Genomic DNA, 57,671 nt, shown 5'->3' with positions numbered 1-57,671 from the left:
TTTAATGCCTTTTCGTTGCTTTAATCACGGAAAAAGCAGTAACTTTGCACAAAGTATATTCAATAAAAATATGAAATATGGCACAAGATGATGTTTTCAAGAAGATAGTGAGCCATTGCAAGGAATACGGCTTTGTCTTCCCAAGTTCAGATATTTACGATGGACTCGCAGCTGTTTATGACTACGGTCAGAACGGAGTGGAGCTTAAGAATAATATCAAACAATACTGGTGGCAGTCCATGGTGCTGCTCCATGAGAATATTGTGGGCATCGATGCCAGTATCTTCATGCACCCCACGGTGTGGAAGGCCAGTGGCCACGTTGATGCATTCAATGACCCATTGATTGATAATCGAGACTCCAAGAAACGTTATCGTGCCGACGTACTGATCGAAGACCAGATGGCCAAGTACGATGAGAAGATAGAAAAGGAAATCAAGAAGGCAGCTAAGCGATTTGGCGAGAGTTTTGATGAGGCCAAGTTCCGCGAGACCAATCCCCGTGTGCTTGACAATCAGAAGAAGCGGGAGGCATTGCATGCCCGCTATGCTGAGGCCATGCAGGGGCCAGACCTCGAAGCCCTGAAACAAATCATCATTGATGAGGGTATTGTTGATCCCATCAGCGGCACAAAGAACTGGACCGATGTGCGTCAGTTTAACCTGATGTTTTCCACAGAGATGGGGTCGCTTTCAGATGCAACCAACAAAATATACCTGCGTCCGGAAACAGCTCAGGGCATCTTTGTGAACTACCTGAACGTGCAGAAGACTGGCCGTATGAAACTGCCATTCGGTATTGCTCAGATTGGTAAGGCTTTCCGTAATGAGATTGTTGCACGCCAGTTTGTGTTCCGCATGCGCGAATTTGAGCAGATGGAGATGCAGTTCTTCTGCCAGCCCGGCAGTGAGATGAAATGGTTTGAATACTGGAAGAAGGCTCGTCTGGCTTGGCATGAGGGACTTGGTATGGGGCATGAGAACTATCGTTACCACGACCACGACAAGTTGGCTCACTATGCTAATGCAGCCACTGATATTGAATTCAAGATGCCGTTTGGTTTTAAAGAAGTAGAAGGCATCCACAGCCGCACTGATTACGACCTCTCACAGCACGAAAAGTTTAGTGGCCGCGGTATCAAGTATTTTGATTCGGATACCGAACAGAGCTACGTGCCCTACGTGGTGGAAACCTCTATCGGCGTGGACCGTATGTTTCTCAGTGTGATGTGCCACGCCTACACCGAGGAACAGTTAGAGAATGGCGATACTCGCGTAGTGTTACGTCTGCCAGAGGCGTTGGCACCCGTGAAATGTGCAGTGTTCCCGCTTGACAAGAAGGATGGACTGCCTGAAATAGCACACAAGATTGTGGACGATTTGAAGTTCCACTTCAATACCCACTATGGTGACCCCAAAGATTCTATTGGCAAACGCTATCGCCGTCAGGACGCAGTAGGAACGCCATTCTGCGTGACAGTTGACCACGATACGCCCAATGATCACAAGGTAACTGTGCGTTTTCGTGATAGCATGGAGCAAGAGCGCGTTGATATCAGTGAACTGCGATCCATCATCGAGGACCGTGTGAGCATTACCTCGCTGCTGAAGAAACTTGGCAAACAAATTGAAGGTTGGGATCAATAAGACTTTAGAAGTAGAAAGATAAACAAGCAAAAATGCAGTAAATTTTATGAATTACATCTGTAGTATGAAGAAGTCGTCTATCAATATATTAAAGGGTATGGTAGTTTTTTTACCTTTTTGCCTTTTTACCTTTTTACTTTTCAGTTCCTGTTCAGAGTCGTCAGACGATGTTGAGGAGTTTGAAGATTGGCAAAACACCAATATCAAACGTTGGAACAGTATCTATGCCCAGGCTAAGGAAAGTGTGGCCAGAGGGGATACTAACTGGAAAATTTATAAAAACTGGAGCTACGAGGATTCAGTTCATGCCGATAATACCTCATATATTGTGGTGCACGTGCTGAATGAGGGCTCTGGAGTGGGGTGCCCCCTGTATACTGATTCTGTGCGAGTACATTACAGGGGCAGACTGACCGCTTCAGCCTCGTACCCCAATGGCTATGAGTTCGACTCCTCAATGGGTAGCAGTACAGCGACTTATGAGACTGCCGCCCCAGCACAGTTCCATGTTAGTAAACTTACCGACGGCTTTGCCACGGCTCTGCAGCACATGCACATTGGTGATGAGTGGGAGGTGTATGTGCCTTGGACATTGGGTTATGGAACGAAAGCCAATTCCTCAATACCGGCATACTCCGTGCTTGTATTTACCATCAAACTCGTTTCTTACTATTCTGCAGGACAATCGGTTCCCGATTTCAAAGCCAAGGGGAACTATAGCTGGCAGGTCGAGTAGGCGAGAAGAGATTGTCGGGAATCTCTCCCGAATCACTTTCTGTGTACGCGCACACTTTCTTGACACAGGTCAAGAATTATATCTTTTTGTATGAAAAAACAATCGAATGGTTGTTGAGTTTGATAATTCACTCTATCTTTGCATCGTCTTCAGAACAGAAGACAGTCCGATACATGAGAATGTGTCCTACGATTAGTCAAATGACATGAAAATTAGAGAGACATTATAGGAGGATTTGCTATAGCAGAGATCATGAGTCAGCACAGAAAATGCATGCCAACAAATAGAATAGTTCGATAGGTACAGAATGGCAATAGAAAAGATGTAAATTCAGGAAACAAGAAGATAGGCCAGAGAAGTAACCAACAAAAGGTAGCTGAGCAACCGTGATGGATGCGCCTGTCGCAAGCAGTAGCTTTGACGAGTCAGGATAACAGGAATGGAAGGAGAGGTAGAAAGATTGATGATGTCAGAGAGCAAATCATGTGAGCAGCAAAGGGCTGCCACATGTCGATGGTGGAGAGGCAATCCTGTGATGGGATTTCTATTTTAAAGAGAGTAGACTACTCCATATATGTGAGGCGATTCCGCAAGGAAAATCGCCTTTTATAATGCAGTTTCATTTTGCATTTTATGTAAAACTATGTACCTTTACACGCGCAAACCATATATATGTTAAGTAACAAACGAAGTGAGGCTTTGCTGGCTAAGATACGGGAGCAACTACCGTTGAGTGGCAGGGAGAAGTTCAACCTTATTGTAGAACTGAGTATTCCGTCCATGCTGGCACAGATCACCACGGTAATGATGTTTTTTATCGATGCATCTATGGTGGGACATCTGGGAGCAGAGGCCTCCGCAAGCATCGGCTTGGTGGAAACCACCACGTGGCTCATGGGCTCGGTGATGAGTGCAGCGAGTATCGGTTTTTCCGTACAGGTAGCTCATTTCATTGGAGCCAACGATTTCTTCAAGGCTCGGCAGGTGTTTCGTCATGCCATTGTTTGTGGTTTGATTTTTGCATTACTGATGAGTGCAATAGGAGTGACTATCCACAGTCCGTTGCCTTTTTGGCTGGGAGGGGGAGCAGATATTGCTTCCGATGCTTCTGTCTACTTTCTTATTTATTCGCTCACACTTCCCGTGGTGTTGCTCTATCACCTGATGAGTGCCATGCAGAAGAGTTCCGGCGATATGCACATCCCGAGTATACTGAGCATTATTCTATGTATACTTGATGTAGTTTTCAACTATTTTTATATCTATATACTTGAACTCGGCGTTATGGGAGCCGCTCTGGGTACAATGAGTGCCTATGTTTTGACAGTAATCCCCATGTCGTACATGGCCGTGCGTCGTAACAAGATTTTGGCGCTCCATCTTGACCATACGCCTTTTGTTTGGGTGTGGGATTATGTTCGCAATGCCCTGAAAATCAGCTTGCCCATTGCTATTCAGTCTGTGTTGATGAGTGGAGCGCAAGTGGTGAGTACGCTCATTGTGGCTCCGCTGGGCAACTTTGCCATAGCAGCCAATTCGTTTGCCATCACTGCGGAGAGTCTCTGCTATATGCCCGGTTACGGTATCGGCGAAGCGGCCACAACGCTGGTGGGGCAGACCCATGGTGCGGGGCGCAACGACCTGTGTCGGAGTTTCGCTCACATGACCATTGGTATCGGTATGCTGGTTATGGCGTTTATGGGTGTGTTGATGTATATTTTTGCACCGGAAATGATCGGATTCCTCTCTCCCGTGGACGAGATTCGCGAGCTTGGTGCCGCAGTATTGCGCATCGAGGCCTTTGCTGAGCCGTTCTTTGCCGCTTCCATCGTGAGCTATTCTGTGTGTGTGGGAGCTGGTGACACCCTCAAGCCCGCTGTCATGAATCTTATTTCAATGTGGTGTGTGCGTCTGTCTTTGGCTTATTATCTTGCCCAGCAGTACGGACTTAAGGGTGTATGGGTGGCAATGGCCAGTGAGTTGACGTTCCGTGGCATTATCTTCCTGGTACGTATATGGCGCGGTAGTTGGATGAAATCGCTGAAAGTTTCGGCCAAAGCTTGAACTATCATATTGTTGGTGAACTGCAAAAATAAAAGGACTCAAGCCTTAAAGTATGCCTCCAGTGTTTCTCTGGCACTGCCTTTTTCGTTAGAGAGATCTTCAACGATTTGCCCATGTTCGAGCAAAGTTATTCGGGTGCTGATGTCTACGGTGTGTTGCAAATTATGACTACTGATTAGTAGGGTTGCTCCCGTGTTGGCATGATAATCAGTTAAAAGTTTCTTGAGAATGTTTTGTCCTGACGGATCAAGAAAGTTAAAGGGCTCATCAAGAATGATTAATTCTGGTTGGGTGAATAAAATGGAGATGATCCCTACTTTTTGTTTATTACCTGCGCTGAGGTTTCGAATATATTTTTTCTGTCCGAAAATTTCGCCATTGGTAAAAGGAAGATATTGGCCTATAGGACTTGACTCAATGTTTTTCCAGTCTATGGTCTCTATTCCGTTTACCTTGGCTATGAAATCAATATACTCTTCCGGAGTAAGAAAGTCGATGAGAAATCCTTCGTCAATATATGCACCTGTTATTTTTTTCCACTCCTCTGACTGTGCCGGATCGATGGGATCTGGCTCTTGGTCGCCCTCCTCTTTCATGGGGGTGAGAAACACATTACCTTGACTGGCCTGGAGCAAATCGAGCATAAGACGGAACAGGGTGGTTTTGCCAGCACCGTTGTTACCTACCAGTCCTAAGATTTCTCCGTGATGTATGGTGAACTGTGGGATGTTTACAACGGTTTTCTCACCAAATGATTTAACCAGATTGCTGATATCTATTTGCATAAAATCTGTATATCGTTGTCAAAACAGGATACCCTTGGTGGTCGCAAAGGCAATTGCCCAACAGCCACCGTAGCGGCGTGGGCTAACTTATCCCAAATACTTCATCAAAATTTTAATATTCCCGCTTTCACGTAGTTTTGCAATGCTCTTTTCCCTTATCTGTCGAACCCGTTCGCGTGTCAGACCTAAACGATCGCCAATTTCCTCAAGTCCCAGTTCATGGCATCCTATGCCGAAACATTCTCTAATAATGGTTATTTCTCGTTCTTTTAGAACACTCTCAAGTACGGTATTCAGCTCTTGAGCCATGCTTTCGTGATCAGCCCTCTTGTCTGTTCTGGTGTCATCTCCACTGGCCATAATGTCTGCCATAGAGTTGCTTTCATCTTCCTGAAAAGGTGCATCTATGCTCACATGATGTCCGTCGGCCATCATGCTCATCCTTATCTTACCTGCTTCCACATCAATGGCTTCGGCTATTTCCTGAGTGCTTGGACGGCGCTCGTGCCTTTGCTCGAAATTGTTGATTTCCTTGTTGATTTTGCTCAGAGTTCCAACTTGGTTTAAGGGAAGCCTCACAATTCGACTTTGTTCGGCGATAGCTTGCAGTATGCTCTGGCGAATCCACCACACAGCATATGATATGAACTTAAATCCTCGTGTCTCATCAAACTTTTCAGTAGCCTTGATAAGTCCGATGTTCCCCTCGTTTATCAAGTCAGTTAATGATAATCCTTGGTGTTGATACTGTTTTGCGACAGATACAACAAAGCGAAGATTGGAAGTGATGAGTTTGTCTTTTGCCCTCTGACCTTCTCTGCCCCCTTTCCGAATCTTTTGGGAGAGCTCTATTTCCTCGTCAATCGATATGAGGGGTGCGCGTCCTATTTCAACAAGGTATCTGTCTAATGCTTCGCTGGAACGGTTTGTTATACTCTTCTGAATCTTAAGTTGTCTCATGCTTATAAAATGGTAATAAAAAGCTTTTAATAAAACGATTTATTTAAAAGCGAACTAAATATAGTAAAAATAAATAAGAGTAACAATTTCATTACCCTTATTTACAAAATTATAACATTCGTTTACAAGCAGAACTGAGGTATGAAACCCGGTAAAACTTAATTGCTACAACATAATATATCACATGTCAGTCGGGTGACTACGTAAGTATTGCTCAGCTTTTTCCAATTCCGCAGGTGTATCAATTCCAATTGTTTCAACATCAGTGAACCCAACTTTAATTTTATATCCATTTTGAAGCCATCGCAACTGCTCCAAACTTTCTGCTATTTCTAATGAAGACTGTGGCAATTGCGTGATTTTTTCTAATACATTTTTTCGATACGCATAGATGCCAATATGTTTGAGGAAAGGGAAATGATTAATCCATTCTTTTTTTTCAACCCCTCTTATAAATGGAATTGGAGAACGAGAAAAGTACATGGCAAACTGATGGTTGTCTATAATGACTTTGGGAGAATTGGGGTTCTCAACCGCTTCGATATCCGAGAACACTTTTCCGATGGTACCGATCTGGGTGTCAGGGTCTTCAAAAAGTTTGCACAGGGTGTTGATTTGAGAATGCTGTACGAAAGGTTCATCTCCTTGGATGTTGATGATTATTTCTGCATCGGTTTTTATGTGACTGACCGCCTCTTGTATCCTGTCAGTTCCACTTTGATGGTTTGCTCGCGTCATCACGGCTTTTCCGCCGAATTCCTTCACTTTGTTGAAAATTCGTTCATCGTCTGTGGCTACCCATGTTTCGCTTATAATCTGTGATACTTTTTCATAAACATGTTGAATGACAGGTTTTGCTGCAAGTAGCGCCAAAGGTTTGCCTGGGAATCGGGTTGATGAGTATCGTGCAGGGATAATTGCAATTTTCTTCATGTTTTGGTCTTTGTTGATAGTGCAAAATTACGAAAATATAAACAACGGGGCTTATTTAATAATGTTAAAATCGTAATTTAAAGATTTAAATATCAATCGTACAAGGTTTATATTCGATTATTATTACTATCTTTGAAATTGAATATAACAAAAATTCTGAATGGTGAAAAAAAAGATATTGGCTTTATTATTTCTCTCAATTCCAATCTGCAATTATGCTCAGAAAATAACATTGGGCTCATGTACTGTGCAGGAGGTTGGTATTAGAGGGGTATATAAAGGACAAATGGCTGCTGGCAAACCACAGGGTAAGGGGAGTGTATTGTTTGACAACGGCAACACTTACGAAGGTGATTTCGTTAAGGGTAAACGGCACGGATATGGCATATACACTTTTTCTGATGGAGAAAAATACGAAGGACAATGGATTTTAAATCAGCAACATGGACACGGTACTTATTATTTTAACAACAATAATAAGTATGTAGGGTTATGGTTTAGAGATTATCAGCAAGGACATGGTATCATGTATTACTTTAACGGAGATAAGTACGACGGAGACTGGTATCACGACATGCGACAAGGGAAAGGCAAATATACATATGCCAATGGAGCCTACTATAAAGGACAGTGGAAAGATGACAAGAAGGAAGGAAAAGGGTTTTTCGACTGGGGAGACGGTACAACTTACGAGGGCGAATGGGTTAACAACCAGCGCTCGGGCTATGGTGTAAACAAGTATGCTGATGGCGACGTCTATAAAGGTCAGTGGAAAGACGATATTCAGCAGGGCAGGGGTATATATATATTTCAAAACGGTGACCGATACGAGGGTGATTATGATCAAGGAGAACGTACGGGAGAGGGCATCTTTAAATATGCCAATGGCGATCGGTATACAGGACGTTTCGCCGAAGGTAACCGTCATGGTTTTGGCACTTTTGTATGGGCACAAGGAGACAAATACGAGGGACTTTGGAAAAATGATCTTCAAAATGGTCGAGGCAAACTCACCAAGAAAAATGGGGATGTGTTTGATGGAGATTTTGTGAATGGCAAAATCGATGGTGAGGTGATTATTCATTACGCCGACGGCACACGTTTCAAGGGAACTTATAAAAATGGCATGCGTAATGGCAAAGCCATAGAGGAGCAGAAAAATGGCAAGCGCTTTGAAGGAACCTATGTCAATGATATACGAGACGGACGATTTGTGGAGAAGGATCGGAACGGTCAGGTCATCTCAACGGGGCATTACGACAGTGGGCGTCGTTTTAATGATAATTAAATTAATTCTTTATACTATAATTTATGATAATTGACACATTAGAGAATTTAAAGAAATACGTTTCCCTGAATCCGTTGTTTCAGGATGTCGTTAACTTTTTGGAGTCGAATAAGCTGGAGACATTAGAAGATGGCAAGCATCTTATAAGGAATAAAGACGTATTCGTAAATATTCAAACGCTCAAAGGTAAAACGCGGGAGGAGGCTGCCATGGAATATCATAAAAAGATGATAGACATTCAGGTACCTATCAGTACATCGGAGACCTATGGATATATCCCAGTGAAGGACCTACCTGCTGCTGAATACAATGAAGACAAGGATATGGCTAAGTTGCTCGGGGTGGGCTCCCAAACTTTCGTGACAGTGAAACCGGGACAGTTTGTTATCTTTATGCCACAAGATGGACATGCTCCTGGCATTTCGGCTCAGTCGTCATTCAGAAAGGCTATTTTCAAAGTTAGCGTCTAATATAACCATCAATCCAATAATGCTATGGCAACTAAAAGGAATGTAAAAGAGGATACTCGGAGGAAAGTTTCTAACTCGCAAAAAAGCTCTACTCCAAAACATATTGGAATCGTTGCTCACGACCCGTACCTTGAACCTTTTGAAGAGGCAATACGTGGCCGTCATGAACATGCCTTATGGAAGATAAGTCAGTTGACTCAGAATGGCAAGATGTCTCTTTCAGATTTTGCCAATGGTTATAATTACTTCAGCTTACATAAAACATCGGATGGTGGCTGGGTATTCCGAGAATGGGCACCCAATGCCACAGAAATCTATTTAGTAGGCGATTTCAACGATTGGACAGAGAACGACCTTTATCGTTGCAAGAGAATTACCAGTGATGGAAATTGGGAACTGAAACTCCCGGAAAAGTCCATAAAACATGGAGATTTGTATAAGATTCATGTGAAATGGGATGGTGGTGAAGGCGAACGTATTCCGGCGTGGACACAACGCGTTGTCCAAGACGAACACACAAAGATATTCTCTGCCCAGGTTTGGGATCCCCAAGAAACCTATAGCTGGAAAAAGAAGAACTTTCGTCCCAAGAAGGACCCGTTGCTTATATACGAATGCCACATAGGCATGGCTCAGGATGCAGAAAAAGTAGGTAGCTATACGGAGTTCAAGAATAATGTATTGCCACGAATAGCGAAAGCTGGATACAACTGCATACAGGTAATGGCTATTCAGGAGCATCCCTATTATGGAAGTTTTGGCTATCATGTCAGCTCATTCTTTGCTCCTTCAAGTCGCTTCGGTACTCCCGAGGAGCTGAAGGAACTCATTGACACTGCTCATGAAATGGGTATTGCTGTAATTATGGATATTGTCCATTCTCACGCCGTGAAAAATGAGGTCGAAGGACTTGGCAACTATGCTGGAGACCCTAACCAATTCTTTTATCCGGGCGAACGACGCGAGCATCCAGCCTGGGACAGCCTGTGCTTTGATTATGGCAAAGACGAGGTGATCCACTTCCTATTGAGCAATTGCAAGTATTGGCTTAGTGAGTTCCATTTTGATGGATTCCGCTTTGATGGGGTCACTTCCATGTTATATTATAGTCATGGACTGGGCGAGGCTTTTGTTTCATATGATGATTATTTTAATGGACATCAAGACGACAATGCCATTTGCTATCTTACACTGGCTAACAAGTTGATTCATGAATATAATCCACAAGCTATTACCATAGCCGAGGAAGTTAGTGGAATGCCCGGACTTGCTGCTCAATTTAAAGATGGCGGTTATGGTTTTGATTACCGCCTTGCCATGAACATACCAGACTATTGGATCAAGACAATCAAAGAACTCAAAGACGAAGACTGGAAACCCAGCAGCATCTTTTGGGAAATCAAGAACCGACGGTCGGACGAACAAACCATTTCATATTGTGAAAGCCATGACCAAGCCCTCGTTGGCGACAAGACGATTATATTCCGTTTGGTAGATGCCGACATGTATTGGCATTTCAAAAAGGGAGACGAAAATGATATTGTTCATCGCGGTATAGCCTTGCACAAGGTGATTCGATTGGCTACAGCCTCGGCCATGAATGGTGGCTATCTCAACTTTATGGGCAATGAGTTTGGACATCCAGAGTGGATAGACTTCCCTCGCGAAGGCAATGGGTGGAGTCATAAATATGCACGTCGCCAGTGGAATCTTGTTGACAACAAAGAATTGAACTATCATCATCTCGGCGATTTTGATGCAGCAATGCTCAAGGTAATTAAGAGTGAGAAGAAGTTCAATGAGCAACCAGTACAGGAGATATGGCATAATGACGGTGACCAAGTGTTGGCATTCATGCGTGGCAGCTTGATATTCGTATTTAATTTTTCGCCTAATCGATCGTTCACGGATTATGGTTTTCTCGTTCCTGAAGGTTCGTATAAGGTTGTACTCAATACAGACTCGCCTGACTTTGGAGGCAATGGTTTGGCCGATGATAGTATAACACACTTCACAAACCATGACAGCCTCTATGAACAAGAACATAAGGGATGGTTGAAACTCTATATACCCGCTCGTTCTGCAGTAGTGTTAAGACATCAATAATTTCAGAAGAAATCATTAATGACAAATCAATTTAAGAATGGCACAACAGTTATCAGGCTGGTTTGTTCCATTCTTTTCTTACTTTTTTCGTTTCTATATCTGTATGAATATCAGGCAGATATATTATCGTTTGCCCAGCACGTGTTGTCCAAGGGAGTTACCCATTACAATCGCATGGTTGGTGCTATAGTTATCACTTTGGTGTTGTGGCTCTTGCAAATAGCAATCCACACATCAACACGCATAAACGGGTTTTTTCATGCACTTACCTACTTTCCGCCATTCATATTGTTGGGCGTACTGACCGATGTCACTCCAAATCTTGAAAGTGAGGGTTATATTGGACATTGGTTTTGGCTTTTCCCACTATTGATGATTATATATGCGGGGGTGGTTTGGATGTGCAAACAAATGGAATCCGTACATCATCAGGTACAAAACAGAAGTGTGCTTTTCTCCCTGTGGGTAAATTTACTTGGCATGATCGCCATGTCTTTGCTAACATGTTTTATTGGATGCAACGATCGCTTGTTCCATCATCGCATGCACATTGAGAGGCTTTTGTCTTCAGGCCAGTATGCTGACGCCTCCAAAGTTGGTATTCTGGAAGAAGAGACCGACAGTAGTCTGACTTTCCTCCGGATTTGGGCTTTGTCAAAACAAAACAAACTTGGAGAATCGTTATTTGAGTATCCATTAGTTGGTGGTTCTGATGCCATGTTGCCGAATGGAACTTCTGTTCAGTTGGTGATGCCTTCTGAAAGTGTCTTATACAAGGAGCTGGGCGTCGTTTATAGGGAAAAGCTGCGTCCGATGGATTATTTGAAAGCATTGCATCAAACCAAAAAGGCCACCCGGGTTTCGCACGATTGGCTTTTGTGCGCCTACCTGTTGGATTGTGATATTGATGGCTTTACACGATCACTTCCACTATATTATCAATTGAATATAGATCTTCCCAAACATTATCAAGAAGCATTAACACTTTACACGCATCTAAGGAACAATCCCATGGTCGTCTTTAAAGACCCTGTGATGGAAGCAGACTATGAAGGATTTCAGGCTATAAGGCGCAAGAACAAGGACAAACGCGTGCGCTACACGAAACTTAAGGACAGTTATGGTAAGACTTATTGGCTCTATTACTATAAGAAGATGAACAAACTATAAGATTGCCTGCTTGATAGGTTGCACCCCTTTATCAAGCGAACATACCAAATAACGTATTGGTATCTGCTTTGAAAAGCTTATCTATACTGTCTTAACGCGCTTAGTAGTTCTGTATTTTCTCCCTTTGTTCCAATGGTCACCCGCAAACAGTTGTGGCAAAGTTGCACCCGTGTCCTGTTCCTTACGACAATACCTTTATCTATTAGATCATTGTAAATTCGTTGTGCATCAGTCATTCTTGCCAAGAAGAAGTTTGCGTCAGAAGGGTAAACCTGCTCACAAATAGGGAGCTCTCTGAAGGCATTCATCAGATGACCACGTTCCAGTAGTAGCAATTTTACCCATTTTTCCACATCCTCACGATGTTTTAATGCGTCGATTGCATGCTCCTGCGATAACAAGTTGATATTATATGGATATTTCACCTTATTCATTAAACTAATAATTTCTTTGCTTGCAAATGCCATTCCCAAGCGAATGGCTGCACATCCCCAAGCCTTACTCATGGTGTTGAGTACAATAATATTAGGATATTGGGCAATTTTGGTGCGAAAGACTTCTGCTGAGGAGAAGTCGCTATAGGCTTCATCAATAACAACAACTCCTTCAAAGCGTTCAAGTATTTTCGTGATTTTCTCCTGTTGAAGATTATTTCCTGTGGGGTTGTTAGGCGTACATAACCATATTACCTTCGTCTTGTCATCGCAGGCAGCCAGCATGGTTTCCGCATTGAGCTGGTAGCTACTGTCAAGCAAGACAGGACGGTATTCCACATCATTAATATCAGCACACACCTTATACATACCGTATGTAGGCTCTATAGCAACCACATTGTCAAATTGAGGGCGACAGAAAATTCGATAGACTAAATCAATGGCTTCGTCAGATCCATTACCCAGAAATATGTTTTCTGCCGGCACTTGCTTGACTCTTGACAGTTCTGTTTTCAGTTCTGTCTGCAGAGGATCTGGATAACGGTTAAAAGGCTTGTTGTAAGGATTTTCATTAGCATCAAGAAAAACTCGAGCCTCATGTCCTGAGTATTCGTTTCGTGCCGAGCTGTACGGTGCCAGACGCCAGATGTTTTCTCGGACTAATTCTTGCAATGTCTTCATTTTTATCCCTTTCTAACCTTATGATTCAATGGAGAAATGATTGATTCTTTTTTGTCATCTACCTTCTTCAACCGTATCCTCATGGCATGAGCATGAGCTTCGAGACCCTCATCCTCTGCCATTCTTACAACGGCATTGCCTATGCTGCTTACTCCGTTCTCCGACAGCTGCTGAAAGGTAATCTTGCGACAGTAGCTATCCAGATTGACTCCACTATAGGCCAAGGCATATTGATGGGTTGGCAAGGTGTGATTGGTTCCACTGGCATAATCGCCCGCGCTTTCGCAAGACCATTTTCCCATAAAGACACTGCCGGCATTGACAACCTTGTCAGCCATCTCCTCAAAATTCCCAGTTGACAATATGAGATGTTCCGGCGCATATTCATTGCTTAGTCGCATCGCCTCATCCATGTCGTGCACCAATACGAACTTAGAATTTTTCAAAGCATCAGAGGCTATTTCTCTGCGCGGTAAGTTTTCAAGTTGTCGTTCAACTTGGCTTCTAACCTCAGTAATCAGATTATCCGATGTAGATATAAGCATGACCTGGGAGTCAGATCCGTGCTCTGCCTGCGACAATAAATCGGCGGCAACAAATTCGGCGTTGCTGCCCTCGTCGGCTATAACGCAAACCTCACTTGGACCGGCAGGCATATCGATAGCCACATCGTGCAGGCTAACCTGCTGTTTGGCTGCCATCACATATTGGTTGCCCGGACCAAATATTTTATACACCTTGGGTATGGTCTGTGTACCGTATGCCATGGCTCCGATGGCTTGAACTCCTCCCGCTTTGAAAATTCGATCAACTCCGGCAATGTGTGCTGCAACCAATATAGCCGGATGAATCTTGCCATCATGATTAGGCGGAGTACAAAGTACGATGTCCTTGCATCCTGCAATTTTCGCTGGAGTAGCCAGCATAAGCACCGTGGAAAAGAGTGGGGCGGTTCCACCAGGAATATACAGACCTACCTTCTCTATGGCCACACTCTTCTGCCAGCATACCACTCCTTGTGCTGTTTCCACCATCTTCCCATGAAAAAGTTGTGACTCATGAAATTTGCTGATGTTGTGATAAGCCAGCTCCAATGCTTCTTTCAAGTCTGTTGATACCATTGACATGGCTTCATCAATTTCCTCATCACTTACTGTCAAGTCCCCCAAGTCTGCTTGGTCAAACAGCGCTTCATAGTGTCTTACCGCCTCGTCTCCTCGTGATTTGACATCACTTAGAATTTCATTCACGGTCTCATTGAGTTGTGAAACGTCTAAATGTGGACGTTTCAAAATTCTACTCCATTCGCTTTTTGGTGGGTATTTTATTATGTGCATGATGTCTGGTTTACAAAATCATTTTTTCAATGGGAGACACGAGAATACCTTGTGCGCCCAAATCCTTTAATTTACCAATAACGTCCCAGAATCTTTTTTCGGCAAGTACAGTATGGATGGCACACCATTCAGGATCGGAAAGGGGGATAACAGTAGGGCTTTTAATGCCAGGCAGCACCTTGATAATTTCTGCTATTTTGTCTTTGGGAGCATTCATCATGACATATTTCTTCGCTTTTGCTGCGTGTACCGCCTCAAAACGAAACAGCATCTCATTCAGCACAGCATGCTTTTCGTCATCCATCTTCCAGTTACCAATGAGCAGAGCTTCGCTCTTCATCACCACCTCAACCTCTTTCAGATTGTTGTGTACGAGAGTTGACCCCGAGCTAACAATATCGAAAATAGCGTCGGCCAAGCCTATGCCTGGACATATTTCTACAGATCCGGTGATTACATGGATATCCGACGTGATATTGTTTTTATTAAGAAATCGCTTGAGTATATTGGGATATGATGTGGCAATCTTGCGCCCATCAAACCATTGCAAGCCAGGATAGGTCAATGCTTTGGGAATGGCCAGCGAAAGCCGGCATTTTGAAAAGCCGAGGTGCGAGATAATCTGTACATTTTCCCGACGCTCTTCATACTCATTTTCGCCCACAACACCGATGTCGGCCACGCCACTGGCCACACTTTGTGGGATATCATCGTCTCGGAGAAAAAGCACTTCAAGGGGGAAGTTCGAACTTTGCACCAACAAGGATCTCTTGCTGGGATAGACGTTGATATCTGCTTCCGCAAGCAGACTCATGGTGTCATCGTAGAGACGACCTTTGGATTGGACTGCAATTCTTAACATGGAAAAGGACTTGTATGTTTTCTATTAATTATCTTAAAATTATATGCAAATGTACTGATTTTTAAGTATATGTGCAATAAAAGTTGTACTTTTGTGACCAAATCAAGTTATTATGCGATATTTATACCCCGTGGTGCCTTTGTTGTTTTTTTTGTCCGTCGTCTCGTGTGCGGAGCAGCAGCGTTCGGATGTCACACCGTGGGGTAGTGCCCTGGGACAAGACACGGTTCCATCAAACAGCGCCTTTGGTCTCAACGACATCATCAATAACGGAGAAATTATTATGCTCACCATTTCCGGGCCGGAAACCTATTATGACTACCATGGCAAAGGAATGGGGTTGCAATATTTGTTGTGCGAGCAGTTTGCACAAGCCTTAGGCGTATCGCTTCGCGTCGAATTGTGCAGGGATACTACAGAACTCATAACTCGAATTAAAAACGGCGATGGAGATATCGTGGCTTTTCAATTGCCCCAAACTCTCAAGGGAGTTTGTTTTGCAGGTGCAACGCAAAACTCTGGAAAAACAGGGTGGGCAGTGCAACCTGACAATAAGGAGCTGGCCGACACACTCAACAGATGGTTCAAGCCCGAGATGATAGCCGAAATCACGCAGCGGGAGCGCTTTCTGCTCTCTACACGCAGTGTCACTCGCAGGGTTTATTCACCCATGCTTAACCGTTCCCAAGGCATCATTTCGCGTTATGATCATTATTTCCAACGATATGCACCGATAGCCCGTTGGGACTGGCGATTGATGGCTGCCCAATGCTATCAGGAGTCAACTTTCGACCCTATGGCACAATCGTGGGCGGGAGCACGTGGACTCATGCAGATTATGCCGGCTACGGCCACCCATTTAGGATTACCACTCGGCAGTATTCATAATCCGGAGGACAATATCGCTGCTGCCGCCAAATATATCAAGGAGCTGAACGCTCGCTTTGCAGATGTACCTGCCTCAGAGCGCGTTTCATATGTTTTGGCCAGCTACAACGGTGGGCATTATCACATTAGGGATGCCATGGCTTTGGCTCGCAAAAATGGCAAGGACCCCAATCGCTGGGAAAATGTCAAGGAGTTTGTACTCAAGCTCAGCAGCCCGGCTTATTACAGGGACAAGGTTGTGAAGTATGGATATATGCGTGGCTCAGAAACCGTGGATTACGTCGAAAAAATAAATTCGCGATGGGCACAGTATCGTGGTGTTGCACGGGGGGGCTCGGGAGCATTCATGTCGCCGTCTGTTCCTGAACGGGCAAAGCGTGGCAACAGGTGGAGCATTTGACGGTTGCTGATCTATGCGTGGAACGACTCCATGTTTTTATACCTACGCCTCATCATTCGATTGTAGATATTGCGGAGCCATAACTGATGTGTCACAATAAATACCATTCCAATTGTCATCATGACAATCCATGCAACTGTCTTGTCGAGAAACAATTCCAAGACACTGATGACAAACATAGGTAAAATAAAGGCTGCTGTTGCTTCTATCATTTGTATGTAATTGTTGCTCACTCCGCCTTTACTTGTAAACTTCTCATTCAGTGGATAAGCCTTGTTGTTGTAGACGGCGAGCTGCATGAGCAGGAAATGCTGGAACCCGGCCGTAAATATTCCGTATGACACCAACATGAGTAAATCCCACTTTCCAACAATCACCATGGGTAACATCAGAACGAACGGGAGAATGAGCAACAGGCAGAAGAAATAATACTTGGATGTGAGCAGTCTCAAAATGTTCTCCTTATGAACCATCAGCACATCAATATAGTTGCCTTCGTATCCCATCACCCTAACCAGTAGCATAAGGGCATATATCACAAAATTATAGATGCACCAGAAATTGGTCATAAACTGCGTGTCGTATATTTCGGTGAATGATATGATAGCACTGATGAAAACAACAACAAGTGTTGCCGAGATAAAGCTCTTGCGTGGATTCTTGTTCCGGCTGAGGAGCTTCACCTCTAATTTAAGATATTCACCGAGTTCGCCTAACCTGTTCAAAACCGTAAAGTCAAACACCTTGGTCGGAGCCGTGTCGCTGATCTTGCCTAACTCCTGCATCACATTATTATATTGCAAACGCCGGTTGATGTACAGCAATGCCATTAACGTTGCCAAAGCTATGAGATGGGGGAGGATATTGCCCGATTCAATTCCAGAGCCCAAGACGGCGTAGAACTTCATCATATAATCGAAGTCGACAATCAGCCATGGGCTGATGATAGCCATGCTGACACCGACAGGTAGCAGCCACCATAATATATGATGCGATGTAAGCGTACGCACGATAGCATAACATTGACTATTTGCCAATATCATGATATAGAAAAGCAGCAAAAGGGACAGAGAAGCGAAAAAACCATAGCTGAACACCACCGACATGAGACAGTACGGAATAAGCATTGCAAACCAGAAGGTGTTGCCCCAGTTGAACAGCGAATTGATGATGAAACAATCAATACACGTGTATTTGGGAATCGGCAGAATGACGTATGGTTTGATGACCTGAGATGGCGTTTGCTGTACCAAGAACCGAACCCAGTGGTCGAGAAGAAAGATGATAGGCGACACACTCATGAACAACTCCGGCGATGTAAACCTTCTCGTTTCATTTGCCGAAAGGGCAAGCAAAATAGCTATCATGATGAGATAGACAACGAAAAATGCCATGGAGATGATGGCTACCCATTTCGCAGCCCTGTTGGCTTCGAAGATAGGATCTCGTTGCTCGGCCAAGTTTTGATGTTGGCGAAGAAGGACAAACAAACGGCGAAAGCTGAGCTTAGGTTTCATGCGAGCATTTTTAAAGAATCTGCCTGAAACAAGTCATAGGCCCTACCTCAAGTCGATGATCTCGGCTGATGGAAAATCTCCGGATTTGAAAAAGAACATACTGTTGGGCAAATTCTTGGTTTGAAATCCGGATAACGTTATGGTTATCCACTTGTTCCTCTCACGCATTTTAATGACGCTCGGTTTATAGGTGCCCTTGTTGATGGTGAGATAGACTTCCTGCACAGCGCGTTGTTTGTTTTGTGCCGTCATGTGCACTTGGTAGTTGGCACCCTTGGTTGTCATGCCTAAGGCATAGCCACTTTTATACATCGTGATAAAGGTGTATGGATTCATTCTCATGCGTTGGGCTTCGGTGGGCGTGGACACATTCACCTCATTGGTCGATTTAAGATAACTCCATTGCGTTTTGCCGTTATACCAGACCATGGCCTGTCCCGTACGGGCATGAAACCTGTTGCCCTTGATATAAATGCTACCGTTGGCAGCTCCCATCTTCGAACCGGATATTTTAAAATTGGCAGATGCACCGCCTGGATTGCCTACAATGGCAGCAGTCTTGTCTAAAACTCTACGTGCCTGAGTTGCGTTTTGTGCATGGATACACATGGTCATCATCACCATCAGGGTGACAAGCATTGTCTTCTTCATTTCACTTCAAATTTAATTCAACAACAAGAACGTAGTTAGTCGCAGTCGTGTTACTCCTGTTCATATTGTTTAACGCTTTTAACTACTGTGGATTTGTGTCAGCAGCATGTTCAGACTACTCTCATCCGTAATGAGCACTTCGCGAGGTTTTGATCCTTGTGCAGCTCCCACGATACCGGCCATTTCCAACTGATCCATCAATCGTCCGGCTCGGTTATATCCGATGGAGAACCGGCGCTGAATCATACTTGTAGAACCTTGTTGTGTGGTGACAATGGCATGTGCCGCCTCGTCGAAATATGGATCAAGGCTCTTGGAGTCACCACCGCCAAGACCACCTCCGAAGCCCCCGGTGTTGTCATCAGGCTCCGGCAGTTCCATGGGGTCGGTTGGTCCAGGCTGCGCGGCAATGTAGTTGCTGATAGATTCTATCTCCGGGGTGTCGATAAATGCACATTGCAAACGCACAGGTTCGCCACCCGAAAGGAAGAGCATGTCACCCCGGCCGATGAGTTGGTCGGCACCGGTGGTGTCAAGAATGGTGCGCGAGTCTATCTGCGCCGTCACCCGGAAAGCCATACGTCCGGGGAAGTTGGCCTTGATGTTACCCGTGATGACCTTGGTGGTAGGGCGCTGGGTTGCAATAATCATATGGATACCCACGGCACGTGCCAACTGGGCAATGCGCTGGATGGGCAGTTCTATTTCCTTGCCGGCAGTCATGATGAGGTCACCAAACTCATCGATAATCACAACAATATAAGGCATGTAGTCGTGTCCGTCGGTGAGTTTAAGTCTGTGGTTGACAAACTTATTGTTGTATTCATCTATTTTCTTGACCTGTGCCTTTTTCAGCAAGTCATAGCGATGGTCCATCAGTTTGCAAAGCGAATTGAGCGTGCGCACCACTTTTTGTACATCGGTGATGATAGGTTCATCCTCATTTTCCGGCAACGCAGCCATATAGTGGGGTGCAATCTTGTTGTAGATGCTGAATTCCACCTTCTTGGGGTCTACGAGGACCAATTTGAGTTCGTTGGGATGTTTCTTATAGAGCAGCGATGCAATGATGGCATTCAGTCCTACCGACTTTCCCTGGCCAGTGGCACCGGCAACAAGCAGGTGAGGCGTTTTTGCCAAGTCGGCCATAAACACTTCGTTGGTAATGGTTCTGCCCAAGGCCATTGGCAATGCCATCTTGGTATTTTGAAACTTCTTCGTGTTCAAAACGCTCTCCATCGATACGATCTGCGGCTTCTTGTTGGGGACCTCAATGCCAATCGTTCCTTTACCAGGAATGGGAGCAATGATTCGGATGCCTAAGGCGGCCAGGCTCAAAGCTATATCGGCTTCCAATCCCCTGATTTTTGAAATGCGAACACCTTCGGCAGGAGTGATCTCATAAAGTGTGACCGTAGGACCAACCGTGGCGTTAATCTTGCTGATTTTCACGCCAAAACTACTTAACACCTCAACGATGCGTGTGTTGTTGGCCTTGATTTCATCCATGTCAATTGTGGAATCGTTCTCATATTTTTTCAGTAGGTCAGATGTAGGGAATTTATAGCGGGTAAAAGGTTCCCATGGGTTGATGGGCACATCGAGACGAGACTTGTCGGCAAGGATTTTGCCTGAAGCCTTGTCCTCTTGCCTCACGTTATCAATCGTAAGGTTGTCTGCATCTGGTGTTGCTGCCTGCACATGAGGCATAACAGGTTCTGTAGTAGCCTCCTTGCGTCCTTTCTGATCGCCTTGACTCATGTCAGTAAGGTCTACAACAGTAGCCGCGGCATCGTCCGTTTCATCTTTTTCCTCGATGATCTCCACATCCATTTCATCGTCATCTACCACCTCCATATCTTCCTTGGGAACATGGCGTGTGACGGTGAACTTGACTTTGTCGGTAATGTATTTCACGGGATTCATGGCTTTTCTCACAATTTCGATGGTCTCGGCACTGAGATAAGTGAGGAAGGCCAACGCCACGATGAGTAATATGGCAGTGAGTCCAGGAGGACCTATCATGTTTTCCAGCTGACGAACACAAAACAAACCATGGTTGCCGCCGGGATTGAACACTTGGCTGCCCATCAGCGGCGTAAGGAATTTCGCAAAAGTGACAGAACTCCATATCATGAACAGGGCCATCCCCAAAAACCATTTCCAGAGGTTTACGGAGTAGGCCCGCATGAGCTTCAGGGAAACCAGAATCACGAAGGCGGGGATCAGAAATGCCGGCAGACCGAAATTGATCGTGATGAGATAATAGGAGAGGATAGCCCCGATCGATCCACAATAGTTAGTGAACTCCTGATGCTGATTGAGCCATTCTCCGGGTCGCATGTTTTCAAGAATACTTTGATCGGCTTGCCCTGTGGAGAAGTAGGAAACCATGGCAATCGTCATAAAAATCGCGACGGCCAATAAAATGAGTCCCAAAAAGAAATCTGTGGTTTCGTTTCCAAATATATATCGTATGCCTATTGCATCGCTAAAGCTTTTCTGCTTGCGGGAAGGTCTCTTTTTTGCCATTATATTTGTGCTTCTTATATTCTATGCAAATTTAATGGATTTAGATGGAATGGCAAAAGAAAAACAGGTGAACTTTCGTTTTTACTGCTGCCATCTAACCTTATAGTCGACGTGTTGCGAACGCGAAACGATTGACTGTCGGCCGCAGTACGATTGTCTTGCGACCGTCGGACGATTGTCTTGCGGCCGTCATACACCGTTAAAATCGTCTAAACGAGGACTGTTGAACCTCCTGCAGGTCTTTTCCGGCATATTGTTGCCAGCCAAAATAATTTTTCTTTTTCCTATTATATTAATCTTTTTTTATAATTTTGCAAATTGCAAATTAAGGTGATGAAAAAAAACATATATAGCAAGTTCGACAAAAAAGAGATGACAGCGTTGCCCCCAGTTGTTTTTCCGGGTCGGATAATTTCAATCATTACGGCTCGTGAGGCAGAAAAAGCCGTTGATTATCTCTTGTCGAGCGATATATTGGGTGTGGATACGGAAACCAGACCGTCATTTCACCGTGGCGAACAACATCAGGTGTGCTTGCTGCAGGTGTCTAATCGTGACACTTGTTTCCTGTTTCGTCTTCATCTGACCGGAATCACCCCAGCCATCAAGCGTCTGCTCGAAGATACAACCGTCAAGAAGATTGGTCTTTCGTGGCATGATGATATCCGGGGGTTGCAGGCACGTGAGAATTTCACTCCGGGACTGTTTGTTGATTTGCAGGACATCGTTCCGGAGTTGGGGGTGAAGGATTTGAGCTTGCAAAAGCTCTATGCCAACTTCTTTGGCAAGAAGATTTCCAAGCGCCAGCGACTTTCCAATTGGGAAGCTGCGGTGCTGAGCGACAAACAAAAACAATATGCTGCCATTGATGCGTGGAGTTGCATTCATCTCTATGAGGAAATCACGAGATTAAAACGCACACACGATTATGAGTTGATCGAAGTGGCAGAACCGTCAGAGCCGGCAAACAAAACGGCGGCGACGGGAAAACCAACGCCAAACAAACAGCCCAAGCGTGCCAAGCGCAAGACAAGCCAACAGAGAACTACACGAAGGAAGAAAAAGACGAAAACCCCGACCGAACAAAAGTTGTAACCAGATATGATGACCGAAACATACAAGAAAATATATTTGAAACGCGGCAAGGAAGAGTCGCTACTCCGCTTCCATCCTTGGATATTCAGTGGTGCGATTCATCATGCTGACGAGGGAATTGCAGAGGGAGAAACCGTCAGGGTGATGTCTTCGGAGGGAAAATTCATTGCTGTAGGGCATTACCAAATAGGAACCATCACCGTTCGTGTACTCTCATTCAGCGATGTCTTGATTAATGATGACTTCTGGAAACAACGTTTAAATGCAGCGTTGCAAATGCGACAAAGAATTGGTGTAGTGGACAATCCACAAAACGACACGTATCGGCTGGTGCATGGTGAGGGAGACGGTCTCCCTGGTCTCATTGTTGATTGTTACGGCCCTACAGCTGTGATGCAGGCTCACAGTGTGGGCATGCACGTGTGTAGGGAGCAAATCTGCAAGGCGCTTGTTGACGTGATGGGTGGCAGGATTGCCCAAATTTATTACAAGAGTGAGACCACGCTGCCATTCAAATCGGGACTTGGACAGGAAGATGGCTTCTTGTATGGGTCTACCGACAATAACCTGGCCATGGAGAATGGGTTGCAATTCAATATCGATTGGCTTCGCGGTCAGAAGACGGGATTTTTTGTTGACCAACGCGAAAACCGGTCACTGCTGGAACACTATGCCAAAGACAAGACCATACTCAATATGTTTTGTTATACAGGGGGCTTTTCTGTATATGCCATGCGAGGCGGTGCAAAGTTGGTGCACTCGGTGGACAGCAGCGCCAAGGCAGTCGAGCTGACCAATCGTAATGTTGAATTGAATTTCCCCGGAGACAGTCGGCATGAGGCTTTCTGTGACGATGCATTCAAATATTTGGATGCGAATGACAACAAATATGATCTTATTGTTCTCGACCCTCCGGCGTTTGCCAAGCACCGTGGAGTTCTGAGAAACGCTTTGAAAGGGTACACGCGATTGAATGCAAGAGGACTGGAGCGAATCAAGCATGGCGGCATCTTGTTTACGTTCAGTTGTTCGCAGGTGGTGACCAAAGACCAATTCCGCAATGCAGTGTTTACGGCTGCAGCTCAAACGGGGCGCAAGGTGCGAATCTTGCACCAGCTTCACCAGCCTGCTGACCATCCCATCAACATCTATCATCCCGAGGGTGAATATCTCAAGGGGTTGGTGCTGTATGTGGAATAAATAGAGGTCATGGACTTCGAGCAAACCATAGCGCAATACATCTGCCGTCATGGGCTTATGCGTCATGACGGTTTTTATTTAGTGGCACTGTCGGGTGGTGCCGACAGTGTTGCTCTGCTATGTGTACTAAAACGGCTCGGATACCACATCGAGGCTGTTCATTGTAATTTTCATCTGCGCGGAAAAGAAAGCATGAGGGATGAGGACTTCTGTGTAGCTTTGTGTGAAAAGATGAACATGACACTCCATCGCATTCATTTTGACACAACAACATACGCCACCTTGCATCAGATTTCAATAGAAATGGCTGCTCGAGAATTGCGTTATGGCTATTTCGAACAGTTGCGCAAGGATTTGAGTGCTGATGATATTTGTGTAGCTCATCATCGGGATGATCAAGTGGAGACGGTATTGCTCAATTTAGTCAGGGGTACGGGACTGGTTGGATTGCAGGGTATGAAACCCCGGAACGGAAACGTTGTAAGACCGATGTTAGCTGTGTCGAGAGATGAAGTGGAAAGCTATTTAAATAGCATCGAACAGGATTATGTGACTGACAGCTCCAATCTTATAAACGATGTGATGCGCAATAAATTAAGACTTGATATTATACCTTTGCTTGAAGAGTTAAACCCAAGCGTGAAAGCATCTGTGTTTCGCATGACAGAAAACCTTGGGGAGGCTAATAAACTTATGGATGAAGCTCTGCAGAACAACATAGCCTTGATACGCCGGGACAACATGAGCTATGACCTAAAGACCCTACGCAAGCTGGTTTCTCCCTCTTATGTGCTATGGTCTGTCTTGAACAAGTATGGATTCAACCGCTCCCAAATGTTTGAAATATTGTCGCACGAAGGTAGGGCAGGGCAGTGGGAAACCGGGGAGTATGTCGCAGTTGCGGATAGGGAAAGGCTGGATATATTTACCGCCAAGTCTTGGGCATTCAAGCCTTCGGTGCTTCGAATACCTGAAGAAGGGGTGTACAGTTATGCCACAGCACCCAAGGAAGAGTTTGACATGGATGCAGGAAAAAGCAGGTCAAAAATCCGAGTGTCGCTTCGAGCAATTGACAATGACTTTCAGATTGACAGGAATACCGCTGTTGCCAACCTTGATGCTGACAAGACAAGATTTCCCCTACTTGTCCGACCCGTTGAAAAAGGCGACCGTTTCGTGCCGTTTGGAATGAGTGGTAGCAAGTTGGTGAGTGACTTTCTCACCGACAACAAGATGTCGCCAATCGCTCGCCGCCGTCAGGTTGTTATGGAGGATGCTGATGGAAATATAGTATGGCTGGTTGGACAGCGTATAGATGATCGCTATGCAATAGACAGCAAGATGTCGCGAAAGGCATTGGTCATTTCTTTGGTATAGCTTTCTATTTTTTTATATTTTTTCAACCTTTTATAGCTTGTTCTCTTTCGGTTTTGGAAAATATTCCTTATTTTTGTTGTGTAATTTTTAATTTAACTGAAGCAAGCTATGTTTACAGACGCAGACAAGAGGCAAATAGAGAGCCGCGGCATGTCCGTGGCACGTGTGGAATATCAGCTCAGCCAAGTGAGACAGGGCTTTCCTTACCTTCGCTTGGAGGGAGCGGCATCTGTGGAGAAAGGAATCTTGGTGCTTGATGAAAAAGAGCAGAAAAGATTAGAACAGGTTTGGGAGGCATACAAGAAGGCAAAGGGGCACAAGGTTGTGAAGTTTGTGCCGGCTTCAGGAGCTGCCAGCCGGATGTTTAAAAACATGTTTGCTTTTCTTGCAGCCGACTATGACGTGCCAACAACAGACTTTGAAAAGAAGTTTTTTGATGAGGTCAAGCATTTTGCTTTCTACGATGAGTTGGACAATAAATGTTTAGAAAATCATGGCAAAACCATAGCACAGCTCCTGTCTGAGGGCAACTACAAAGCTGTTGTAGCCAATATGCTGAATGTCGAGGGCTTGAATTATGGACAGTTGCCTAAGGGCTTGCTTCTGTTCCACAGCTATCCCGATGGTGCCCGCACCCCAATGGAAGAACACTTGGCAGAAGGAGCGCTTTATGCAGAATCCAACGGGGAGGTTCATGTTCACTTCACGGTATCGCATGACCATCTTAAACTCTTTGAAAAACGTGTCAAGGAGAAGAAAGGTTATTACGAAAAGAAATATAACATACATTATAACATCTCGTTCTCGGAGCAGAAACCAAGTACGGATACAATAGCCACCAACCCAGACAACACGCCATTCAGGAACGACGATGGGAGTCTGTTGTTCCGGCCGGGAGGACACGGGGCATTAATTGAAAACCTGAACGACATCGATGGTGATATTGTGTTCATTAAGAATATCGATAACGTTGTACCAGATCGCTTGAAAGCTGACACGGTGCAATGGAAGAAGATTATTGCCGGTGTATTGGTCGATATGCAGGAAAAAGCCTTTGCATATATGCAAACACTCGACAGTGGTGTTTACAATCATGAGAAGGTTCAGGAAATCATTCGTTTTGTTCAGCGAGATCTGTGTTGCCGATATTTAGAACTCAAGGAGATGGAAGATGCTGAACTTGTGGAATATCTTAAGAAGAAGCTGAACCGCCCGATGCGCGTCTGTGGAGTGGTGAAGAACGTTGGAGAGCCCGGGGGCGGTCCTTTCTTGGCCTATAATGCTGATGGAAGCGTGAGTTTGCAAATTCTTGAAAGTAGCCAGATAGACACAGGCCATGCCGAGTATATGAAGATGTTTACTGGCGGAACACATTTCAATCCCGTTGACATCGTTTGTGCCATTAAGGATTACAAAAGCAACGCTTTCAACTTGCCTGACTATGTAGATGAGTCCACGGGCTTCATCAGTCTGAAGAGCAAGAATGGCAAGGAACTCAAAGCGTTGGAACTGCCGGGGCTTTGGAATGGGGCGATGAGCGACTGGAACACCCTTTTTGTTGAAGTACCTCTCTCCACCTTTAATCCCGTTAAGACGGTAAATGATCTTTTACGTGACAGCCATCAGTAGATATCATCGTCTACTAAACATAGAAGGAAACGAGAGCATACAGCATGCTTAGCCTTTCTGTCTGAATTTTGACATATTTGGATAGGATAGGGCTTAAATGTTTTGCCATTTTGCCATTTAGATGTACCTTTGCACCGATTTTTAACGAACATGTAAAATGAAAAAAAATGTAAACGCAAGGTATCTGGTTCCGGCACTGATTTGCTTGCTGCTTCTTGCCGCCTTGGGTTATTATTGTCTTTTTGCCTCCTTCTCTGGTGGTAAGGAAACTACGTATATTTATATCGACAGGGATGACAACTACGACTCCTTGATGGCCAAACTAAAGCCCATTGCTGTAAAACATTGTTACCATGCATTCAGCACGTTGTCGCGGCACAGCAGCTTGGTTGACAAAGTGCATGCAGGACGATATGAGATTGGGTCGTCTACGGGAACTTTTACGCTGTTCCGTCGTATCAAGAATGGGATGCAAACTTCGATGAACCTCACGATTCCCAGTGTTCGTACGATGGAAGATCTGGCTGGAAGACTTGGAGACAAGCTGATGCTGGACAGTCTTGAAATGGTGAAAGCGTTTAAGGATGAAGCCATGTGCAAGAAATATGGCTATGACACACTGACCATTCCCTCACTCTTTATTCCCAACACGTATGATGTTTATTGGACCGTTTCCCTGGATCGTTTCATGGATTATATGCAGAAGGAGAATAAGAAATTCTGGAACGAAGATCGAACAGCGAAGGCTGAAATGCTGAAGCTAAGTCCCGTAGAAGTTACGACACTTGCCAGTATTGTTGACGAGGAAACTGCCAACAACGAAGAAAAGCCCATGGTGGCAGGTATGTATTATAACCGCTTAATGCTTCGCAATGCGGAATATCCCAAGGGAATGCCCCTGCAGGCTGACCCTACTATTAAGTTTGCATGGAAGCAATTTGGACTGAAACGGATATATAACAAACTGCTGTATATCAACAGTCCGTATAACACTTACCGCTACCCCGGATTACCTCCTGGACCTATTCGTATCCCCTCGGTGGCAGGCATCGATGCTGTGTTGAATATGGTACATCATGATTATATATATATGTGCGCCAAAGAAGATTTTAGCGGCACACATAACTTTGCCCGAACCTATCAGGAACACTTGGGCAATGCTCACAGATATGCTGTGGCTCTGAATCAGCGTGGTATAAAATAGCAAAGGTATAAAATGGAAAAATGGCACTCGCTTCGCAGCGTGTACCATTCATTCTCAATAGGTATTAGCCTTTTCATTAAGGTAAAAAGATTGTATTCAGGATAACACTGCAAAGTTAACACATTTTGTTGAGAACTACAAGTGTTTTTGTAAATCTTTTGTAACCTTTCTGAGATAAATTATCAGAAAATGATTAACTTTGCATCTATATAATAGAAAGACAACGAATTTATGGATATTAACGAAGATATCAACGAAAAAAAACGGAGTGTAAGTTTTGTAGAGCAGTTCATTGAAGAAGATCTTGCTGAAGGTAAAAACGGTGGTCGACTTCAAACCCGATTCCCCCCAGAACCCAATGGCTACCTTCATATTGGGCATGCTAAGGCCATATGCATGGACTTTGGGGCTGCTGAGAAATACAACGGAGTGTGTAACCTACGCTTTGACGACACCAATCCCACCAAGGAAAACAATGAATATGTAGAGAATATTCTACATGATATCTCGTGGTTGGGTTTCAAATGGAATAAAATATTCTATGCTTCTGATTATTTCCAGAAGTTATGGGATTTTGCCATTTGGATGATTCGTAACGGACATGCATATGTGGACGAACAAACTTCGGAACAGATTGCCGAACAGAAAGGTACGCCCACCACGCCGGGTATAGCAAGCCCTTACCGCGATCGCCCGGTGGAGGAGAGTTTGCGTTTGTTCGAATTCATGAACACCGCAGAGGCCGTCGAGGGATCAATGGTGCTTCGTGCTAAAATGGATATGGCCAATCCTAACATGCATTTCCGCGATCCGGTAATTTATCGCATTATTCACACACCACACCATCGAACCGGCACTCAATGGCATTGCTACCCCATGTACGACTTTGCACATGGCCAGAGCGACTATTTTGAAGGAGTGACCCACTCTATATGCACGTTGGAATTTGTACCTCACCGTCCGCTCTATGATAAATTGGTTGATCTTCTGAAAGAATATGACGGAAGTGCAGCGAAAGGACTCAACGATTTTCGTCCACGACAAATTGAGTTCAATCGTTTGAACCTGACTTATACCGTGATGTCTAAGAGGAAACTTCATCAGTTGATAGAAGAGGGACTGGTAACTGGATGGGATGACCCACGTATGCCCACGCTGTGTGGTATGCGCCGCCGAGGATATTCTCCGGAATCAATACGAAACTTCATTAAGTCTATTGGATACACCAAGTTTGATGCACTCAATGATATTGAATTGCTGGAGGCTGCTGTTCGTGAGGATCTCAACAAGAAGGCAACACGTGTCTCTGCTGTGCTTAATCCGGTTAAATTGGTGATCACCAACTATCCTGAAGGACAAAGCGAAGAGATGATAGCCGAGAATAATCCGGAGCAGGAAAACAGTGGAACACATCAGATTACTTTTTCGCGCACGCTGTGGATAGAACGTGACGATTTTATGGAGGATGCACCGAAGAAGTTTTTCCGTATGACTCCAGGCAAGGAAGTGAGACTCAAGAATGCCTATATCGTCATGTGTACCGGTTGCACCAAAGATGCTGATGGTAACATTACAGAGATTCAGGCAGAATATGATCCAGAATCCAAGAGTGGTATGGCAGGAGCGAACCGCAAGGTAAAAGGAACGTTGCATTGGGTGAGCACTGATCATTGCGTACAGGCGGAGATTCGTGAATACGACAGATTGTTCTATGTTGAGAATCCAGCTGCTGACGGACGCGACTTCCACGAGCTACTTAATCCAGATTCACTGCGCATTAAGAACAATTGCTATGTGGAGCAATACGCTGCAGGTTGCAAACCAGGAGAGTATTTGCAATTCATCAGACTGGGTTATTTTATGTGTGATGTAGACTCAGACGACAACCGATTGGTATTCAACAAAACCGTAGGGCTCAGAGATACATGGGCTAAAAAGAACAAACAATAATATTCCCTGACGGATTATTATTTGATTTTTTCTCCAAGGTGTTTATTCATTTAGTCAATAAATACCTTGGAGAATATTAAATTCTCAAGAACAATACACTTATGAACTGGCTATCTGTACTTTTGGAGAACCTGAACTATTATACAGTTTTTATTCTCATGTTTATTGAAGGTTCTGTCATTCCCGCACCATCAGAGCTTATCGTTCCCCCGGCAGCTTATTGTGCAGCTGCAGGTGAGCTCAATGTATTTCTGGTGGTCATCTCGGCTACTGCGGGAGCCTTGCTCGGTTCTTCTGCAAATTATGCTGCAGCCTATTATCTTGGTCGCCCCATTATTTATCGTTTTGCAAACAGCAAATGGGGACACCTGTGCCTTCTCAATCAGGAGAAAGTTGAGAAAAGTGAAAAATACTTCAATGATCATGGTGTGATAGCCACGCTGACTGGCAGACTTTTGCCTGGTATTAGACAGATTATTTCAATTCCTGCGGGTCTATCCAAAATGCCGTTTTGGAAGTTTGCTTTTTATACAACAGTAGGAGCAGGTTTGTGGAACTGTGTATTGGCTTCTCTCGGATGGTGGTTGCATTCTTTTGTACCGATGCATCAACTCTACGGCAAGATAGAAGAATACAACAAGTATATTCAGGTTGCGGTGATCGGCATTGTGGCTTTGGTCATTGTTGTGGTTGTGTTGAAATGGCAACTCTCGAAGCGCAAGGCTAAAGGTAATGCTGATGGATAAAAGTATAAGGATATAACCGTTATAACGTCAACGATCCCCGAGTTGCTTATGGTATCAAACCCGTTATCATTTATTCTTAAAAAACATTAACATCTTTAGGTTATATCTCGTTAAGTAGCAGAAACTGAACTAAAATGAGTAACTTTGCACACGCTTCCACGAGATGGGAGCATAATTCAAACCTCATTTTTAAGTTTTTAAAACAAAATGGCAACAAAAATTAGATTACAGCGCGGCGGTCGCAAGAACTATGCATTCTATAGCATCGTCATCGCTGATGTAAGAGCTCCACGTGATGGTAAAATTACAGAGAAGATTGGTACTTACAACCCAAATACCAATCCTGCAACCGTAGATTTGAATTTCGACCGTGCGCTCTATTGGCTGGAAGTAGGTGCTCAACCTACTGACACAGTTCGCAACATCCTCAAGCGCGAAGGCGTTTACATGATGAAACACCTCAAGGGTGGTGTAAAGAAGGGTGCATTCGATGAAGAAGCATGCCAGCAGAAGTTCGATGCTTGGAAAACAAGCAAGGAGCAGAAGCTGACAGAAGTTCATCAAGCTGCAGTTAAGAGCCGAGAAGACTTGGCTGCCAAGGCATTGGAACAAGAAAAGAGCAAGAGCGAGGCAATGGCTAAGAAGTTGGCAGAAAAGAAAGCTGCCGAAGCTGCTGCCAAAGCAGAAGCCGAGGCCGCTGCAAAAGCTGCTGAGGAGCCCGTGGCAGAAGAATCTGCAACAGAGGAACCAGCATCTGCAGAGCCTGAAGCATCTTCTGCCGAATAAGAATCAGTTGGATGAGGCATTCGGATTTATCATCCAGTCTTATCGCCTGATTTTCAAGAAGACAATTAACATAACAGCACAACAAGGTTTAGCCTTTGTTGTGCTGTTATGTTTTAGTCCATTCGACTTTTGTAGTCTTCATAGCTATACTCTCGCAGTAACTCAAGTTCGCCATTTTCACGAGCCAAAAAGATGGATGGATGGGATACTCCGTTGAACATATTGGTTTTCACCGTGGTATAGTGTATCATGTCTTCTAAGATAACATTCTGTCCTACGTGTAATTCATGGTCAAATTCCCAATATCCCATGAAGTCACCACTCAGGCAAGAGTTTCCCCCAAGGCGATATACGTTTTTCGTCCCCGCTGTTTTTACCATGCTTCCATCCGGACTTTCGTAGGTTTTTGCACCTCTTACCGAAGGCCAATAGGGACCTTCAAGACAATCAGGCATGTGACAGGCGAAGCTCACATTGAGAATGGCTGTACGAATGCTTTTGTCTTCCACAATGTCTACGACTTGACTTACCAAAGGTCCTGTTTCCCAAAGGAAAGCACTTCCTGGCTCCAGTATGACATGCAAATGAGGATAGCGCTTATGAAAGTTGTTAAGAAGCCTGATAAGCAGTTCTGTATCATATCCCTTCTTGGTCATCAGATGACCACCGCCAAAATTAATCCATTTGATTTGAGTGAACCATTTTGAAAACTTTTGTTCAATATGTTCGAGGGTGCGTTGGAAAACATCCGCATTATTTTCACAATGACAGTGGCAGTGAAAACCATCAATCCCATCAGTCAAACGATCTGGAAGTTTTTCAGCTCGTACGCCAAAACGTGACCCTGGTGCGCAGGGATCATAAAGTATGTTGTCGATTTCGCTATATTCCGGATTAATACGAAGACCCAAACTGATCGTAGGGTTTATCTGTTTTACTCTTGGCATATAGCGGGTCATCTGCGAGAGAGAGTTGAATGTGAGATGACTCGAACATCTGGCTATGGTGTCTATTTCATAATCGGTGTATGCCGGAGAGTATGCGTGCACCGGTGTTCCAAACTCCTCGCGACCCAACCTTGCCTCACTCAGAGAACTGGCTGTAACGGAATGAATGTATTCACGGAAAATAGGAAACGTCTTCCACAATGCAAAAGCCTTGAATGCCAATATAACCTCTATATTAGCCTCCTTTGCCACATGTGTGATAAGCTGTAAATTCTTACGAAGCTTAGCTTCCTCCAAAATGTATGCCGGACGGTTAAAGCCTTCGAAAGTCAAAACGTTTGTTTTCATATCTTTGATTTTGTGCAAAGTTAGGTTTTATTTCCAAATTAAATTGTCAAATCCAAGTATTTTTAATACTTTTGCACCGGATATGACAATGGAACACTTCCAAAGTTCATAACACGCATATTCCTTGCAGAATCAGAAGTCTACATCATATATAAAACACGCCGTACAACATGAGTGAAAAGAACTCTTATTTAGTATTTTCAGGCACACGCTCAAGGTATCTTGCTGAGAAAATCTGTTCAAGTTTGGGCTGTCCGCTGGGTAATTTGGTCGTAACAAGATTCTCCGATGGAGAATTTGCTGTTTCTTACGAGGAGTCTATCAGAGGTCGCGATGTCTTCTTGGTACAGAGTACATTCCCCAATTCTGACAACTTGATGGAATTGCTTTTGATGATTGATGCAGCCAAGCGTGCTTCCGCCCGGCAGATCATTGCTGTAATTCCTTATTTCGGTTGGGCACGTCAGGACCGAAAGGACAAGCCGAGGGTAAGCATCGGTGCCAAATTGGTGGCCGACTTACTGAGAGTGGCCGGTATCGACCGTCTGATCACCATGGATCTTCATGCCGATCAAATTCAGGGTTTCTTCAATGTTCCCGTAGACCATCTGTATGCTTCGGGAGTGATACTTCCTTATCTTCAGGGGCTTCATCTCAAGGATCTTGTGATCGCCTCGCCCGACGTGGGCGGCTCCAAGCGTGCCAACACCTACGCCAAATACTTAGGCTGTCCACTCGTGCTCTGTAACAAGACCCGTGCCCGCGCCAACGAGATTGAGAGCATGCAGATTATTGGAGATGTAAAAGGCAAAAATGTAGTGATCATTGATGACATGGTGGACACAGCCGGCACGATAACCAAAGCAGCTGACATTATGATGGAGGCCGGGGCATTAAGTGTTCGTGCATGTGCCTCACACTGCGTCATGAGCGGTCCTGCCAACGACCGTGTGGAGAAATCAGCCTTAGAGGAAATGGTTTTCACAGACTCCATTCCCTATACTCAGCGTTGCTCCAAGGTGGTGCAACTGAGCGTTGCCGGCATCATAGCTGAAACCATCAGACGCGTTGTGAACAACGAGAGCATCTCCTCTCAATATCTTATCTAAGCGATATATTCTGCGCTAACGTATCAACATAGCCGGTTTGCTCATTGCAGACCGGCTATATATTTACCTTCGCCTTTGCCGATAAAACTTGCCTCAAATCCTTACAATCGCTGTACATATCGGAAACTGTTCGTCTACAGCTGGGAATAATATCGCGATGCAGTACGGTTGTTTACATCATTTCTGTCACCCCTCATCATTTTCTTCGACTGCATTTATTTTGACAAAAGTACCATTATAATTCCCGTATTTCAAAACAAATGCCGTCACGTCTGAAATATGCTAAAATTGCGTCTTTTTATAGTATCTTGATACTCAGCTCGTTCTGGAATTTTGCTCCAAACGCTACTGTTTGATAAACTGCGATTACATATCAAACGGCTTTATCGTTCGAACTTGATCGCATGACGATCAAAGCTTTCCCGCACTACCGTTCCATTCTAATCGCATCGCGACAAGGCCGTAATCGCATCGTACTCGCATTTTTCAGCTTTTCAAGACAGATAATTCGCATCAGAACATGGCGCATTTTCCTCTGGATGTTTAAAAAATATTTGTAAAAAAAAGGTAACTTTATTTTTACACATCCGTACATCTGTTTTTGACGACCCGAAGAAAAAACTCATAGCAACGAAATAACATTGTGTCATGTTTTATGCAAAAATTTGACTGTCAGCGGACTGTCTTAAGCAGATTTTTACATTCTCAAATAGCAAAATTAGTTAAGACACGGTTAATTATTCCTCGTTTTTTTAACGTCCAACCTATAATTCAGGATTTTTTTTTAAATTTGCATGTAACATGCCCTATCTCCGTCACTTCAAACCAATTGATTGACGTAAGGCTTATAGTATTCTACAAATTCGCATCAAGAGCAATAAAACGTATGAAACGAAAGGTTATCATGTTTGTTTTATCGGTTGTCACTGTACAAAGTTTTGCACAGCTGACGCTGAACCAATGCCATGAGATGGCACGTGAAGAATATCCCATGATCAAACAGTATGAATTGATCAGGCAGAGTAAAGACTATACTGTGTCCAATGCTTCTAAGGTCTATCTGCCCGAAGTAAAATTCAGTTTCGGTGCCCATGCGTTCACGGATATGGTGTCGTCTTCGCCTTCAACTGCCGCCATGGGAATGGACGACATGAAGAATTATTTGCTCAACGGCAGTGTGCAAATCAACCAAGTTATTTATGACGGAGGTGGCATATCGGCTCAAAAAAAATTGGCAGAGGCACAGGCCAACGCGGATGAGCGTCAGTTAGACGTGCGTTTGTATGCTATCAACGAACGTGTTGACCAGTTGTATTTCAGCATCCTGATGCTGGATGAACAAATGAAACAGGTGAAAATATTGCAAAATGACTTGGAATTGAGTAATAAGACAGTCAATGCCATGATGAACGGAGGCATCGCCAACCAATCGGATCTTGACGCGGTGATGGTGGAACAAGTCCGGGCAGAGCAGCAAGAAGGTAGTTTGCGAGCCTCCAGAAAGGCTTTTGCTCAGATGTTGAGTTTGTTTATTGGTCAGAAAGTGGATGAAAACACACAACTGGCACGACCCGCTATGGTTGCTCCGAAGGCTGACAACGCCATGCTTCGTCCTGAACTTTCCTACTTCTCAGCTCAGCAGCGACTGCTCGACTCGCAACGAAAAGCACTCGACAGCCAGCTTATCCCTACTGTGAGTGCCTTTGCTATGGGATTGTATCACAACAAAGTGATGGAGATCATGAAACCTGCCATGGTAGCCGGGGGTGTGACATTGTCGTGGAAATTATCACCCTTCTATACACGTAAGAACGATTTAAGAAACCTTGAGACGAAAAAGCAAATGATTGAGAGCGAACGCGAGACATTTCTCTTCAACACCAGTTTGCAGAACCGACAATCCCAAGGTTCTATCGGCGACCTACAGAATAAAATCAATCAAGACGAGCGCATCATTCGTTTGCGCGAGAGTATACATGACAAGTCGGTGGCAAAAGTGCAGAATGGCATTGAGACTATCAACGAAATGCTGCGTGATGTTAATGCAGTAAATGAAGCGCGACAACAGAAAGTGATTCACGAGATTCAACTTTTGCAAGAAATATATCGTTTAAAAAATATCAACAACAACTGAATATGAAAACAACAACAATAGTAACCATAGGGCTTGTGGCACTATTTTCAGCTTGCTCATCCCAAGAGAACACCTACGATGCAACTGGAATGTTCGAGGGAACGGAGATTCTTGTTTCGGCTGAACAAAATGGACGGCTGATAGAATTTGATGTAACCGAAGGGTCCAAGGTAACAGAGAATCAGCAAGTTGGATTAATAGACACCGTTCAACTCGCTTTAAAAGCTCGACAGATAGGTGCCAGTTCGGCCTCGATTGCTTATCAGAAACCCAATGTCGACAAACAGATTGCTGTGCTCAGACAGCAACTCAAGCAGGCAGAGCAAGAGGAGAGGCGCTTCCAAGGGTTGGTCAATGACGGTGCTGCCAACCGCAAACAACTCGACGATGCCCAGTCTGCTGTACGAGTGTTAAAACGTCAGCTTGCAGCTCAACAATCAGCTTTGGGCAATAATACCCGTGCACTCAACTCGCAGATCAGTGCCAATGACATCCAGAAGTATCAGGTTTTGGATCAGCTGAAGAAATGCCATATTATGTCTCCTATCACGGGAACAGTGCTTGAGAAGTATGCCGAAAAAGGTGAGTTTGCGGCGATGGGCAAACCGCTGTTCAAAGTGGCTAACACCAAGAACCTCTTTTTGCGTGCCTATGTTACCAGTCAGCAGTTGACAAAGATAAAAGTTGGACAACAAGTTTCTGTCTTTAGTGATTACGGAGCCGGTGAGCGTAAGGAATATCGCGGGACTGTGACGTGGATATCTCCACGATCAGAGTTTACTCCCAAGACTATACTAACTGACGACGAACGTGCCGACCAAGTATATGCTGTGAAGGTTGCTGTACAGAACGACGGCAACATCAAGATAGGTATGTATGGTGGTATGAATCTGTAGTGAGGCATGAATGCTATTGAGGTAAAAGAAGTCAGCAAAAGATACGGCGATGTACAAGCCTTGGATGGTGTTTCCATCTCGGTCAAGCCAGGCGAAATATTTGGTTTGATAGGTCCTGACGGAGCGGGCAAAACCTCTCTTTTCCGCATTATGGCAACGCTCTTACTGCCTGATTCGGGCACGGCGGAGGTTGATGGATATGATGTTGTGAAACAATACAGGGACATCAGGCGCCGTGTAGGTTATATGCCCGGCAAGTTCTCGCTGTATCAGGATCTGACGGTGGAAGAAAACTTACGCTTCTTTGCCGATCTCTTTGGCACGACGGTTGAAGCAGGGTACGATGGTGTAAAGGCCATTTATTCGCAAATCGAACCGTTCAAAGACCGAAAGGCAGGTGCCCTGTCGGGTGGTATGAAACAGAAGCTGGCACTTTCCTGTGCACTGATTCATCAGCCAAGCGTGTTGTTCTTAGACGAGCCCACAACGGGCGTCGACCCTGTGTCACGTAAAGAGTTGTGGCAGATGCTTGGTTCTTTGAAGGACCGTAACATTACGATTGTCGCTGCCACGCCCTACTTAGACGAAATACGTTGTTGTGAACGCGTGGCATTCTTAGATCAAGGCCGGATCAGGGCAGTGGGTACACCGGACAGGATCTTGACTCAGTTTGCCGACATATTCAATCCAAAGGGATTGGAACATGCCGATGAAACCTTAAACGGGCAGAAAGATACAGTTGATGACGTGATACAGGTCGAACATTTGGTCAAGGCGTTTGGATCTTTTCGAGCGGTCGACGATATATCCTTCACCGTCCATCGTGGCGAGATTTTTGGTTTTCTTGGCGCCAATGGTGCAGGTAAAACCACTGCGATGCACATGTTGACCGGACTGAACAAGCCCACCAGCGGAACGGGAACAGTAGCAGGTTTTGATATTCGTAGACAGTCGGAGGAAATCAAGAAGCATATCGGCTACATGAGCCAACGATTCTCGCTGTATGAGGATATGACGGTTGCACAAAACATCAAACTTTTTGGAGGTATTTATGGCATGAGCCGAGAGGAAATCTCAAGCAAAACAGACAAAATGCTCAAACGGTTACACTTCGAGGACCATCGCCATTCACCCGTCAAGTCGTTGCCATTGGGTTGGAAACAGAAGTTGGCTTTCTCGGTCAGTATTTTCCACGAACCGGAGGTGGTGTTTCTTGACGAACCGACAGGCGGTGTGGACCCTGCTACCAGACGACAGTTTTGGGAGTTGATTTATGAAGCTGCATCGCGGGGCATCACCGTGTTTGTAACAACGCATTATATGGACGAAGCTGAATATTGTGACCGGATATCCATCATGGTTGATGGGAAAATCCGAGCCATGGGCACCCCTGATGAGTTGCGACGCACCTATAAACTGGGAAGTATGGACGAAGTCTTCACATTGCTGGCGCGTGAGGCTGTACGGGGAGAATAATTCATCATTCACCATTTCTATTGCATATTAATAATGAAACAATTCATATCATTCGTTATCAAGGAAGCCAAGCATATTGTACGTGACCGACGTACCATGCTCATCTTGTTTGGCATGCCCGTGGTGATGATGCTCATTTTTGGCTTTGCCATTACCACCGATGTCAAGAATGTTAAGGTAGCGATTGTAACTTCTTCGATGGACAACCGTACGCAACAGATTGTTCAGCGCATCGATGCATCCGAATATTTTACGGTGACACATACTGTCGGCACGACGGAAGCGGCAAAGCAGCTTTTGTCTGATCATCAGATAGACTTCGCCATTGCTTTTTCTAAACATTTTGCTAACAACCAGTACAGCGGTCAGGCCGGCGTGCAGTTCATAGCAGACTACACTGATCCGAATATGGCCGAGCAACAAGTGTCGTATGCCCAGCAAATTATCATGCAAGAGTTGACAAGGTTAACCCCGTCTGCCCAGACTCCAGTTGTCAACACCAAATTGCTTTACAATCCCCAGATGAAGAGTGCCTACAATTTTGTTCCAGGCATCATGGGCATGCTGCTGATGCTTATCTGTGCCATGATGACGTCGGTAAGCATTGTCAGGGAGAAAGAACGGGGAACCATGGAGGTGCTATTGGTGTCGCCTGTCAAACCATTGTACATCATGATTGCCAAGGCTGTACCTTATTTTGTATTGTCATTCCTGATCCTGATCAGCGTATTACTGATATCCAAATATATACTGCAAGTTCCTCTCGCCGGAAACATTTTGACAATCTTGGGGGTATCATTGATCTATATACTTTTGTCGCTCGCCTTGGGATTGCTCATCAGCGTGGCAGCTCAGACGCAGGTCGTGGCTCTGTTGATATCCGGCATGCTCCTCATCATGCCCAGCATGATGCTCTCGGGTATGATCTATCCCATTGAAAGCATGCCTGCTATCCTACAGTATATTTCGGCTATTGTACCCACCCTGTGGTATGTGTCGGCCATGAAGAAGTTGATGATCATGGGAGTTGGTGTGGAAATGGTTTACGAGGAGTTGTTGGTGCTGACGGCCATGACCATCTTGCTTTTGGGAATCGCTTTGAAAAAGTTTAAAATCAGATTGTCATGACATTACGTTTTCTCATCGAAAAAGAATTCATTCAGATTCGGAACAACCCGTTTATTCCGAAACTCATCTTGCTTTTTCCCATTGCCATCATGTTGATTTTCCCATGGATAACCACCATGGAAGTAAAAAACATCAACGTCTGTGTGGTAGACAATGACCATAGCAGTCTGTCTCAACGTCTGACACAACGCATTCAAGCATCACCTTATTTTCGTTTTGCGGGAACGAGTCCTACATACAATGAAGGGATGAAGGCTATTGAGCGAAATGATGCCGACGTCGTGCTGGAGATTCCCCGCCATTACGAGCGTGACATAGTAAATGGCAGGCAACCGCAGGCACTCATTGCCGCCAATGCCGTGAACGGAACAAAGGGTGGCATGGGATCAGCTTATCTGGCTAACATCGTCAGTCAGAATCTGTTGGAGGAGCAAGTTCAGCCGCAGGAGACTCCTTTTTCCACCATAGCCTTATTCAACCCTCACAGGAGCTATAAGTTGTTTATGATACCCGCCTTGATGACACAGGTGCTCATCATGCTATGCGGATTTCTGCTGGCTTTGAATATTGTGAGCGAGAAAGAGGCAGGTACAATTGAGCAAATGAATGTCACGCCTGTGAGCAAGATCGAGTTTATATTGTCAAAAATGATACCTTATTGGATCATCGCAATGGTGGTTCTCACAGAGTGTATCATCTTGGCGTGGCTGGTATTTGGTATCTTTCCGGCAGGAAGCCTGGCTCTGGTCTATCTCCTGTCCATAGTCCTGGCATTGATATTCAGCGGTATCGGACTGATAATCTCAAACTATAGCGATGCCATGCAGCAGGCCATGTTCGTAATGTTTTTCGTCATTATGTTTGTGATGCTTCTCAGTGGATTGTTCACTCCCTTGGCAAGCATGCCCGACTGGGCACGGAAGCTAACCATATTGAATCCTGTAACTTATTTCATCGATGGCATGCGGACCGTGTTTATCCGTGGTGGAGGATTGGCCAGCATTTCTCACAATCTGCTTATCCTCACCATCTTTGCTGTAGTTATAGACGTATGGGCTGTCGTGAGCTACCAAAAAACAAAGACCACGTAAGGGTGGGGACTTTGCTCTCTTAAAACGGAGTCTGGGAACCGTGCAAGGATAATCCATTACTACTAAGCCCATCAAATTTCCAAGGAATAAAGGTGTAATATGACTTGAGAAGTGCGTTTTGGGATATTCTTTCTCTTTATTTCATAATTCGGGAAAAATTATCTAATTTTGCAAGGTAAATCAAAATAAACACCGATGAATTTGAAACTGCGATTAGCCTTGATGAGTTTCCTGGAGTTTGCCGTTTGGGGTGCATACCTTACATGCATGGGCAACTATCTCGGAACTGCAGGATTGGGAACAGAAATAGCATGGTTTTATGCCATACAAGGCATAGTCTCTATTTTCATGCCAACTCTTATTGGTATTGTTGCGGACAAATACATACAGCCTCAGCGAATGCTTGGCATTTGCCATTTGTTGGCCGGTGGTTTTATGATGAGCTGTTGGTATATAGGAATGCAAGCCGGATTTGGCAATGAGATACAAAACAAGGGATTGTTCATTGCAATGTACGCATTGAGCGTCTCTTTCTACATGCCCACGATTGCCCTTTCGAACACGACGGCATTCGCAATCCTAAAGAACAACAACCTTGATACCGTTAAGGATTTCCCTCCCATACGTGTGCTGGGAACAGTTGGCTTCATTCTGACAATGTGGTTTGTCAACTGTGCAGTATGGGATGATGGTGGGTTCTCGTTCACCTTTGCAGAGAATGCACATAAATTCCAATATACCTATATGCAGTTTTTTGTATCAGGGGTATTAAGCTTCATACTGTTTATCTATTGTTTTACATTGCCGGAATGCCACCTTGCTACGAAACAGGAAAATAAATCGCTGGCCGAAACCTTTGGTCTTAATGCATTTAAGTTATTCAAACAAAAGCGAATGGCTTTATTTTTGATTTTTTCGTCATTGTTGGGAATGTCACTCCAGGTGACCAATAGTTTTGCAGGACCATTCATAACAAGTTTTAAAGGTAGTCTCGACCCTCTTATAGCAAGTTCCTTTGCTGCAAACAATGCTACGCTGTTGACATCAATTTCCCAAGTTAGTGAAGCTTTGTGCATCTTGCTAATTCCGTTCTTTCTAAGAAGGTATGGTATAAAAGGAGTCATGCTCATAGCTATGTTTGCATGGGTTTTCCGATTTGGTTTGTTTGGTATCGGTAGTCCAACCATGCCTGGAGTGTTGCTTTTCATTCTCTCGTGTATTATCTATGGGGTGGCATTCGACTTCTTTAATGTGACCGGTGGAATTTTCATAGACTCAGAGTGCGATAGCTCAATCAAAGCCTCAGCACAGGGGTTGTTTATGCTCATGACCAACGGAATAGGTGCAACCATTGGAACACTATCGGCCGGAGCTGTTGTAAATCACTATTGTTCGTGGGGTGACAATGGTTATCTCATGGGCGACTGGTCTACATGCTGGTTTATATTTGCAACCTTTTCATTGATAGTTGGTGTTTCTTTCGCCATTCTCTATCACCCGGAAAAACAAAAATCAGTTGCTGAATGATACCAAGGATAAGATTATTATTCAAGAGCGCTTCGGAAATAGTAGGCTCACCGGATATTGGTTTGTTGGTTCTTACCGACAGCGCAGAGTTGCGTCAGGTGGTCTTGCCATGTGACAAACATACGCTCAACGAATTTAGTTTACGCATAGACCGTACTCCCCTTGTAGAGAGATTGCTTCCCGAAGCACTATGGAATGTGCTGCAATGGCAGACCGATCTGCGTCTTGAAGTTCATATAGACTCCCTTAAAGATGGTAAATATCAAGCCGTACTGAGCAATGAGGACACTACCGACATGGTGCCGATCAGTGTCACACAAGGAATATTGCTGTCGTATGTAAGTCGTGGAGATATTCCCGTTATGATGGCAGAATCGTTGTTTAAGCGCCAAAGTACGGTCTACGACCGCAATTCTATCGGCGTGTCACTACCTGTCAACACCATTAGCGATGAGATGCTTCAAAGTGCCTTAGACAAAGCTATCAACAGTGAAAACTATGAGATGGCTTCACATCTACGTGACGAAATCAATCGCCGCAGGAAATCCTCATCAGACAGTTCCAATGCGACCAAAGAGCAGGAGGCACAGGAATGAAAGAGATAAGATATTTTTATTCACCCAATGCTTCTGACCTTACCGAACTCCCATCAGACGAAGCTCAACATGCCATACGAGTGTTACGATTGCAAGTTGGTGATGACATTTATCTCATGGATGGTCAAGGAATGTTCTATCATGCAGAAGTAACGCTATCCGTAGGGAAACATTGTAGTTATATCATCAAGGAGGAATTGCCTCAGACTAAAACCTGGTTGGGTCGAATCCATTTAGCGATAGCACCCACAAAGATGATGGATCGCATGGAATGGATGCTCGAAAAGGCGACAGAGATAGGAGTAGACGAGGTGACCATGCTACTTTGTCAATTCTCTGAGCGTAAGAAAATCCGTACAGATCGCCTTGATAAGATTATTGTTTCTGCAATGAAGCAGAGTCGAAAGGCGTGGAAACCGCGCCTGAACGACCTTACTCAATTCAAAGACTTTATTGTTCAATCACGTCGTGGCAGAAAATTTATAGCCCATTGTTATCATGATATAGAAAAGGTGGACTTGTTCGAAGAGCTTCAACAAGTTCCACAAGACGAAGAAATAACCGTACTTGTCGGTCCCGAAGGAGACTTCTCCATAGACGAGGTACATTTTGCACTGGAACATGGCTATGAGAGCATTGCTCTTGGAAGTAGCAGACTGCGTACAGAAACGGCAGGTTTGATGGCGGTGACAATGGGACAGTTATCAAAAAGGAAATTATGAAAAAGATTGTTTATTTTATCCTGACATGGTTTACCTTGTTGTGTGTATCGTGTTCCGATACCGACTATTTGAACACTATACCTTCTGAAAGTAAACTACTGATGGGCATTAATCCAACCAAGCTAAGCGGAACCGGCAACCAAGTATTACTCAAGACCATGCTTCAAGTGTCTAATTTGAACAATACCGGAATCGATCTGTCATCGAATATATACATATTTGAGGATGCCCAAAGCAACCTGGGGCTATGCGCCAAGGTTTCCGACGGCGACAAATTAGGCCAAACGCTCAATAAAGTTGCAAAAAAAATACCATCCAAAAAAGGGTTTGAGTTCTATGCTTTATCTAATAATTGGGTAGTGGGCTACTCTGACAAGGCTACTCTGATCATGGGGCCGGTGTTGCAGGAAGCTATGCTTGACCTGTCAACAACAATGGCAAAATACCTTGCAGCAGATGAAAAAGACGGGATTGTCTCAACTCCGATTTTTTCCAAACTCGATTCCATTGATGCACCCATGTCACTCGTCTGTGAGGCTGATGCTCTGCCAGAGCAACTTGTCACACCATTTACACTTGGCACTCCCAGGGGTACTGATGCCTCGGAAATCATGATTGCTGCAGAAATGGCAGTGGAGAAGGGGTGCCTGATAATAAAAGGGAAAACATTCTCCTTGAAACCGAAAATCAATGAGGCTTTACAGCATGCTGCAAAAATTTATCGTCCTATAGAGGGCAAATATGTAGCATCGATGGCCAACAGTGATGCTTTTGGCTTGTTCATGAATGTAGAAGGTGCAAAGCTGATAGAATTGATGCGCCAGAACAAGGGAATACGAATGATGCTTGCCGGTATCAATTCGGCAATCGATATGGATAACATCATCAAGAGTATTGATGGTGACATGGTCCTGATATCTCCGGCCTTAGCAACCCAAGGCCTTCGAATGTCGATGGCTGCCAAGCTGAAGCATGCCGACTGGTTGGCTGACGTGGATTACTGGAAGCAAAGTGTTCCGGCAGGAGGACATATTGGAGACTGGGGACGTGACTGCTATTATTATACAGGAAACAACACCACCTATTTTTTTGGTGTTACCAACGATTGGCAGTATATGAGTGGTGACAGCAAGAATGCAGCTCTACGAAGTGTTATGCCTGCCACTAATCCCATATCTTCTTTTCTGCAAAATAAGATTAAGGGAGAAAGATTGGCGATGGTTATCAACTTTTCTGCATTACAAGGGAGTAAAGCACAGACATTTGCTTCGTTGTTAAGACCCGTGTTTGGTGATCTTAACGCTATTGTTTACACCTTAAAGGTCGACTCGGTCAATAATGACTAAATTTGGTTTATGAACACAATTCGTCTGTTATCTCTATTGCCACAGAGTTTTTTCTTGCAAAAGAATCTGCAGTCCGAGGTGTGGCAGCAAGACATTACCTTTGAGAAAGGACAACTCTATTTGGTTGAAGCAGACTCCGGAAAAGGGAAGAGCACACTTTGCAGTTACATATTGGGATATCGACATGATTACAGTGGGCAATTATTGTTTGATGATGACGATGCCCGAGGTTTCAGCGTGAGCCACTGGGTAGATTTGCGTCGCACTCATATAAGCACCCTTTTTCAAGAACTACGCCTTTTCCCTGAGTTAACTGCCATGGAGAATGTTCAGATTAAGAATAAACTCACGGGGTTTAAATCAGATTCGCAGATACGAGAATGGTTCCAGATACTTGGTATTGACGATAAGATGGACGCCAGAATCGGACGTATGTCCTTTGGCCAACAACAGCGTGTAGCTATGATACGCGCTTTGGTTCAGCCCTTCGATTTCATTGTCGTCGACGAACCCATTTCCCACCTCGATGACGCCAATGCTCAAAGGATGGGGAACGTCATGATCGCCGAAGCCAAGGCACAGGGAGCTGGGATCATCGTGACAAGTATTGGCAAGCGCATGGATCTGAACTACGATAAAACATTTAAACTATGAGTTTGGTCTGGAAGTTATTAAAGCAACATGTCAGCGTGCCCCAGTTTGTTGGGTATGCCTTGGCCAACCTGTTTGGCATGTGCATCGTACTGTTGTCATTCCAATTTTACAAAGACGTGTCTCCAGTGTTTATCGGCGAAGATGCCATCATGAAGACCAATTATGTCATCCTGAGCAAGAAGATAGGAACAGGTAACACCATTTCCGGCCGCACGAATTCCTTTACCAATTCCGAAATAGAGGACCTGAAAGCCCAACCTTTTGCCACAAAGATCGGTAAATTCACTTCTGCCGCCTACAAGGCCAATGCTCACATGGGTATAAACGGAACCGAAGTCCTCAACACAGAATTGTTCTTCGAAAGTATTCCCGATGACTTTGTGGAGGTACAAGGAAATACTTGGAGATATACATCAGGAAACCAGGAAGTCCCGATCATCCTGCCCCGTACTTATATGACGATGTATAATTTCGGATTTGCACAAAGTCGTTCTCTTCCAAAACTCAGCGATGGCTTGCTGGGGATGATCGATCTTGATATATTGATTCAGGGGCATGGCCACCAAGGCAGGTTCAAGGGAAAGGTCGTGGGATTCTCAAATCGACTAAGCTCCATTCTTGTTCCACAAGCGTTCATGGATTGGAGCAATGCATATTTTGCTCCCGACGAACTTGCAGAGACCACTCGTCTGTTGATGCAATCAGAGAATCCTGCTGAAGCAACTATAACCAAATACCTTGACAAACATGGGTACGAGGTGGAAAACAACCAGTTGGAGACAGAAAAGACTACCTATTTCCTCAAGACCATGGTTAGTGTGGTGATGTTTGTGGGACTGGTGATCTCCCTGTTAAGTTTTTATATTCTCATGCTGAGCATATATCTGCTTGTACAGAAAAACAGCTCAAAGTTACAAAACCTCCTGCTCATAGGCTACAGCCCGGCCCAAGTTGCCCGACCATATCAGGTTCTGACCATTGTGCTCAATGTGTCGGTACTTTTGGTGGCATGGTGTATGCTGTTTTTCATCCGTCAATACTATATGGATATCATAGAAACACTTTTTCCCAATTTGGACAGTGGCACCATGATGCCTGCTATCCTGCTTGGTACAGTGGTCTTGGCAACTTTGAGTATCTGTAACTTTTTGGCAATCCGTCATAAAATCATGAGTATTTGGAAGAATAAAGAATAGAAACGCATGGCAAATAGGAATAAGAACAAAGGCAAACTATTCAATACAGCTGAGAATCGGAAAGAATCCTATGACAATTACGTGGTTCAGGAAGAATCAACGCTTCTGGACTGGTTGCTGGCAAACTTAAATGAAAGCCGCACCAAGATTAAAGCCACGCTGAAAGGTCGAGGTATAAAAGTTAACGGGAAACAGATAACTCGTCATGACTTTCCACTTGTTCCGGGTATGAAAATAGCCGTGAGCAAAACTAAACGCAACAATACCCTTAAAAGTCGTTATGTAAAAATTGTCTATGAGGATGCCTACATCATTGTTGTGGAGAAGAACGTTGGGATTTTGTCGATGCCTGCCGGGCACCATTCGCTCAATGTGAAAGCCGTACTTGACGAGTATTTCCATAAGACCAAACAGCCCTGCCAAGCCCATGTGGTTCATCGTCTTGATCGAGACACGAGTGGACTCATGATATATGCTAAAGACAAGAAAACAGAATTTTCGTTGCAGGCCGACTGGAAAGGAACAGTCTACGACCGTCGTTATGTTGCTGTCGTATCTGGGGTGATGGAACAAGATGAGGGCACTATCGACAGTTGGCTTAAAGACAACAAGTCGTATTTTTCCTACAGCAGTTCAACGGATAATGGGGGAAAATATGCGGTAACCCATTTTTACACATTGGATCGCTCACCACAGCACTCCTTAGTCGAATTCAAGCTCGATACCGGTCGGAAAAATCAGATACGCGTACATGCTGCCGACATGGGGCATCCGGTGTGCGGCGACCCCAAGTATGGTAATGGAGATGACCCGATAGGCCGACTGTGCCTTCATGCCTATGTGCTATGTTTCTATCATCCCGTAACCCATGAGCCCATGGAATTTCAGGCACGCATTCCGCAAAACTTTATTCAATTATTTCGATAGAAAGCATCATCTGTATGAACACTGGTTTTACATATTATCTTTTTATATTGGCAGCCATTGTTGTAGGTATTGTCATCCTCAAGAAAATAACAAGTTGTCTTTTCCGCATCATTTGCTTGGCCGTAATCGTGGCCGTATTGGCTTATATTTACTTTGTATATTTTCAATAGTAAACAATTACGCGTTTGTAAATGAGAACAATTTTCTTTACAAACAGTCCGCTAATTTTCCCAAATTTTAAAAACGGAATACCACGTTCAGAAATTCGGCAAAATTTGACCAGTTTCTAACAGACTTGTTATCAGAAACTTACTTATTTAAACTTATAGTAACGGTTTGATCATCTGCGGTTAGATATCGAATGACATTGCGACTAAGCCTTAACCGCATTACGTCTGGGCTTCCGTCATGTAACCAGCAAGCCCAAACCGCCACGTCATTGGATATTAACCGTAACACTTTTAAAATCTTTCAATCCATCCAAATTCATTTTGATGCCAAAAACATGGCGCTTTTCTTTCTATATGGTCAGGAATAAAATATTGAAAAAGGGTTAGGGATTTTTACAAAAACCGATGCAAATGATCCTATCTACACAAAAATCACGTGTTTTTTATTGTCCTTTAAAATAATGTTATTAAATTTGCAATTGTAATGTTGAGTTTACAATTTAGTGAATGAATAACACTATAACACATCCTGGAATCATAGAACAAATCGAAGATGGACATCTCATTGTTCGCATTGTTCAGGGCTCTGGTTGTGCATCATGCAAGATGGCCGGGCATTGCCATGCGTCAGAAAGCACAGAGAAACTGGTGGATATCTACAATGTCGACACCACCAAATACCATGTGGGCGAAAACATCGTGATTACAGCCGACATGAAAACGGGCTATCGTGCCGTGGCATGGGGCTTCGGTGTACCTTTGCTTATTCTGACAGCAACCATATTTGGCATTTGGGCGGTGACCGCCAACGAGGCTTGGGCAGCACTTGCAGGATTGGCAGCACTCATACCATACTATGCGTTTCTCTATTTGATTCGCAACAAATTTCGTGACGAATTCTCGTTCGGAGTAGAGTAGGGGGTGAAGACCCTTTGCCAGATGAAACTTTAAATCGACGACTAAAACATCAGACCAAATAATACAAATAGATTATGGACTTTATTTTCAATGCAGTCATGGTTCTTGGAGCAATTGCGCTGATAGCTGCTTTTGTACTTTTTTTTGTTTCCAAGAAGTTTGCTGTCATAGAAGATCCGCGCGTAGGGCAGGTTCAGGAAGCGCTTCCGGGAGCTAATTGTGGAGGCTGCGGTTACCCGGGATGCTCCGGCTTTGCTGAAGCCCTTGTGAAAGGTGCGGATAGTGGCTCTATCGACGGGCTGTTTTGCCCGGTAGGTGGAAGAGAAGTGATGACACGGGTGGCGAACCTCCTCGACATGGCCATCGCCAACAGCGAACCCATGGTGGCAGTTGTGCGATGCAACGGCACATGTGAGAATCGTCCGCGCATCGCTGTGTACGACGGACTCCGGACATGTGCCGCCATGCACTCCACAAGTACCGGTGAAACGGGATGTGGCTTTGGATGTTTAGGATGTGGCGATTGTGTCAGTGCATGTCAGTTCGATGCAATCCACATGAATCCTGAAACCGGATTGCCAGAGGTTGTCGATGACCTATGCACTTCCTGTGGCGCATGCGTCAAGGCATGCCCCCGTCATATTATCGAATTGCGAAAGAAGGGGCCGAAAAACCGTCGTATCTATGTGCAGTGCGTCAATATGGACAAAGGTGCCGTGGCCAGAAAAGCCTGCCAGGTTGCTTGCATAGGTTGTGGAAAATGTCTGAAAGCTTGCAGATTTGATGCCATCAATATAGAGAACAATCTTTCCTATATCGATTATAGCAAATGCAAGTTATGTACCAAGTGCGTGGACGAATGCCCCACAAATGCAATTGCTATGGTGAATTTCCCTGTAAGAAAGCCTAAGTCGACTAAACAGGTACCACATACAGAGAAAGCAGTGACGCCCCCGGCAGAACAATCTGCTCCAAAAGCTTATGTAGAAGAAAATAAAGAGAAGGTGAAGTCATGAAATTATATACTTTTTCAAAAGGAGGAATACATCCTGAGGAGAACAAGCTTTCCCACGAAGTGGAAACCGTTTTGGCCGATCTGCCGGAGTTGGCCGTTTTCCCACTGTGGCAGCATATCGGCGCACCGGCAAAGGCAGTGGTAAAACGTGGCGACAAGGTGAAAGTAGGAACGCTCATAGCCGAAGCCGGAGGTTTTGTGTCAGCCCCTATTTACTCATCTGTTTCGGGCACAGTAAGCAAGATAGACACGATCATTGATGCCACAGGATATCGCCAGCCTGCAATTTTTATAAAGACAGAGGGTGACGAATGGGAAGAGAGCATTGACCGATCTGAAAAACTCGAAACGCTGAATTCTCATCCTGAGCTCACGTCCGAGGATATTATCAACCGTCTGAAAGTAGCTGGTGTAACCGGAATGGGGGGTGCTGGGTTCCCCACATTTATCAAGCTTATGCCACCGCCTGGAGCTAAGGCTGAGTGTATTATTATTAATGGTGTGGAGTGCGAGCCTTATATTACATCCGATTATCGGCTCATGATGGAACATGCTGACGAAATTATAGTTGGCGTGCAGTTGCTCATGAAGTCTGTCCATGTGGACAAAGCCTATATCGGTATTGAGGAAAACAAACCCAAGGCTATTGCACTGATGACAGAGAAGGCTGCTTCTGATTCAAGAATCAAAGTTGTACCGTTAGCTCAGAAATATCCTCAGGGTGGTGAGAAGCAACTTGTGGCTGCCGTTATCGGCAGGGAGGTTCCTGCTCCTCCTGCAATTCCTGTGAATGTTGGAGCAATTCCTGTGAATGTTGGGACAACATTTGCCGTCTATCAGGCGGTAATGAAAAACAAACCCCTGTTTGAACGTTACACGTCGGTTTCCGGCAAGCAAATTAAGCATCCGGGCAACTTTCTGGTTCGTATGGGAACATCCTTCGGCCAACTCATTGAAGCTTGTGGCGGTATGCCCGACGGAGACAACAAGGTGCTTGCCGGTGGTCCAATGATGGGCAAGGCTGTGATGAACCTCGACGTTCCTGTATGCAAGGGAACCAACTCAGTAACGGTACTCACGGGCGACGATGCCCGCCGCAAAGTCATCCAACCTTGCATTCGCTGTGGTAAATGTGTCACGGTATGTCCAATGGGACTTGAACCTTATCTGATAGCTACCCTTTCGTCACTCCATAAGTACGACAGACTTGAAAAGGAAGACGTTACAAGCTGTATCTCTTGCGGTTCATGTCAGTACACCTGTCCTTCCCACCGTCCGTTGTTAGACAACATTATACAGGGCAAGGCTGCGGTTATGGGAATCATCAGATCCCGAAAACAAAAATAATCATTATTGATCAAAATATACAATGAGTAAACTAATCGTTTCGTTATCACCTCATGCTCATGGCACCGACAGCGTGGAGCGCAATATGAGAGGCGTCATCATAGCGCTTGTTCCCGCATTGCTCGTTTCGTTCTACTATTTCGGACTCGGTTCGGTGGTTGTATGCGTGACCAGCGTAGCTGCCTGCATGTTTTTTGAGTGGGCAATCACCAAATATATGATGAAGCAACCCACCTCACTCAGCGATTGTTCCGCCATTCTTACCGGTTTGCTTCTGGGCATGAATTTGCCGAGCAATTTTCCTGTTTGGATGATTCTTGTCGGTGCCCTTGTCGCCATTGGTGTGGGCAAAATGAGTTTTGGAGGATTGGGGTGCAACATTTTCAATCCGGCGTTGGTCGGTCGCTGCTTCCTGTTGGTGAGTTTCCCTGCTGAGATGACCTTATGGCCTATACCCGGGCAGATAACCTCCTATACCGATGCAACAACTGGTGCTACGCCCTTGAGTCTCATGAAAGAGGCAATCAAAAACGGCGATGCAAGTATTCTGGAAGGTCTGCCGGGGTCGCTTGATACCTTGCTGGGTATTACCCGTAACGGGCTTGGTGCAGGCTCCATCGGGGAGATATGTGCGTTGGCACTGATTATCGGATTGGCCTATATGCTTTGGAAGAAAATCATCACTTGGCATATCCCGGTGAGTATTATTGCCACCGTGTTTGTGTTCAGTGGACTCTTGCATTGGTCCAACCCTATTTATGCCAGTCCCCTGCAGGTGATTTTAAGTGGGGGCCTCATGTTGGGAGCCTTTTTCATGGCCACCGACTACGTAACTTCTCCCATGACCCATAAGGGTCAACTCATCTATGGTGTTGCCATTGGTTTTCTTACAGTGGTTATCCGCAACTGGGGAAGCTATCCGGAGGGGCTTTCGTTTGCCATTCTCATCATGAATGCCTTTACGCCACTCATCAACTTCTATGTTAAACCCAAACGTTTCGGCGAGGTGCCGGCAAGGAAATAAGGAGGAGAAAATATGAAGAAGATAAATTCATCACTATCCAACATGGTTCTTGTGCTCGTGAGCATTGCACTCGTTATTGGTGCATTGCTGGCATGGGTAAACCGCCTCACCGAAGCTCCTATAGCAGCAAAAGCTGAGAAAACTTTGGCGAATGGCATTAAGGAGGTTATGTGTACCAACGCATTGACGGTGACCGGCACTGATACAATCACGCAGACAGTCGAAGGGAAGGAGCAGCGTTTTGTTATTCACAGTACGGTTGATAAAGCGGGGAAAAACCTCGGAGCGGCAGTGGAGAGTACCACCTTGGGATTCAGTGGCGACCTGAAGGTGCTTGTAGGGTTCGATTCTGAAGGTACAATTCTGGGATATACCATCCTGCAACATTCAGAAACTCCGGGACTTGGAGCCAAGGCTCAGACTTGGTTTCAGCAAGGAGGCAAAGGCAACGTGATAGGGCAAAACCCTGCCAAGGACGACCTGAAGGTAAACAAGGATGGGGGAAAAGTAGATGCGATCACGGCATCCACCATTACAAGCAGGGCATTTCTCAAGGCTATCAATCAGGCATATTCGGCTTACGTTCATAGCAGTGAGGATGTACGGAAAATGGATGGAAAGCTCTAAAGAAAGGATTAGATCATGAATTACGTAAAGATAATAACCAACGGACTGATCAAGGAAAACCCGGTATTTGTGCTGACCCTTGGCATGTGTCCGACATTAGCCACAACGACCAGTGCTATTAATGGCATGTCAATGGGACTTGCCACCATGGCTGTACTCATCTGCACCAACACGGTTATCTCATGTATAAAGAACATCACCCCTGACAAGGTTCGTATTCCAGTATTCATCGTCGTGATTGCTGCTTTTGTGACAATCCTTCAGATGTTTATGGCAGCTTACGCACCCGACAGTATCAATAAGTCGCTTGGCATATTCATACCATTGATTGTTGTTAACTGTATCGTGTTGGGACGAGCTGAAAGTTTTGCTTGCAAAAAGACACCAATACAAAGTCTCTTCGATGGTCTCGGCATTGGGCTCGGCTTTACCATGGCCTTAACCGTGCTCGGAGCTGCACGCGAACTGCTCGGCGCCGGCAGCATTTTTGATATCGAGTTGCTGCCCGAAACAACCAACATTCTACTCTTCGTGCTTCCACCGGGAGCATTCATTACATTGGGTTACTTGGTAGCAATCTTCAATAAGATCAGACCCGAGTAATCAAGTAAGCATCTCGTTTAATTCATCAACGAAATCAAGAAAAATGGAATATCTGTTAATATTCATCAGTGCGATATTTGTTAACAACATTATCCTGAGTCAGTTTTTGGGCATTTGCCCGTTCTTGGGCGTGTCCAAGAAGATCGATACAGCACTTGGCATGGGGGCTGCCGTGGCTTTTGTCATGACACTGGCTACAGTTGTCACATGGCTAGTCCAGATCTATGTACTCAATCCCTTCAACCTGCAATATCTGCAGACGCTTGCCTTCATCCTTATCATTGCTGCGCTGGTACAGATGGTGGAGATCATTTTGAAAAAAGTGAGTCCTGCACTTTATCAGGCCTTGGGTATCTTTCTGCCTCTCATAACGACCAACTGTGCAGTTCTTGGTGTGGCGATTCTCGTGATACAGAAAGACTTTGACCTCATTCAGAGTGTCGTTTATGCTTTCTCCACTGCTATCGGTTTTTCCTTGGCGCTTGTGGTGTTTGCCGGCATCCGCGAACAGCTGGAACTGGTGCGTATCCCAAAAGGAATGCGAGGCATGGCCGTAGTTATGATCACGGCAGGTCTTCTTTCGTTGGCATTTATGGGTTTCTCCGGAGTGGACGGAGGGTTGCGAACATTGTTTGGGCTTGACTAAACAGCTCACAACAGATTGCCGACTAAGCCAGCAATGAGCGATGATGCGAACTTAGGAGTTTTCAATCAAGACAAAGAGTTTCTCCCGCTGCGATGCAAATAACCACAGGAGTTGTTCATGAAGTATTGCTCAAAAAGTGGAGTTTGACTCAGCTATTATTTGTAATTTTTTGGGGTTAACTCAACCTCATATAAAATTTCCTTCGTCTTCTCCGAGCGCAACACATATCTAAAATTATACCCCTGATCCTTATACACCTTGGTGGCGGTATTATTTTTCAGATCAGTAAGCAAAGCGTTTTTAATTTTGTCGCGAACCTTTGCCACGGCTTGTGCATTGTCTGCCGCGCCATTCAGGCGATAGTAATAAATGAAGGTATGGTTGCTGCGGTCAAAGACTACACTGTCTGTGCGCTGCATGTTTTGTACCGGGGTGGGGCAATAGCGTTCTGTAAAATTCTTGGCATCCTTCTCTGCGCGGTCTTCAAGTGACATGTGGTTACATGCAGACAGGGTAACCATGGATATTGCCAATAACGCAAAAAATAACAAACTATAATTCCTTCTCATTTTCAGATTCATGATTTAATGCAAATTTAATAAAAAATAAGTGTTCGCCGTACTGATGTCTTATCTTTTTTGTATCTTTGCAGAGAACAGCCACACAAATTCTTATGTTTATCATATCACCGTGTCGACGCTGTCATCAAAGAAGTTTAGGAAACATTCATGGAACATATACGAAATTTTTGCATCATAGCACATATTGACCACGGTAAATCGACCTTGGCCGACCGCATGCTGGAATACACCGGGACGGTTGCGATAACCGAGAATCAGGTGCTTGACAGCATGGACTTGGAGCGTGAGCGGGGCATCACCATCAAGAGTCATGCCATCCAAATGGAATATAAAAAAGACGGGCAAACCTATTTGCTCAACTTGATAGACACTCCGGGGCACGTGGACTTCAGTTATGAGGTATCGCGAAGTATCGCAGCCTGTGAAGGTGCTCTGCTCGTGGTAGACGCCACACAAGGAGTTCAGGCTCAAACGATTTCAAATCTTTACATGGCTATTGATCATGATCTGGAAATTATTCCTGTCATCAACAAGATAGACATGCCCAATGCCATGCCAGAGGAAGTGGAAGATGAAATAGTTGAACTAATCGGGTGTGACCGTGAGGAGATTATCCGTGCCAGCGGAAAGACCGGCGAGGGTGTGGACAAAATTTTAGAAGCTATTGTTAACCGCACACCTGCTCCAGTTGGTGATGCGTCCCAACCTCTGCAAGCCCTGATTTTCGACTCTATCTTCAATCCTTTTCGCGGTATTATCACAATATGTAAAATCGTGAATGGAACGATACATAAAGGCGACAAGGTGAAATTTGTGCAAACCGGAATGGAATATGATGCCGATGAGGTTGGCGTGCTCAGAATGCAGATGGAGCCTCAAAAGTCATTGTCTGCAGGCGAGGTGGGCTATATCATCTCGGGCATCAAAGAGGCTACGGAGGTTAAGGTTGGAGACACGGTGACCCACATGGATAACCCATGTGCCAAGGCCATATCGGGATTCCAGGAAGTCAAGCCAATGGTTTTTGCTGGTGTATACCCCATAGACCCAGCCGAATATGAGAACCTGAGAACCTCACTGGAGAAACTTCAACTCAACGATGCCGCCCTTACCTTTTCGCCAGAGTCATCCCAAGCACTTGGATTTGGATTCAGGTGTGGGTTTTTGGGGTTGCTTCACATGGAGATTGTACAGGAACGCTTGGGACGGGAGTTCAACACTGAGGTGATTACCACGGTGCCGAACGTGTCGTATATGGTGCATGACAAAATGGGTAACAAGATGGAAGTGCATAACCCAAGCGGCTTGCCGGATGCGACAGACATCGACTACATCGAGGAACCCTATATCAAAGCAAACATTATTACGGGAGCCGACTATTATGGCCCCATTGTAAGACTCTGTTTGGACAAGCGAGGTGAACTCCTTGGCCAGGATTATGTATCAGGTAACAGGATTGAGCTTCGGTTGCTGATTCCGCTTGGCGAGATCGTTATTGATTTCTACGACAAGCTGAAGTCGATTTCCAAAGGGTATGCCTCGTTTGACTATACAATTGATAGCTATAAACCATCCAAGCTTATCAAATTAGATATTCTGCTCAACGGAGATCCTGTTGATGCCCTGTCGACGTTGACTCATCAGGATAATGCAGTTGCCTTTGGTCGCCGCATGTGTGAGAAGCTGAAAGAACTCATACCACGCCAGCAGTTCGACATAGCTATTCAGGCAGCTATCGGTTCTAAAATCGTAGCCCGCGAAACGGTGAAACAGCTAAGAAAAGATGTGCTTGCCAAATGCTATGGCGGCGATGTGAGCCGGAAACGTAAACTCCTCGAAAAACAAAAGAAGGGAAAGAAACGCATGAAGCAGATTGGCAATGTGCAAGTGCCGCAAAAAGCCTTCCTTGCTGTCTTGAAGTTAGATTAGTGTTGATTTTAAATAAATGACTGAAACTATGGCAATGCTACAAAATACCACACGAGACATAGCGCGAGAATTGGCTCGCAAATACAGCACGATGACTCATGAGGAACTTGACACACTCGAGAGCATTCTCGTTCCGAGAAAATATGCCAAAGGTGAGATGATACTTTCCGAAGGAGAAGTGTGTGAGGAAATCAGTTATATAGATAAGGGGCTAATCCGTCAGTTTTATTATAAAAATGATAAAGAGCTGACGGAGCATATTGGTGCCGACGGTGAGATTTTCATGTGCATAGAAAGTTTGTTCAAAGAAGAAAAGACGTATCTACAGGTGGAAGCCCTGGAACCTACAACGGTATATGCATTACCCAAGCAGCGATTGGAGCAGGTGGCTCTACACAATGTTAATATACAGATATTGTATCGCAAAATCCTTGAAGAGAGCTTGATTATCTCGCAAATACATGCTGACTTGGTCAGGTTTGAGAGTGCACAAAACCGGTACCTCCGTCTATGTAAGATGAAGCCCCAAGTGGTGTTGCGCGCCCCGCTGCTGTTTATAGCAAGCTATTTGCAAATGACACCGGAAACACTGAGTCGGGTCAGGGCGGCAACTGTTATGAGCTAATTCCTTAGCCTTTTTTGCAAGTTTTGCCAAGAAAGTATCTCAGTTAAATCGTCTTGATGAAGCTTTATTTTGACTTCTCTTCTTAATAATATTTTGTGATTTATGTTCCCATTCCAAAATTATATCGTACTTTTGTAATGATATTAGGTGAGCTTCGCAAGCAAGACACACCTATTATATATATACTGGAGGTGGAGAGATATTGCCCCCCCATTAGATAAAACTAATTTGTAATATGATTAAAATCACATTCCCAGACAAGTCTGTTCGTGAGTATGAACCAGGCGTAACTGGATTTCAGATTGCACAGAGCATATCACCTGCTCTTGCCCGTGACGTTGTATCATGCGCTATTAATGGTGAAACGACGGAATTGAACCGTCCTATCAATGAGGATTCCTCTATTACGCTCTATAAATTTGATGACGATGAGGGTAAACATACATTTTGGCACACCTCTGCTCACCTTCTTGCGGAAGCGCTGAAAGAGCTCTATCCCGGTATACAATTTGGCTTTGGCCCTGCTATAGAAAACGGCTTCTTCTATGATGTAATGCCGGCAGAGGGGCAGACCATCTCAGAAAACGACTTCCCCAGAATAGAAGCAAAGATGCGTGAACTGGCGAAGAAAGACGAGCCCGT

Annotated in this window: 50 protein-coding genes; 39 read left to right on the top strand and 11 right to left on the bottom strand. The window is 44.7% G+C overall.

From position 1 onward, the window contains the following. The first annotated feature begins 77 nt into the window (after nt 1–77). The 3 genes from HMPREF0645_RS06355 to HMPREF0645_RS06345 all read left to right on the top strand — a co-directional run bounded on the left by HMPREF0645_RS06355 (nt 78) and on the right by HMPREF0645_RS06345 (nt 4,446). Nucleotides 78–1,646: a glycine--tRNA ligase gene (locus tag HMPREF0645_RS06355; RefSeq protein WP_007174097.1), complete on the top strand. Its 1,569-nt coding sequence runs from the start codon at nt 78–80 to the stop codon at nt 1,644–1,646. A 97-nt stretch (nt 1,647–1,743) separates the two neighbouring features. Then, entirely contained in the window at nt 1,744–2,382 is a 639-nt protein-coding gene (locus tag HMPREF0645_RS06350; RefSeq protein WP_052300840.1) for a BamJ family beta-barrel-assembly machinery protein, read from the top strand. A gap of 672 nt (nt 2,383–3,054) precedes the next feature. Then, a complete protein-coding gene (locus tag HMPREF0645_RS06345) occupies nt 3,055–4,446 on the top strand; it encodes an MATE family efflux transporter (protein ID WP_007174095.1) in 1,392 nt (463 codons plus the stop codon). Between the two features lie 38 nt (nt 4,447–4,484). On the opposite strand, the gene HMPREF0645_RS06340 is transcribed toward HMPREF0645_RS06345, so the two are convergent. From HMPREF0645_RS06340 to kdsB, 3 genes are all read right to left on the bottom strand, one after another. Then, entirely contained in the window at nt 4,485–5,231 is a 747-nt protein-coding gene (locus HMPREF0645_RS06340) for an ABC transporter ATP-binding protein (RefSeq protein WP_007174094.1), read from the bottom strand. A gap of 87 nt (nt 5,232–5,318) precedes the next feature. Then, entirely contained in the window at nt 5,319–6,191 is an 873-nt protein-coding gene (locus tag HMPREF0645_RS06335) for a sigma-70 family RNA polymerase sigma factor (protein ID WP_007174093.1), read from the bottom strand. 180 nt (nt 6,192–6,371) lie between these two features. Beyond that, nucleotides 6,372–7,124 (bottom strand): 3-deoxy-manno-octulosonate cytidylyltransferase, encoded by a 753-nt coding sequence (kdsB, locus tag HMPREF0645_RS06330; protein WP_007174092.1) that lies wholly within the window; start codon nt 7,122–7,124, stop codon nt 6,372–6,374. A gap of 160 nt (nt 7,125–7,284) precedes the next feature. On the opposite strand from kdsB, the gene HMPREF0645_RS06325 reads away from it, so the two are divergent. From HMPREF0645_RS06325 to HMPREF0645_RS06310, 4 genes are read left to right on the top strand one after another with little or no spacing between them, the layout of a single operon-like run. Next, nucleotides 7,285–8,412, top strand: coding sequence for an MORN repeat-containing protein (locus HMPREF0645_RS06325; protein ID WP_007174091.1), 1,128 nt, complete (start codon nt 7,285–7,287; stop codon nt 8,410–8,412). A 23-nt stretch (nt 8,413–8,435) separates the two neighbouring features. Continuing rightward, nucleotides 8,436–8,882: a NanQ anomerase/TabA/YiaL family protein gene (locus tag HMPREF0645_RS06320; RefSeq protein ID WP_007174090.1), complete on the top strand. Its 447-nt coding sequence runs from the start codon at nt 8,436–8,438 to the stop codon at nt 8,880–8,882. Between the two features lie 24 nt (nt 8,883–8,906). Next, on the top strand, nt 8,907–10,988 hold the full coding sequence (locus HMPREF0645_RS06315; protein ID WP_007174089.1) for an alpha amylase C-terminal domain-containing protein: 2,082 nt from the start codon (nt 8,907–8,909) through the stop codon (nt 10,986–10,988). Between the two features lie 18 nt (nt 10,989–11,006). Then, a complete protein-coding gene (locus HMPREF0645_RS06310) occupies nt 11,007–12,158 on the top strand; it encodes a DUF6057 family protein (protein ID WP_007174088.1) in 1,152 nt (383 codons plus the stop codon). Nucleotides 12,159–12,235: 77 nt separating this feature from the next. Here the strand turns inward: HMPREF0645_RS06310 and hisC are convergent, their stop codons facing one another. From hisC to hisG, 3 genes are read right to left on the bottom strand one after another with little or no spacing between them, the layout of a single operon-like run. Continuing rightward, nucleotides 12,236–13,273 carry a histidinol-phosphate transaminase gene (hisC, locus tag HMPREF0645_RS06305; protein WP_007174087.1) on the bottom strand — a complete coding sequence of 346 codons (1,038 nt, stop codon included), beginning with the start codon at nt 13,271–13,273 and terminating at the stop codon, nt 12,236–12,238. Between the two features lie 2 nt (nt 13,274–13,275). Further along, on the bottom strand, nt 13,276–14,610 hold the full coding sequence (gene hisD, locus HMPREF0645_RS06300) for a histidinol dehydrogenase (RefSeq protein WP_007174086.1): 1,335 nt from the start codon (nt 14,608–14,610) through the stop codon (nt 13,276–13,278). 10 nt (nt 14,611–14,620) lie between these two features. Then, nucleotides 14,621–15,472 carry an ATP phosphoribosyltransferase gene (hisG, locus tag HMPREF0645_RS06295; RefSeq protein WP_007174085.1) on the bottom strand — a complete coding sequence of 284 codons (852 nt, stop codon included), beginning with the start codon at nt 15,470–15,472 and terminating at the stop codon, nt 14,621–14,623. Nucleotides 15,473–15,584: 112 nt separating this feature from the next. On the opposite strand from hisG, the gene HMPREF0645_RS06290 reads away from it, so the two are divergent. Beyond that, nucleotides 15,585–16,760 (top strand): MltF family protein, encoded by a 1,176-nt coding sequence (locus HMPREF0645_RS06290; RefSeq protein WP_007174084.1) that lies wholly within the window; start codon nt 15,585–15,587, stop codon nt 16,758–16,760. A gap of 11 nt (nt 16,761–16,771) precedes the next feature. Here HMPREF0645_RS06290 and HMPREF0645_RS06285 read toward each other — a convergent pair whose 3' ends face one another. The 3 genes from HMPREF0645_RS06285 to HMPREF0645_RS06275 form a co-directional block, all read right to left on the bottom strand. Next, nucleotides 16,772–18,277, bottom strand: a complete 1,506-nt coding sequence (locus tag HMPREF0645_RS06285; protein ID WP_007174083.1) for a DUF5687 family protein — start codon at nt 18,275–18,277, stop codon at nt 16,772–16,774. A 42-nt stretch (nt 18,278–18,319) separates the two neighbouring features. After that, the gene (lolA1, locus tag HMPREF0645_RS06280) at nt 18,320–18,928 is read right to left on the bottom strand and encodes an outer membrane lipoprotein periplasmic chaperone LolA1 (protein ID WP_007174082.1); all 609 of its coding nucleotides are present in this window, start codon (nt 18,926–18,928) and stop codon (nt 18,320–18,322) included. Between the two features lie 78 nt (nt 18,929–19,006). After that, entirely contained in the window at nt 19,007–21,460 is a 2,454-nt protein-coding gene (locus HMPREF0645_RS06275; RefSeq protein ID WP_007174081.1) for an FtsK/SpoIIIE family DNA translocase, read from the bottom strand. 333 nt (nt 21,461–21,793) lie between these two features. On the opposite strand from HMPREF0645_RS06275, the gene HMPREF0645_RS06270 reads away from it, so the two are divergent. The 8 genes from HMPREF0645_RS06270 (at nt 21,794) to HMPREF0645_RS06235 (ending at nt 31,447) form a co-directional block, all read left to right on the top strand. Then, complete coding sequence (locus HMPREF0645_RS06270) at nt 21,794–22,555, top strand: 3'-5' exonuclease (protein ID WP_007174080.1); 762 nt, start codon at nt 21,794–21,796, stop codon at nt 22,553–22,555. Nucleotides 22,556–22,561: 6 nt separating this feature from the next. Further along, nucleotides 22,562–23,755, top strand: a complete 1,194-nt coding sequence (locus HMPREF0645_RS06265; protein WP_007174079.1) for a class I SAM-dependent rRNA methyltransferase — start codon at nt 22,562–22,564, stop codon at nt 23,753–23,755. Between the two features lie 9 nt (nt 23,756–23,764). Beyond that, complete coding sequence (tilS, locus tag HMPREF0645_RS06260; protein WP_007174078.1) at nt 23,765–25,132, top strand: tRNA lysidine(34) synthetase TilS; 1,368 nt, start codon at nt 23,765–23,767, stop codon at nt 25,130–25,132. A gap of 108 nt (nt 25,133–25,240) precedes the next feature. Next, the gene (locus HMPREF0645_RS06255) at nt 25,241–26,761 is read left to right on the top strand and encodes a DUF4301 family protein (protein WP_007174077.1); all 1,521 of its coding nucleotides are present in this window, start codon (nt 25,241–25,243) and stop codon (nt 26,759–26,761) included. Nucleotides 26,762–26,918: 157 nt separating this feature from the next. Continuing rightward, the gene (gene mltG, locus HMPREF0645_RS06250; RefSeq protein ID WP_007174076.1) at nt 26,919–27,965 is read left to right on the top strand and encodes an endolytic transglycosylase MltG; all 1,047 of its coding nucleotides are present in this window, start codon (nt 26,919–26,921) and stop codon (nt 27,963–27,965) included. Between the two features lie 231 nt (nt 27,966–28,196). After that, nucleotides 28,197–29,915, top strand: coding sequence for a glutamine--tRNA ligase/YqeY domain fusion protein (locus HMPREF0645_RS06245; protein WP_007174075.1), 1,719 nt, complete (start codon nt 28,197–28,199; stop codon nt 29,913–29,915). A 101-nt stretch (nt 29,916–30,016) separates the two neighbouring features. Continuing rightward, nucleotides 30,017–30,661 carry a DedA family protein gene (locus tag HMPREF0645_RS06240; protein ID WP_007174074.1) on the top strand — a complete coding sequence of 215 codons (645 nt, stop codon included), beginning with the start codon at nt 30,017–30,019 and terminating at the stop codon, nt 30,659–30,661. 207 nt (nt 30,662–30,868) lie between these two features. Then, on the top strand, nt 30,869–31,447 hold the full coding sequence (locus HMPREF0645_RS06235; protein ID WP_007174073.1) for a 30S ribosomal protein S16: 579 nt from the start codon (nt 30,869–30,871) through the stop codon (nt 31,445–31,447). 113 nt (nt 31,448–31,560) lie between these two features. Here HMPREF0645_RS06235 and nspC read toward each other — a convergent pair whose 3' ends face one another. After that, nucleotides 31,561–32,742 carry a carboxynorspermidine decarboxylase gene (gene nspC, locus HMPREF0645_RS06230; RefSeq protein ID WP_007174072.1) on the bottom strand — a complete coding sequence of 394 codons (1,182 nt, stop codon included), beginning with the start codon at nt 32,740–32,742 and terminating at the stop codon, nt 31,561–31,563. A gap of 170 nt (nt 32,743–32,912) precedes the next feature. Here nspC and HMPREF0645_RS06225 point away from each other — a divergent pair, with 170 nt between their 5' ends. From HMPREF0645_RS06225 to rsxA, 20 genes are all read left to right on the top strand, one after another. After that, nucleotides 32,913–33,851 (top strand): ribose-phosphate pyrophosphokinase, encoded by a 939-nt coding sequence (locus HMPREF0645_RS06225; protein ID WP_007174071.1) that lies wholly within the window; start codon nt 32,913–32,915, stop codon nt 33,849–33,851. A gap of 886 nt (nt 33,852–34,737) precedes the next feature. Then, entirely contained in the window at nt 34,738–35,985 is a 1,248-nt protein-coding gene (locus HMPREF0645_RS06220; protein ID WP_044123341.1) for a TolC family protein, read from the top strand. Between the two features lie 2 nt (nt 35,986–35,987). Continuing rightward, nucleotides 35,988–36,881 carry an HlyD family secretion protein gene (locus HMPREF0645_RS06215; protein WP_007174069.1) on the top strand — a complete coding sequence of 298 codons (894 nt, stop codon included), beginning with the start codon at nt 35,988–35,990 and terminating at the stop codon, nt 36,879–36,881. Nucleotides 36,882–36,887: 6 nt separating this feature from the next. Then, nucleotides 36,888–38,357, top strand: a complete 1,470-nt coding sequence (locus tag HMPREF0645_RS06210) for an ATP-binding cassette domain-containing protein (RefSeq protein WP_007174068.1) — start codon at nt 36,888–36,890, stop codon at nt 38,355–38,357. Nucleotides 38,358–38,390: 33 nt separating this feature from the next. After that, nucleotides 38,391–39,485: an ABC transporter permease gene (locus tag HMPREF0645_RS06205; protein WP_007174067.1), complete on the top strand. Its 1,095-nt coding sequence runs from the start codon at nt 38,391–38,393 to the stop codon at nt 39,483–39,485. Beyond that, nucleotides 39,482–40,576, top strand: coding sequence for an ABC transporter permease (locus HMPREF0645_RS06200; protein WP_007174066.1), 1,095 nt, complete (start codon nt 39,482–39,484; stop codon nt 40,574–40,576). The genes HMPREF0645_RS06205 and HMPREF0645_RS06200 overlap by 4 nt, the downstream gene beginning before the upstream one ends. A 195-nt stretch (nt 40,577–40,771) precedes the next feature. After that, a complete protein-coding gene (locus HMPREF0645_RS06195) occupies nt 40,772–42,103 on the top strand; it encodes an MFS transporter (protein ID WP_007174065.1) in 1,332 nt (443 codons plus the stop codon). Next, nucleotides 42,100–42,699, top strand: a complete 600-nt coding sequence (locus HMPREF0645_RS06190; protein WP_007174064.1) for a UvrB/UvrC motif-containing protein — start codon at nt 42,100–42,102, stop codon at nt 42,697–42,699. Before HMPREF0645_RS06195 ends, HMPREF0645_RS06190 begins: the two co-directional genes overlap by 4 nt. Continuing rightward, nucleotides 42,696–43,421 (top strand): 16S rRNA (uracil(1498)-N(3))-methyltransferase, encoded by a 726-nt coding sequence (locus tag HMPREF0645_RS06185; protein WP_007174063.1) that lies wholly within the window; start codon nt 42,696–42,698, stop codon nt 43,419–43,421. Before HMPREF0645_RS06190 ends, HMPREF0645_RS06185 begins: the two co-directional genes overlap by 4 nt. Further along, nucleotides 43,418–44,767 carry a DUF4836 family protein gene (locus tag HMPREF0645_RS06180; protein ID WP_007174062.1) on the top strand — a complete coding sequence of 450 codons (1,350 nt, stop codon included), beginning with the start codon at nt 43,418–43,420 and terminating at the stop codon, nt 44,765–44,767. Before HMPREF0645_RS06185 ends, HMPREF0645_RS06180 begins: the two co-directional genes overlap by 4 nt. A gap of 9 nt (nt 44,768–44,776) precedes the next feature. Then, nucleotides 44,777–45,421 (top strand): ATP-binding cassette domain-containing protein, encoded by a 645-nt coding sequence (locus HMPREF0645_RS06175; RefSeq protein WP_007174061.1) that lies wholly within the window; start codon nt 44,777–44,779, stop codon nt 45,419–45,421. Beyond that, nucleotides 45,418–46,617 carry a hypothetical protein gene (locus HMPREF0645_RS06170; protein WP_007174060.1) on the top strand — a complete coding sequence of 400 codons (1,200 nt, stop codon included), beginning with the start codon at nt 45,418–45,420 and terminating at the stop codon, nt 46,615–46,617. The genes HMPREF0645_RS06175 and HMPREF0645_RS06170 overlap by 4 nt, the downstream gene beginning before the upstream one ends. Nucleotides 46,618–46,623: 6 nt before the next feature. Beyond that, the gene (locus HMPREF0645_RS06165) at nt 46,624–47,544 is read left to right on the top strand and encodes an RluA family pseudouridine synthase (protein WP_007174059.1); all 921 of its coding nucleotides are present in this window, start codon (nt 46,624–46,626) and stop codon (nt 47,542–47,544) included. Between the two features lie 677 nt (nt 47,545–48,221). Next, entirely contained in the window at nt 48,222–48,632 is a 411-nt protein-coding gene (locus HMPREF0645_RS06160) for a SoxR reducing system RseC family protein (protein WP_007174057.1), read from the top strand. Between the two features lie 74 nt (nt 48,633–48,706). Continuing rightward, on the top strand, nt 48,707–49,648 hold the full coding sequence (locus HMPREF0645_RS06155) for a Fe-S cluster domain-containing protein (RefSeq protein ID WP_007174056.1): 942 nt from the start codon (nt 48,707–48,709) through the stop codon (nt 49,646–49,648). Next, nucleotides 49,645–50,994: an electron transport complex subunit RsxC gene (rsxC, locus tag HMPREF0645_RS06150; protein ID WP_007174055.1), complete on the top strand. Its 1,350-nt coding sequence runs from the start codon at nt 49,645–49,647 to the stop codon at nt 50,992–50,994. The genes HMPREF0645_RS06155 and rsxC overlap by 4 nt, the downstream gene beginning before the upstream one ends. Before the next feature lie 22 nt (nt 50,995–51,016). Further along, the gene (locus HMPREF0645_RS06145; RefSeq protein WP_007174054.1) at nt 51,017–52,018 is read left to right on the top strand and encodes an RnfABCDGE type electron transport complex subunit D; all 1,002 of its coding nucleotides are present in this window, start codon (nt 51,017–51,019) and stop codon (nt 52,016–52,018) included. A gap of 12 nt (nt 52,019–52,030) precedes the next feature. After that, on the top strand, nt 52,031–52,645 hold the full coding sequence (locus HMPREF0645_RS06140; RefSeq protein WP_007174053.1) for an RnfABCDGE type electron transport complex subunit G: 615 nt from the start codon (nt 52,031–52,033) through the stop codon (nt 52,643–52,645). A 15-nt stretch (nt 52,646–52,660) separates the two neighbouring features. Beyond that, nucleotides 52,661–53,248 carry an electron transport complex subunit RsxE gene (rsxE, locus tag HMPREF0645_RS06135; RefSeq protein ID WP_007174052.1) on the top strand — a complete coding sequence of 196 codons (588 nt, stop codon included), beginning with the start codon at nt 52,661–52,663 and terminating at the stop codon, nt 53,246–53,248. Nucleotides 53,249–53,291: 43 nt separating this feature from the next. Next, complete coding sequence (gene rsxA, locus HMPREF0645_RS06130) at nt 53,292–53,894, top strand: electron transport complex subunit RsxA (RefSeq protein WP_007174051.1); 603 nt, start codon at nt 53,292–53,294, stop codon at nt 53,892–53,894. A 155-nt stretch (nt 53,895–54,049) separates the two neighbouring features. On the opposite strand, the gene HMPREF0645_RS06125 is transcribed toward rsxA, so the two are convergent. Further along, nucleotides 54,050–54,388 carry a hypothetical protein gene (locus tag HMPREF0645_RS06125; protein WP_245544009.1) on the bottom strand — a complete coding sequence of 113 codons (339 nt, stop codon included), beginning with the start codon at nt 54,386–54,388 and terminating at the stop codon, nt 54,050–54,052. Nucleotides 54,389–54,622: 234 nt separating this feature from the next. Between HMPREF0645_RS06125 and lepA the strand changes: the two genes are divergently transcribed. The 3 genes from lepA to HMPREF0645_RS06110 all read left to right on the top strand — a co-directional run. Further along, a complete protein-coding gene (gene lepA / locus HMPREF0645_RS06120; RefSeq protein ID WP_007174048.1) occupies nt 54,623–56,404 on the top strand; it encodes a translation elongation factor 4 in 1,782 nt (593 codons plus the stop codon). Between the two features lie 28 nt (nt 56,405–56,432). Continuing rightward, nucleotides 56,433–57,029 (top strand): Crp/Fnr family transcriptional regulator, encoded by a 597-nt coding sequence (locus HMPREF0645_RS06115; RefSeq protein WP_044123439.1) that lies wholly within the window; start codon nt 56,433–56,435, stop codon nt 57,027–57,029. A 235-nt stretch (nt 57,030–57,264) separates the two neighbouring features. Beyond that, a partial coding sequence (locus HMPREF0645_RS06110; protein ID WP_007174045.1) for a TGS domain-containing protein occupies nt 57,265–57,671 on the top strand: 407 nt, incomplete at its 3' end.

It is taken from the genome of Hallella bergensis DSM 17361 (assembly GCF_000160535.1).
In the GTDB taxonomy this organism is placed as follows: domain Bacteria; phylum Bacteroidota; class Bacteroidia; order Bacteroidales; family Bacteroidaceae; genus Prevotella; species Prevotella bergensis.
The sequence above is the reverse complement of the archived record's forward strand: the minus strand, read 5'-3'. Positions and strand labels throughout refer to the sequence as shown.

Excerpts from the sequence above, each read along its gene's own strand:
- HMPREF0645_RS06125 (WP_245544009.1), bottom strand. The coding sequence starts at position 54,388 with ATGTCACTTGAAGACCGCGCAGAGAAGGATGCCAAGAATTTTACAGAA.
- HMPREF0645_RS06285 (WP_007174083.1), bottom strand. The coding sequence starts at position 18,277 with ATGAAACCTAAGCTCAGCTTTCGCCGTTTGTTTGTCCTTCTTCGCCAA.
- HMPREF0645_RS06315 (WP_007174089.1), top strand. The coding sequence starts at position 8,907 with ATGGCAACTAAAAGGAATGTAAAAGAGGATACTCGGAGGAAAGTTTCT.
- HMPREF0645_RS06325 (WP_007174091.1), top strand. The coding sequence starts at position 7,285 with ATGGTGAAAAAAAAGATATTGGCTTTATTATTTCTCTCAATTCCAATC.
- HMPREF0645_RS06160 (WP_007174057.1), top strand. The coding sequence starts at position 48,222 with ATGAATAACACTATAACACATCCTGGAATCATAGAACAAATCGAAGAT.
- nspC (WP_007174072.1), bottom strand. The coding sequence starts at position 32,742 with ATGAAAACAAACGTTTTGACTTTCGAAGGCTTTAACCGTCCGGCATAC.
- HMPREF0645_RS06310 (WP_007174088.1), top strand. The coding sequence starts at position 11,007 with ATGACAAATCAATTTAAGAATGGCACAACAGTTATCAGGCTGGTTTGT.
- HMPREF0645_RS06180 (WP_007174062.1), top strand. The coding sequence starts at position 43,418 with ATGAAAAAGATTGTTTATTTTATCCTGACATGGTTTACCTTGTTGTGT.
- rsxA (WP_007174051.1), top strand. The coding sequence starts at position 53,292 with ATGGAATATCTGTTAATATTCATCAGTGCGATATTTGTTAACAACATT.
- mltG (WP_007174076.1), top strand. The coding sequence starts at position 26,919 with ATGAAAAAAAATGTAAACGCAAGGTATCTGGTTCCGGCACTGATTTGC.
- HMPREF0645_RS06290 (WP_007174084.1), top strand. The coding sequence starts at position 15,585 with ATGCGATATTTATACCCCGTGGTGCCTTTGTTGTTTTTTTTGTCCGTC.
- HMPREF0645_RS06350 (WP_052300840.1), top strand. The coding sequence starts at position 1,744 with ATGGTAGTTTTTTTACCTTTTTGCCTTTTTACCTTTTTACTTTTCAGT.
- HMPREF0645_RS06340 (WP_007174094.1), bottom strand. The coding sequence starts at position 5,231 with ATGCAAATAGATATCAGCAATCTGGTTAAATCATTTGGTGAGAAAACC.
- HMPREF0645_RS06335 (WP_007174093.1), bottom strand. The coding sequence starts at position 6,191 with ATGAGACAACTTAAGATTCAGAAGAGTATAACAAACCGTTCCAGCGAA.
- HMPREF0645_RS06115 (WP_044123439.1), top strand. The coding sequence starts at position 56,433 with ATGGCAATGCTACAAAATACCACACGAGACATAGCGCGAGAATTGGCT.
- HMPREF0645_RS06155 (WP_007174056.1), top strand. The coding sequence starts at position 48,707 with ATGGACTTTATTTTCAATGCAGTCATGGTTCTTGGAGCAATTGCGCTG.
- HMPREF0645_RS06320 (WP_007174090.1), top strand. The coding sequence starts at position 8,436 with ATGATAATTGACACATTAGAGAATTTAAAGAAATACGTTTCCCTGAAT.
- HMPREF0645_RS06170 (WP_007174060.1), top strand. The coding sequence starts at position 45,418 with ATGAGTTTGGTCTGGAAGTTATTAAAGCAACATGTCAGCGTGCCCCAG.
- hisC (WP_007174087.1), bottom strand. The coding sequence starts at position 13,273 with ATGAAGACATTGCAAGAATTAGTCCGAGAAAACATCTGGCGTCTGGCA.
- kdsB (WP_007174092.1), bottom strand. The coding sequence starts at position 7,124 with ATGAAGAAAATTGCAATTATCCCTGCACGATACTCATCAACCCGATTC.
- HMPREF0645_RS06220 (WP_044123341.1), top strand. The coding sequence starts at position 34,738 with ATGAAACGAAAGGTTATCATGTTTGTTTTATCGGTTGTCACTGTACAA.
- HMPREF0645_RS06270 (WP_007174080.1), top strand. The coding sequence starts at position 21,794 with ATGAAAAAAAACATATATAGCAAGTTCGACAAAAAAGAGATGACAGCG.
- HMPREF0645_RS06240 (WP_007174074.1), top strand. The coding sequence starts at position 30,017 with ATGAACTGGCTATCTGTACTTTTGGAGAACCTGAACTATTATACAGTT.
- HMPREF0645_RS06190 (WP_007174064.1), top strand. The coding sequence starts at position 42,100 with ATGATACCAAGGATAAGATTATTATTCAAGAGCGCTTCGGAAATAGTA.
- HMPREF0645_RS06175 (WP_007174061.1), top strand. The coding sequence starts at position 44,777 with ATGAACACAATTCGTCTGTTATCTCTATTGCCACAGAGTTTTTTCTTG.
- HMPREF0645_RS06205 (WP_007174067.1), top strand. The coding sequence starts at position 38,391 with ATGAAACAATTCATATCATTCGTTATCAAGGAAGCCAAGCATATTGTA.
- HMPREF0645_RS06225 (WP_007174071.1), top strand. The coding sequence starts at position 32,913 with ATGAGTGAAAAGAACTCTTATTTAGTATTTTCAGGCACACGCTCAAGG.
- HMPREF0645_RS06245 (WP_007174075.1), top strand. The coding sequence starts at position 28,197 with ATGGATATTAACGAAGATATCAACGAAAAAAAACGGAGTGTAAGTTTT.
- lolA1 (WP_007174082.1), bottom strand. The coding sequence starts at position 18,928 with ATGAAGAAGACAATGCTTGTCACCCTGATGGTGATGATGACCATGTGT.
- tilS (WP_007174078.1), top strand. The coding sequence starts at position 23,765 with ATGGACTTCGAGCAAACCATAGCGCAATACATCTGCCGTCATGGGCTT.
- hisD (WP_007174086.1), bottom strand. The coding sequence starts at position 14,610 with ATGCACATAATAAAATACCCACCAAAAAGCGAATGGAGTAGAATTTTG.
- rsxE (WP_007174052.1), top strand. The coding sequence starts at position 52,661 with ATGAATTACGTAAAGATAATAACCAACGGACTGATCAAGGAAAACCCG.
- lepA (WP_007174048.1), top strand. The coding sequence starts at position 54,623 with ATGGAACATATACGAAATTTTTGCATCATAGCACATATTGACCACGGT.
- rsxC (WP_007174055.1), top strand. The coding sequence starts at position 49,645 with ATGAAATTATATACTTTTTCAAAAGGAGGAATACATCCTGAGGAGAAC.
- HMPREF0645_RS06235 (WP_007174073.1), top strand. The coding sequence starts at position 30,869 with ATGGCAACAAAAATTAGATTACAGCGCGGCGGTCGCAAGAACTATGCA.
- HMPREF0645_RS06355 (WP_007174097.1), top strand. The coding sequence starts at position 78 with ATGGCACAAGATGATGTTTTCAAGAAGATAGTGAGCCATTGCAAGGAA.
- HMPREF0645_RS06195 (WP_007174065.1), top strand. The coding sequence starts at position 40,772 with ATGAATTTGAAACTGCGATTAGCCTTGATGAGTTTCCTGGAGTTTGCC.
- HMPREF0645_RS06140 (WP_007174053.1), top strand. The coding sequence starts at position 52,031 with ATGAAGAAGATAAATTCATCACTATCCAACATGGTTCTTGTGCTCGTG.
- HMPREF0645_RS06165 (WP_007174059.1), top strand. The coding sequence starts at position 46,624 with ATGGCAAATAGGAATAAGAACAAAGGCAAACTATTCAATACAGCTGAG.
- HMPREF0645_RS06275 (WP_007174081.1), bottom strand. The coding sequence starts at position 21,460 with ATGGCAAAAAAGAGACCTTCCCGCAAGCAGAAAAGCTTTAGCGATGCA.
- HMPREF0645_RS06145 (WP_007174054.1), top strand. The coding sequence starts at position 51,017 with ATGAGTAAACTAATCGTTTCGTTATCACCTCATGCTCATGGCACCGAC.
- HMPREF0645_RS06200 (WP_007174066.1), top strand. The coding sequence starts at position 39,482 with ATGACATTACGTTTTCTCATCGAAAAAGAATTCATTCAGATTCGGAAC.
- HMPREF0645_RS06265 (WP_007174079.1), top strand. The coding sequence starts at position 22,562 with ATGATGACCGAAACATACAAGAAAATATATTTGAAACGCGGCAAGGAA.
- hisG (WP_007174085.1), bottom strand. The coding sequence starts at position 15,472 with ATGTTAAGAATTGCAGTCCAATCCAAAGGTCGTCTCTACGATGACACC.
- HMPREF0645_RS06215 (WP_007174069.1), top strand. The coding sequence starts at position 35,988 with ATGAAAACAACAACAATAGTAACCATAGGGCTTGTGGCACTATTTTCA.
- HMPREF0645_RS06345 (WP_007174095.1), top strand. The coding sequence starts at position 3,055 with ATGTTAAGTAACAAACGAAGTGAGGCTTTGCTGGCTAAGATACGGGAG.
- HMPREF0645_RS06185 (WP_007174063.1), top strand. The coding sequence starts at position 42,696 with ATGAAAGAGATAAGATATTTTTATTCACCCAATGCTTCTGACCTTACC.
- HMPREF0645_RS06210 (WP_007174068.1), top strand. The coding sequence starts at position 36,888 with ATGAATGCTATTGAGGTAAAAGAAGTCAGCAAAAGATACGGCGATGTA.
- HMPREF0645_RS06255 (WP_007174077.1), top strand. The coding sequence starts at position 25,241 with ATGTTTACAGACGCAGACAAGAGGCAAATAGAGAGCCGCGGCATGTCC.